The 40,397-nt window shown below is 74.0% G+C and carries 41 protein-coding genes and 3 pseudogenes; 24 read left to right on the top strand and 20 right to left on the bottom strand.

Features of this window, described 5'->3' with window-relative positions:
• A pseudogene (locus AB8A24_RS34365) lies at positions 1–282 on the bottom strand (2-oxoglutarate dehydrogenase, E2 component, dihydrolipoamide succinyltransferase); the annotation flags it as partial.
• 187 nt (positions 283–469) lie between these two features.
• Between AB8A24_RS34365 and AB8A24_RS34360 the strand changes: the two are divergent.
• The 3 genes from AB8A24_RS34360 (at position 470) to AB8A24_RS34350 (ending at position 3,012) form a co-directional block, all read left to right on the top strand.
• Positions 470–1,954 carry an MFS transporter gene (locus AB8A24_RS34360; protein ID WP_369478455.1) on the top strand — a complete coding sequence of 495 codons (1,485 nt, stop codon included), beginning with the start codon at positions 470–472 and terminating at the stop codon, positions 1,952–1,954.
• A 47-nt stretch (positions 1,955–2,001) separates the two neighbouring features.
• Positions 2,002–2,184, top strand: a complete 183-nt coding sequence (locus AB8A24_RS34355; RefSeq protein ID WP_369478454.1) for a hypothetical protein — start codon at positions 2,002–2,004, stop codon at positions 2,182–2,184.
• Between the two features lie 63 nt (positions 2,185–2,247).
• Positions 2,248–3,012 (top strand): peptidoglycan-binding protein, encoded by a 765-nt coding sequence (locus AB8A24_RS34350; RefSeq protein WP_369478453.1) that lies wholly within the window; start codon positions 2,248–2,250, stop codon positions 3,010–3,012.
• A gap of 182 nt (positions 3,013–3,194) precedes the next feature.
• Here AB8A24_RS34350 and AB8A24_RS34345 read toward each other — a convergent pair whose 3' ends face one another.
• Entirely contained in the window at positions 3,195–3,938 is a 744-nt protein-coding gene (locus AB8A24_RS34345; RefSeq protein ID WP_328964689.1) for a glucose 1-dehydrogenase, read from the bottom strand.
• Positions 3,939–4,154: 216 nt separating this feature from the next.
• On the opposite strand from AB8A24_RS34345, the gene AB8A24_RS34340 reads away from it, so the two are divergent.
• Both AB8A24_RS34340 and AB8A24_RS34335 read left to right on the top strand, forming a co-directional pair.
• On the top strand, positions 4,155–5,231 hold the full coding sequence (locus tag AB8A24_RS34340; RefSeq protein ID WP_369478452.1) for an RNA ligase (ATP): 1,077 nt from the start codon (positions 4,155–4,157) through the stop codon (positions 5,229–5,231).
• Positions 5,232–5,399: 168 nt separating this feature from the next.
• On the top strand, positions 5,400–6,317 hold the full coding sequence (locus tag AB8A24_RS34335; protein WP_328964691.1) for an NADP-dependent oxidoreductase: 918 nt from the start codon (positions 5,400–5,402) through the stop codon (positions 6,315–6,317).
• Between the two features lie 59 nt (positions 6,318–6,376).
• On the opposite strand, the gene AB8A24_RS34330 is transcribed toward AB8A24_RS34335, so the two are convergent.
• From AB8A24_RS34330 to AB8A24_RS34300, 7 genes are all read right to left on the bottom strand, one after another.
• On the bottom strand, positions 6,377–9,268 hold the full coding sequence (locus AB8A24_RS34330) for a poly(A) polymerase (protein ID WP_328964692.1): 2,892 nt from the start codon (positions 9,266–9,268) through the stop codon (positions 6,377–6,379).
• Positions 9,268–11,094: an RNA ligase family protein gene (locus AB8A24_RS34325; protein ID WP_328964693.1), complete on the bottom strand. Its 1,827-nt coding sequence runs from the start codon at positions 11,092–11,094 to the stop codon at positions 9,268–9,270. Before AB8A24_RS34325 ends, AB8A24_RS34330 begins: the two co-directional genes overlap by 1 nt.
• A 129-nt stretch (positions 11,095–11,223) precedes the next feature.
• Entirely contained in the window at positions 11,224–11,895 is a 672-nt protein-coding gene (locus AB8A24_RS34320) for an NAD(P)-dependent oxidoreductase (RefSeq protein ID WP_369478451.1), read from the bottom strand.
• Positions 11,896–12,031: 136 nt separating this feature from the next.
• Positions 12,032–13,579 (bottom strand): hypothetical protein, encoded by a 1,548-nt coding sequence (locus AB8A24_RS34315; protein ID WP_369478450.1) that lies wholly within the window; start codon positions 13,577–13,579, stop codon positions 12,032–12,034.
• Positions 13,580–13,676: 97 nt separating this feature from the next.
• On the bottom strand, positions 13,677–14,165 hold the full coding sequence (locus AB8A24_RS34310; protein ID WP_369478449.1) for a hypothetical protein: 489 nt from the start codon (positions 14,163–14,165) through the stop codon (positions 13,677–13,679).
• 68 nt (positions 14,166–14,233) lie between these two features.
• A complete protein-coding gene (locus AB8A24_RS34305; protein WP_369478448.1) occupies positions 14,234–15,448 on the bottom strand; it encodes a DUF418 domain-containing protein in 1,215 nt (404 codons plus the stop codon).
• Positions 15,445–15,591: a hypothetical protein gene (locus tag AB8A24_RS34300; RefSeq protein ID WP_369478447.1), complete on the bottom strand. Its 147-nt coding sequence runs from the start codon at positions 15,589–15,591 to the stop codon at positions 15,445–15,447. The genes AB8A24_RS34305 and AB8A24_RS34300 overlap by 4 nt, the downstream gene beginning before the upstream one ends.
• A 282-nt stretch (positions 15,592–15,873) precedes the next feature.
• Here AB8A24_RS34300 and AB8A24_RS34295 point away from each other — a divergent pair, with 282 nt between their 5' ends.
• From AB8A24_RS34295 to AB8A24_RS34250, 10 genes and pseudogenes are all read left to right on the top strand, one after another.
• On the top strand, positions 15,874–16,899 hold the full coding sequence (locus tag AB8A24_RS34295) for an NUDIX hydrolase (RefSeq protein ID WP_328964699.1): 1,026 nt from the start codon (positions 15,874–15,876) through the stop codon (positions 16,897–16,899).
• A gap of 345 nt (positions 16,900–17,244) precedes the next feature.
• Positions 17,245–17,760: an SRPBCC family protein gene (locus AB8A24_RS34290; RefSeq protein ID WP_030722893.1), complete on the top strand. Its 516-nt coding sequence runs from the start codon at positions 17,245–17,247 to the stop codon at positions 17,758–17,760.
• A gap of 157 nt (positions 17,761–17,917) precedes the next feature.
• Complete coding sequence (locus tag AB8A24_RS34285; RefSeq protein ID WP_369478446.1) at positions 17,918–18,652, top strand: SDR family oxidoreductase; 735 nt, start codon at positions 17,918–17,920, stop codon at positions 18,650–18,652.
• Positions 18,653–18,674: 22 nt separating this feature from the next.
• A pseudogene (locus tag AB8A24_RS34280) lies at positions 18,675–18,791 on the top strand (GNAT family N-acetyltransferase); the annotation flags it as partial.
• Positions 18,792–18,851: 60 nt separating this feature from the next.
• Entirely contained in the window at positions 18,852–19,397 is a 546-nt protein-coding gene (locus AB8A24_RS34275; RefSeq protein WP_328964701.1) for a hypothetical protein, read from the top strand.
• 474 nt (positions 19,398–19,871) lie between these two features.
• The gene (locus AB8A24_RS34270; protein WP_328964702.1) at positions 19,872–21,257 is read left to right on the top strand and encodes an MBL fold metallo-hydrolase; all 1,386 of its coding nucleotides are present in this window, start codon (positions 19,872–19,874) and stop codon (positions 21,255–21,257) included.
• Between the two features lie 46 nt (positions 21,258–21,303).
• Positions 21,304–21,663, top strand: a complete 360-nt coding sequence (locus AB8A24_RS34265) for a rhodanese-like domain-containing protein (protein ID WP_328964703.1) — start codon at positions 21,304–21,306, stop codon at positions 21,661–21,663.
• Complete coding sequence (locus AB8A24_RS34260) at positions 21,660–22,406, top strand: sulfite exporter TauE/SafE family protein (RefSeq protein WP_369478445.1); 747 nt, start codon at positions 21,660–21,662, stop codon at positions 22,404–22,406. Before AB8A24_RS34265 ends, AB8A24_RS34260 begins: the two co-directional genes overlap by 4 nt.
• A 104-nt stretch (positions 22,407–22,510) precedes the next feature.
• Positions 22,511–23,083: a rhodanese-like domain-containing protein gene (locus AB8A24_RS34255; RefSeq protein ID WP_369478444.1), complete on the top strand. Its 573-nt coding sequence runs from the start codon at positions 22,511–22,513 to the stop codon at positions 23,081–23,083.
• 64 nt (positions 23,084–23,147) lie between these two features.
• Positions 23,148–23,414 carry a metal-sensitive transcriptional regulator gene (locus AB8A24_RS34250; RefSeq protein ID WP_369478443.1) on the top strand — a complete coding sequence of 89 codons (267 nt, stop codon included), beginning with the start codon at positions 23,148–23,150 and terminating at the stop codon, positions 23,412–23,414.
• 140 nt (positions 23,415–23,554) lie between these two features.
• Here the strand turns inward: AB8A24_RS34250 and AB8A24_RS34245 are convergent.
• Both AB8A24_RS34245 and AB8A24_RS34240 read right to left on the bottom strand, forming a co-directional pair.
• A pseudogene (locus AB8A24_RS34245) lies at positions 23,555–23,683 on the bottom strand (DUF4158 domain-containing protein); the annotation flags it as partial.
• Positions 23,684–23,745: 62 nt separating this feature from the next.
• Positions 23,746–24,108 (bottom strand): hypothetical protein, encoded by a 363-nt coding sequence (locus AB8A24_RS34240; RefSeq protein WP_328964706.1) that lies wholly within the window; start codon positions 24,106–24,108, stop codon positions 23,746–23,748.
• 291 nt (positions 24,109–24,399) lie between these two features.
• Between AB8A24_RS34240 and AB8A24_RS34235 the strand changes: the two genes are divergently transcribed.
• Together AB8A24_RS34235 and AB8A24_RS34230 are read left to right on the top strand one after the other, a co-directional pair.
• Positions 24,400–25,311 carry a hypothetical protein gene (locus AB8A24_RS34235; RefSeq protein ID WP_328964707.1) on the top strand — a complete coding sequence of 304 codons (912 nt, stop codon included), beginning with the start codon at positions 24,400–24,402 and terminating at the stop codon, positions 25,309–25,311.
• 475 nt (positions 25,312–25,786) lie between these two features.
• Positions 25,787–26,665 (top strand): class I SAM-dependent methyltransferase, encoded by an 879-nt coding sequence (locus AB8A24_RS34230; protein ID WP_328964708.1) that lies wholly within the window; start codon positions 25,787–25,789, stop codon positions 26,663–26,665.
• Positions 26,666–26,776: 111 nt separating this feature from the next.
• Here AB8A24_RS34230 and AB8A24_RS34225 read toward each other — a convergent pair whose 3' ends face one another.
• Both AB8A24_RS34225 and AB8A24_RS34220 read right to left on the bottom strand, forming a co-directional pair.
• The gene (locus tag AB8A24_RS34225) at positions 26,777–28,144 is read right to left on the bottom strand and encodes a DEAD/DEAH box helicase (protein ID WP_328966084.1); all 1,368 of its coding nucleotides are present in this window, start codon (positions 28,142–28,144) and stop codon (positions 26,777–26,779) included.
• Positions 28,145–28,330: 186 nt separating this feature from the next.
• On the bottom strand, positions 28,331–28,825 hold the full coding sequence (locus tag AB8A24_RS34220; RefSeq protein WP_328964709.1) for a MarR family transcriptional regulator: 495 nt from the start codon (positions 28,823–28,825) through the stop codon (positions 28,331–28,333).
• A gap of 106 nt (positions 28,826–28,931) precedes the next feature.
• Here AB8A24_RS34220 and AB8A24_RS34215 point away from each other — a divergent pair, with 106 nt between their 5' ends.
• Together AB8A24_RS34215 and AB8A24_RS34210 are read left to right on the top strand one after the other, a co-directional pair.
• Positions 28,932–29,300 carry an HGxxPAAW family protein gene (locus AB8A24_RS34215; RefSeq protein WP_328964710.1) on the top strand — a complete coding sequence of 123 codons (369 nt, stop codon included), beginning with the start codon at positions 28,932–28,934 and terminating at the stop codon, positions 29,298–29,300.
• 242 nt (positions 29,301–29,542) lie between these two features.
• Entirely contained in the window at positions 29,543–29,749 is a 207-nt protein-coding gene (locus AB8A24_RS34210; protein ID WP_030722872.1) for a cold-shock protein, read from the top strand.
• A gap of 79 nt (positions 29,750–29,828) precedes the next feature.
• Here the strand turns inward: AB8A24_RS34210 and AB8A24_RS34205 are convergent, their stop codons facing one another.
• Positions 29,829–30,386 (bottom strand): TetR-like C-terminal domain-containing protein, encoded by a 558-nt coding sequence (locus tag AB8A24_RS34205; RefSeq protein ID WP_328966085.1) that lies wholly within the window; start codon positions 30,384–30,386, stop codon positions 29,829–29,831.
• A 98-nt stretch (positions 30,387–30,484) separates the two neighbouring features.
• On the bottom strand, positions 30,485–30,838 hold the full coding sequence (locus AB8A24_RS34200; RefSeq protein WP_328964711.1) for a DUF1304 domain-containing protein: 354 nt from the start codon (positions 30,836–30,838) through the stop codon (positions 30,485–30,487).
• 133 nt (positions 30,839–30,971) lie between these two features.
• On the opposite strand from AB8A24_RS34200, the gene AB8A24_RS34195 reads away from it, so the two are divergent.
• Positions 30,972–31,568: a DUF4872 domain-containing protein gene (locus AB8A24_RS34195; protein WP_328964712.1), complete on the top strand. Its 597-nt coding sequence runs from the start codon at positions 30,972–30,974 to the stop codon at positions 31,566–31,568.
• Here the strand turns inward: AB8A24_RS34195 and AB8A24_RS34190 are convergent.
• Positions 31,486–31,824, bottom strand: coding sequence for a co-chaperone YbbN (locus AB8A24_RS34190; RefSeq protein WP_266387422.1), 339 nt, complete (start codon positions 31,822–31,824; stop codon positions 31,486–31,488). The two genes, AB8A24_RS34195 and AB8A24_RS34190, sit on opposite strands and share 83 nt — an antisense overlap.
• Before the next feature lie 118 nt (positions 31,825–31,942).
• Here AB8A24_RS34190 and AB8A24_RS34185 point away from each other — a divergent pair, with 118 nt between their 5' ends.
• Positions 31,943–32,212 (top strand): hypothetical protein, encoded by a 270-nt coding sequence (locus AB8A24_RS34185; protein ID WP_328964713.1) that lies wholly within the window; start codon positions 31,943–31,945, stop codon positions 32,210–32,212.
• Positions 32,213–32,316: 104 nt separating this feature from the next.
• On the opposite strand, the gene AB8A24_RS34180 is transcribed toward AB8A24_RS34185, so the two are convergent.
• Positions 32,317–32,682 (bottom strand): hypothetical protein, encoded by a 366-nt coding sequence (locus AB8A24_RS34180; RefSeq protein WP_328964714.1) that lies wholly within the window; start codon positions 32,680–32,682, stop codon positions 32,317–32,319.
• A gap of 313 nt (positions 32,683–32,995) precedes the next feature.
• On the opposite strand from AB8A24_RS34180, the gene AB8A24_RS34175 reads away from it, so the two are divergent.
• Together AB8A24_RS34175 and AB8A24_RS34170 are read left to right on the top strand one after the other, a co-directional pair.
• Entirely contained in the window at positions 32,996–33,355 is a 360-nt protein-coding gene (locus AB8A24_RS34175) for a YciI family protein (protein ID WP_030722852.1), read from the top strand.
• Positions 33,356–33,422: 67 nt separating this feature from the next.
• Complete coding sequence (locus AB8A24_RS34170; protein WP_328966086.1) at positions 33,423–34,643, top strand: RNA polymerase sigma factor; 1,221 nt, start codon at positions 33,423–33,425, stop codon at positions 34,641–34,643.
• Between the two features lie 122 nt (positions 34,644–34,765).
• Here the strand turns inward: AB8A24_RS34170 and AB8A24_RS34165 are convergent, their stop codons facing one another.
• The 3 genes from AB8A24_RS34165 to AB8A24_RS34155 form a co-directional block, all read right to left on the bottom strand.
• Positions 34,766–36,244: a condensation domain-containing protein gene (locus AB8A24_RS34165; protein ID WP_369478442.1), complete on the bottom strand. Its 1,479-nt coding sequence runs from the start codon at positions 36,242–36,244 to the stop codon at positions 34,766–34,768.
• Between the two features lie 176 nt (positions 36,245–36,420).
• Positions 36,421–38,733, bottom strand: a complete 2,313-nt coding sequence (locus AB8A24_RS34160) for an ABC transporter permease (RefSeq protein WP_328964716.1) — start codon at positions 38,731–38,733, stop codon at positions 36,421–36,423.
• Entirely contained in the window at positions 38,730–39,440 is a 711-nt protein-coding gene (locus AB8A24_RS34155) for an ABC transporter ATP-binding protein (protein WP_328964717.1), read from the bottom strand. Before AB8A24_RS34155 ends, AB8A24_RS34160 begins: the two co-directional genes overlap by 4 nt.
• A gap of 134 nt (positions 39,441–39,574) precedes the next feature.
• Here AB8A24_RS34155 and AB8A24_RS34150 point away from each other — a divergent pair.
• On the top strand, positions 39,575–40,397 hold an 823-nt coding region (locus tag AB8A24_RS34150), incomplete at its 3' end, for a sensor histidine kinase (protein ID WP_369478441.1).

Genomic DNA, 40,397 nt, shown 5'->3' with positions numbered 1-40,397 from the left:
CTTCGCGGGGGCCCGCTCGCGCGAGGGCTCGGGTTCCGGGGCCGCCTTCGGGGCCGGCCCGCGGTGGGCGTCCGGGCCCTGGGCCGGGTCCGGCGCCGGCGCGGCGGCCCCGGGCAGCGCCCCCAGCGGCAGGGCCAGGGGTGCGGGGACCTCGGGTGCTTCGGCCGGCGGCACGGAGCCCCGTACGGGAGCCGGCGCCGAATCCTGCGGCCCGACGGAGACACAGCCGGTACTCGCGAGGAGCACGACGAGGGAGAGGGGCACGGCCCGACGTAACTGCATCCGACCACCTTGCCGTACGGCCGGGCCGGCCCGGTTCCCCTCTCACGCGTGCGGGTGACACCGGCCCGGTGGGAATGGTCGGGGCGTGTGGGAAATTGGAACGGCAGTACGGGTGAAGGGGGAGGCGCGACCCCCGGCTCCCCGTGCCGTGTCCTGCCCGCCGACCGTCCGTACGGAGTACCGATCCATGACCTCAGCTGCCGCGCCCGGCAACCATCCCGCGCCGCCCCCCGAGTCCGGCCCGACCGGGGATCCCGAGTCCGGTCCCGAGTTCGGTCCCGAGTTCGGTCCCGAGTTCGGTCCCGAGTTCGGTCCCGAGTCCGGTCCCGAGTCCGGTCCCGAGTCCGGTCCCGAGTCCGGTCCCGAGTCCGGTCCCGAGTCCGGTCCCGAGTCCGGCCCCGAGTTCGGTTCCGGTCCCGAGTTCGGTTCCGGTTCCGGTTCCGAGTCCGTCTCCCCGCCGGTGGCCCGACCCGCACCGGGGAGCGGTGCCGCTCCGTGGAGGGGCTGGGCGGCCGTCTGCGCCGTCTCGCTCGGGATCTTCTGCCTGATCACCTCCGAACTGCTGCCCGTCGGGCTGCTCACCCCCGTCGGGGCCGCCCTCGGCGTCTCCGACGGGACCGCAGGCCTGATGGTCACCGCCCCCGGGCTGGTCGCCGGCTTCTGCGCGCCGCTGGTCACCGTCGGCGCCGGCCGGCTCGACCGGCGCCTCGTGCTGTGCGTGCTCATCGCCCTGATGGTCGCCGCAAACCTCGCCGCCGCCCTGGCCCCGAACTTCGCCGTCGTCCTGGCGGCCCGCCTGCTCGTCGGCGTCAGCGTCGGCGGATTCTGGGCCATCGCCGGCGGACTCGCGGTACGCCTCGTCCCCGAACGTCACGTCGGCCGCGCCACCGCACTCGTCTTCGGCGGTGTCCCCACCGCCTCCGTGCTCGGCGTCCCCGCCGGAACCCTGCTCGGTGAACTCGGCGGCTGGCGCACCGCCTTCGCGGCGGTCGGCGGCCTCGGCCTCGTCACCCTGACCGCCCTGCTCGTGCTGCTGCCCCCGCTCCCGACGACCCGGCACATCACCTTCCCCGAACTCCCCGCCCTGCTCCGGGAGAACCGCGCCGTGCGGGCCGGGGTCATCGTGACCTTCCTCGTGGTGACCGGGCAGTTCGCCGCCTACACCTTCGTGCGGCCGATCCTGCAGGAGGTCTCCGGAGTCGACGCCGAGTACATCAGCACCCTGCTGCTCGGCTACGGCGTCGCCGGAGTCGCGGGGAACTTCCTGGCCGGGCCGCGCGACGCGTACCGGACCCTGCTCGTGGTCAGCTCCTCCCTCACCGTCGTCCTCGCGTTGATCGCGGTCCTGCCGGGACCGGCCGTCGGCACCGTGCTGCTGCTGGCCTGGGGACTCGCCTACGGAGGGGTCTCGGTGAGCGTGCAGGGTTGGATGATCAAGGCGGCCCCGGAGGCGCCCGAGGCCGCGTCCTCGCTGATGGTGGCCATGTTCAACTTCGCCATAGCGGCGGGCGCACTGTGCGGCGGACTCGCCGTGGACGGCCTCTCCGAGCCCGCCGCCCCGCTCGGCGGGGCCGCCCTGATGTTCGTGGCCGCCGCCACCGTGTGGGGCACGGCGATCCGCCGCACGCCCGACAGATCGGATGGACAGGGGCGGATCGGACACCGGGCTTGACCCGGCCCCCGCATGAGGGCAAGAGTGCGCCGATCAAGAATCACCGCGTGAGCCGCACTTCGGAGATACGTCAGATGTCCATATTCGTTCGCCCGTCGATCGACCCGGCCGGAATCGGCGGTTCTCCGGCACGCGGCGCCCACAGCGCCCACGGCACCCTCGGCCTGCCCGGCGCCGCCGCGGCCGTAGGCGCGGCCCCGGCTCCCGCCGCCCGGCGGCACGGAGCCTGACCGACCGGGTGGGGGCCGGCACCGCACCGCCGCGCCGGCCCCCGTCCCCGCCGGGAGACCACCATGCGCCAGGACCCTGATGAGAGCGGGATCGTCCCCGACGACCACCTGCTCGTACGCCCGTACGTCGCCCCCTCGGGCCCACCGCCCCGGTCGACCGCGCCCGCCTGGCCGCAGGCCGGCCCCCTCGCCTTCCCCGGCCCGGCACACGTTCCGGAATCCGAGGTCCCGGTAGCCGTGCCCGCGGCCGTTCCCGGTCCCGGTCCCGGTCCCGGTTCCGCTCCGCGCCCGGCTGTTGTCCGTGGTCGGCGCAGTCGGCTTCCGTTCGCCGTCCTGACCCTGCTGTCGCTCGCCGTGGTGGGCGCCCTGGTGCTCCTGCTGAGTGGCCCCGACGCGCAGCCGCCCCGGGCCGGGGCACCCGCCGAGCTGTCCGTGCCGATGCTTCGGGGGCGCAGCTCGAACTCCGGCACCGAGGCCGGCGTACCCGGGCCGACCGCGTCCGCGGGGTCCCCCGTCGCCTCCACCTCGCCCACGCCCTCCCGAGCGCCGACCGCGTCCGCGAGCCAGGGCTCGAAACCGCCGTCCTCGGCCGGCGCTTCGGCCTCGGGCCCGCCGAGCTCCTCCGGAACGCTGCGGATGGGGGACACCGGCCCCGAGGTGCGCGCCCTGCAGGAGCTGCTGTACGGACAGGGGTTCACGTACGTCTCCGTCACCGGGGTCTACGACAGTCAGACCAAGCGCGGCGTCGGCCAGCTGCAGCGCGACCGCTCCATCAAGGGTGACCCCCCGGGCGTCTACGGCCCGGCCACCCAGGCGGCGATGCGCTGACCGTCGGCCGCGCACGGCGGCCCCCTCAGGGTTCGCCCCCGCCCCCACCGGACGATCACAGTGTGGCGAAGGCGTTCGCACGCTCCTGCCTCACCGCCGTCGCCGTCGCGCTGCTGCTCTTCATGGTGGTGTTCAGCCAGGGGCATTGGATCTGAGCCGTGGACCGGACGGCCCCGCCGCGATCAGCGGCCGCCGGAGACCCGCAGTACCGTGCCCGTCGTGTACGAGGCGTCCGGGGAGAGCAGCCAGGCGATCGCCCCGGCGATCTCGTCGGGGCGGCCGGGCCGGCCGAGCGGGATGCCGGCCGCCGCCTTCGCCGGACGGTCCGGATCGCCCATCGCCGCGTGCATATCGGTCTCGATGATGCCCGGTGCCACGGCGTTGACCCGGATCCCGTCCGGACCGAGCTCCTTGGCGAGCCCCACCGTGAGCGCGTCGACGGCCGCCTTCGTCGCCGCGTAGTGCACGTACTCCCCGGGGCTGCCCAGGGTGGCGGCCGTGGACGAGACGTTCACGATCGCCCCGCCGTCGGCCTCCGCCATGTCCCGGGCCGCCCGGCGGCAGCACAGCAGGTACCCGAGGAGGTTCACCTCCACCACCCGGCGCAGGTCCTCGGTGCGGGCGTCGGCGAGCCGGCCCAGCGGGCCGGTCACCCCGGCGTTGTTCACCAGCCCGGTCACCCTGCCGAGTTCGGCGCCGGTGATGTCGAAGAGCCGCTCGACGGCGCACTCCTCGGACACGTCACCGCGCACGGTCACACAGCGGGCGCCGGCGGCCCGGACGCGCTCGGCGACGGCCTCCGCCGCCGCCGCGTCACGGGTGTAACCGAGCGCCAGATCATGCCCGTTCGCGGCCAGCCGCAGACAGGTCGCCGCGCCGATGCCTCTGCTGCCGCCGGTGACGACGGTGACCGGACGAGCTGACATGGGAGCCTCCTGCGGGACATGGAACGCGGAACGTGGAGCGTGGGTCGTGGGTCGTGAGTCGTGGGACGCGGAGAGAGGGGCGCCGGAGCGGGGCGGGCAGGCTAACACTGTGATAATCGCTGGACCAGCGGAAACGGCGAGAAGCAGAGTGGTCGTCACCGACGCGCCGCACCACCGGGCGTCGTCCGTGTCCCTGACCACCGTTGGAGCCGTCCCATGTCGACCTTGCGCGTGACCGCCGAAGAACTGACCGTCCACGAGCACCCGAACGCCGACGCGCTGGAGCTGGCCCAGGTGGGCCTCTACCGCGCCGTGATCGCCAAGGGTGCCTACCGCACGGGCGAGTTCGCGATCTACATCCCCGAACAGGCCGTGCTGCCCGCAGATCTGATCGAGGAGCTCGGCCTCACCGGACGGCTCGCCGGCGGCTCCGCCGACCGGGTCAAGGCGGTCCGGCTCCGCGGCGAACTCTCGCAAGGACTGGTGTGCCGGCCGCGCGCGCTCGCCGACGTCGACCTGGCCCGGGCGGCCAAGGAGGAGACGGACTTCGCGGAGCTGCTCGGCATCACCAAATGGGCCCCGCCCATACCCACGACCATGGACGGCGACGTCGAGGCCGCCGCCGACCTGATGCCGTGGGTCGACATCGAGAACCTCCAGCGCTACCCGCACATCTTCGAGCCCGGCGAGCCGGTCGTCCTCACCGAGAAACTGCACGGTACCGCCTGCCTGTTCACGTACGTGGTCGAGGGCGAGCGGTCCTACGTCTCCTCCAAGGGGTTCGGCTCGAAGGGGCTGGCGCTCAAGGAGGACGAGCGCAACCTCTACTGGCGGGCCGTCCGCGGCCACGAGGTACCGGCCGTCGCCGCGGCCCTGGCCGACCGCCTCGGCGCGACCCGGGTCGGGATCTTCGGCGAGGTGTACGGCAAGGGCGTCCAGGACCTCTCGTACGGGACCGACGTACGTACCGCCGACGCGCCGCCCGGATACGCCGTCTTCGACGTCTCCGCCGAGATCGACGGGCAGACGCGCTGGCTGGACCCGGTCGCCGTCCTGACGGACGGTGAGCTTCCGCTGGTGCCACGGCTGTACGAGGGCCCGTACGAGCTCGACAAGGTGCTGGAGCTGGCGAGCGGCCGCGAGAGCGTATCCGGGAAGGCCGTGCACCTGCGGGAGGGCGTGGTCATCCGGCCGTCGGCGGAGCGCTACAGCCCGGTCGTGGGCGGCCGGGCCATCGCCAAGGCCGTCAGCCCCGCGTACCTGACCCGCAAGGGCGGCACCGAGTACGAGTGACCCTCCCGCGTCGGCCGTGCGACGCACTGCGACGCCGCGCCGCGCCGCGCCCGCTCCACCTCGTGGGGCGGGCGCTTCGTGCATGGTGGGATGAACCGGGGGCGGGTTCCACCAGCACACGGAGAGGTCGGGTACATGTCCCAGTCGGGCCGGAGCAGCCAGGAAACCATGCGGGCAATGGCGTACGAGACGTACGGCGGGACGGAGGTGCTCTCCGAGACCCGGCTGCCGATGCCCAAGGTCGGACCGGGCGAGGTCCTCGTCCGGGTCAAGTGCGCCGGCGTCAACCCCGTCGACTGGAAGATCATGTCGGGCGGGCTGGACCCCCTGATGGACGTCGTCTTCCCGGTGGTGCCCGGCTGGGACGTGTCCGGCACCGTCGAGCGGGTCGGCATCGACACCCCCGAATACGCCGAGGGCGACGAGGTCATCGCCTACGCCCGCAAGGACTACGTGCACGGTGGGACCTTCGCCGAGTTCGTCACCGTGCCCGTACGCGCCCTCGCGCACAAGCCCGCCTCGCTCGGCTGGGCCGAGGCGGCGGGGCTCCCGCTCGCCGGGCTCACCGCCTACCAGCTGCTGACCCGCCTCGGCACCGGTAAGGACGACACCGTCCTCATCCACGGCGCCGCGGGCGGTGTCGGCTCCTTCGGCGTGCAGATCGCCCGTGCGCTGGGCGCCCGGGTCATCGGCACCGCCTCCCCGCGCAACCACGACCGGGTACGGGAACTCGGCGCCGAGCCCATCGAGTACGGGGACGGACTCGCCGCGCGGGTACGGGCCCTCGTGCCCGACGGCCCCACGGTCGTCGCGGACTTCGTCGGCGGCGTCGGAGCCGTCACACGGGAGGTCCTCCACGACGACGGACGGCACGCCTCCATCGCCGACCCGAGCGTGCTCGGCGCAGGTGGCGAGTGGATGTGGGTCCGCCCGGTCGGCAGCGATCTGGCCGAACTGGGCCGGCTCGCCGACGGTGGGCAGCTGAAGGTGCCGGTCGCCAAGACCTTCCCGTTGGGCGAACTGGCGGCCGCCTTCGAGCTGAGCCAGGGCGGGCACACCGCGGGGAAGATCATCATCGAGATCTGACCCGTCATGTCGCCCGTGCCCGTGGCCCGCGGCCGTCACCATGGCCCGCGCCCGACCCGTCATGCCAGGTCCGGCACCTCACCGCCGGCCGCCCAGGAGACCTCGACCCCCGGCAGTCCGCTCCGCCAGGGGCCGGCCAGGGCGGCCAGGCGCGTCGCGTCCGGGGGAGTGGCACCGAGGCCGATCGCGTAGCGGGCCAGGGCCGGGCCCGACTCGAACGGGCGGGGCCAGGCGTGCGCGTCCGTGACACCGGCCTCCTCCAGCGCCCCGAGCAGGGACCGCAGCCGTCCGCGCACCCGGCCCAGGGTCCCCTCGAACTCCCCCTCGGGGGCCGTCCGTACGGTCACCACCGCCCAGGCGGCGTGCCGACGGTGCAGCGGCGGCGGCCCCGGGACCCACTTGCGGTCCGCGGGACCGGACTCCAGCAGCTCCCAGGCCGTGTACAACTCCTGGACCAGCAGGTCACGCAGGCCGGGCCCGACCTGGGCCGTGCAACTGCGCACCGGCTCCGAGGGGGTGAGGACCGTGACCGCACCCGGCCCACCCTCCGCCGCACCCGCACCCGCACCCGCACCCGCCCCCGCAGGCGACAGCGATACGGGCTCGCGCCAGTCCCAGGCGGCCCACCTGCCGAAGAACTCGCGCAGCAGGGCGTCGGGCGGCAGCGCCCCGACCTCCTCCACCGTGCGCGCCGCAAGAACCGCCCAGGCCAGCCCGGGCAGCCCGCCGAACGGAGCCGAGTCCAGCCCCCGGGCCCGGGCCCACGCCTTCACCCGCCGCGCCAGCCCGGCGAACGCGGCATGCCGCTCCGCGCCCACCCGTTCCCTCACCGCATCCGCGTCGCCGACCGCGCTCAGGGCGAGCGCGGCCGACTCGCCCAGCTCCGCCCGCCGGGCCACCGCGTGCGCCGGATCCAGCGCGCCGGTGGCCACCGTGGCCAGATCCACCGACAGTCCGCCGGCGTGGAACCGCAGCCCCGGCACCCGCGCCCCCGTCACCTCGCGCAACCGCCCCGCCTCGGGCAGCGCCGCCGCGACCCGGTCCCGTACGAGCGCCACATCGGTCGGGCCGCCCGGCAGCGCCGCCACCAGGTCCAGATCGGCCTCCGGCAGCGCGCAGCCCATACGGCGCGACCCGGCCACGTGCACCCGCCCGTCGCCGAGGGCGGCCCGGACGCGCGCGGTGACCGACTCCGCGGCCCCGTCCCGGGGCGCGGGCGCGGGCCGCTCCACGATCTCCGGCTCCCAGCGCACCTCACCCGTCCCCAGCGCCACCGTCGCCCGGACCCGCATCGGCCCGTCCCCGCGCCGCGAGAGCACGGCCAACTCCCCTACCCGCGCGGCCACCGGGCCGCCGAGCCGCGCAGCGAAGGCCGCGACCGCCCGCTGCGGGTCCTGGCTGCGCCCCAGCGTCAGATGCGGGGTGTAGCCGCCCTGTTCGCCCGTCCGCCCCCGGCGGCCCGGGAACCGCTCCGCCAGCGCGCGCCGGAGCTCCTGCCAGGGCGCCTCACCGGCCGCCGCCGGATCCAGCCAGACGGTGGCGTCCTCGCGGTGCCCGAAGCTGTGCACCCCCTCCAGCCGGGCGGGGAACGGCACGGTCGCGGCGGCCACCTCCGCCAGCAGCGGCAGCGCCTCGGCGAAGGAGGACTCCGGCACGAAGCCGAAGAGCAGGTTCACGTGCTCGGGCCAGCGCCCGGCCTGCGGGTCGAGCGTGCGGCGCAGCTCCCGTACCGCTTCCGGCAGGGCCGGCGGCAGCCATGCCACCGCCGTCCGCGCCGTCGCCGGCACGTCGAGGCGCGCGGGAGCATCGCCCGGCTCCCCGAACTCCACCGTCGCCTCCACACCGAAGTGGTCGGAGATGAAAAGCCCTTCCGGTGCGGGCGAGTCGCCACGCAGCGCCGCCCGCGCCACCCGGGCGGCCGTGGACCGCAACAGGATCCGGTCCAGCCGGGCCGCCCGGCCCGACAGCGAGCCCACGGCGGCCAGCGGATTGGCCGCCGGGTCGAAGGTCGGCGTGTCGTCCGCCGCCCCGTGTACGTCGCTCCAGGCGTCCCGCATGCCCAGCGCGGCCGCGGGCCCCTCGGCGCCGTGCCGGCCGTCGTTGAAGTCGCCCAGCAGTGCCACCCCGGCCTCGACGCCGCCGAGCCCTTCCGCGAGCCGGGCGAGTTCGGCTTCCCGCCGCACGTCCCCGTTCTCGGTGTGGTCGCTGGTCAGGTGGGTGTTCGCGACGACCAGGGGGCCGGCCGCGGTGTCCACCGTGACGGCGGTGACGGCCTTGTGCGGGCGGAACAGGTGCGTCCCCGCCTCCCGCACCGGCAGCCGGCTGAGCACCAGCAGCCCGCACTCCTCGACGTCCCGGCCGCCCGGATCCGTACCGAGGGTGTAGGAGGCCCGTACCCACGGCGCCGCCAGCAGCATCCCGAGCAGCTCGGGTTCGACCTCCTGCAGCGCGATGACATCGGCATCGGCGGCCGCGAGATCGGCCAGCAGCAGCGGCCGGCGCCGGGCGGTGGCGATGTGCGGGGCGTCGTACCGGTCCCAGAGCGTGTTCCAGGTCAGCAGCCGTACCGAGGAGACGGTGGCGGCCGTCCCGCCCCCGCCCCCGCCCCCGGGCACCGGCTCGGCGGGCCGCCAGGCGCCGCCGCCCGCCGGGTCCCACGCGTGCGGGGTCCGCGCGGTGAAGAACGGGGCCCGCAGCAGTCGCGGATCGCGGACCCGGCCCGCCGCGGTGACATCGATCCGGTCCACGCCCGTGGCCCGGTCCCACACCAGCTCACCGTCCGCCTCGACGAACAGCACCCGGTGCCAGGGGATGTCGCCGCCGGGCACGAAGGAGGGCAGCGGGACCCGCTTCGGCGCGGCCCCGCGCTGGAGCAGCCCGAGCACGAACCGCGCCGGATCGAACCGGGAGTCCCAGCGGACCTGGTGGTAGAGCTCCTCGCTGGTACGCATCAGTACGGCCCCCGCCCCTGTTCCTGATCCTGCCGCTGTGCCCGCCCCTGTCCCTGCTGCCCTCCGGTGTCCGCGGGCCCGGCCGCGAGGCCACCGGCGGTGTCCTCGACGACCCCGGCCGCACCGATGTACCACGTACGGTGCGCCCGACCGGCGTACGGCGGGCTGAACCGGCGCAGTTGCGAGGCCAGTACCTGCGGGGGCACCGGATGCGGGCGCACGCCGTTGCGCCGCACCAACTCCGCCTCCTCCACCAGCACCACGGCGTGGGTGACCAGCGCGTCACGGCGCCGGGCGACCGAACCGGCCAGGCCACGCTGCTGGTCGGTGAGCGAGGTGGCATCCCACACCACCGTCCCGCCGCGGGCGAGCGCCGCGTCGAGCCGGTCCAGGCCCTCGCTCAACACCTCGGCGTTGGCCCCCTGGTCCGCCCGGGACCCCCTGGCCGTGCGCAGGTCGTCCAGACTGATGTACGTGTCCACGCCGGGCAGTTCGCGGCCGAAGGTGCTCTTCCCGCTGCCCGAGGGCCCACACAGCTGCACCAGCCGGGGAAACGTTCCCTCGCGCCACTGCCAGGTCGCCGCCACGGCTTCCTCCACCGCGGATCCCGAGATCCTGCCCTGCCCGAACGCCCGCCGGGCCTCCGCCCAGCAGCGGTCCGCGGCCCCGGACTCCAGCCCGGCGAGCGCCTCGCTCAGCCCGCCACGCAGCGCCTCCAGCGGATCGGGGCCGAGCAGCCCCGCCTCCTCGGCGCACAGTGCGGACCACTCCACGCACTCCCGCGCCGCCGGCCCGTCCGTCAGCGCCCCGGCGAGTGCGTGCAGCACGCCGAGATCGGCCGCGGCGGCCATCCGGACCAGGCCGGCCCGCCGGTCCTCGTCCGGGAACGACCGCTGCAGGTACGGGTACAGCCCCACCAGGTCGCAGACCCGCCGCGCGATCCCCATCCCGACCGGACCGGCCGCGAGCCGCGCCGCGATCCGGGCCCGCGGCTCGCGGTGGAGCACGGCGGCCAGGACACCGGCCAGCCGGTCCTCCCCGGTCCGCCCCGCCCCGTCGATCCGGGCCACGGCCTCGGCGACCTCCTCCGCGTCGGCGGCACCGGTGGCGTCGGTCGTGTCGGTGGCGTCGGTCCCGCTCGGCCCGAGGGCGGCGGACAGACCCAGGACGTCGGCCTCGGCCCCCGAGCGCACGGCCCACAACGGGGCCGCCGGACCGAGCCCGTTCGGCACGACCTGCGCGAACATCCAGTGCGTACTCGTCTGCACATGGCCGACCCGCACCCACTTGGCCACGCACCGCCCGAAGTCCTCGAGCGCGAAACCGGCCACCGTCCGTACGACGTACCCCTCCTGGCGCGCCGTGTCGAGCTTCAGCCGGCGCAGCGCGCGCTCGTCGAAGATGCCCCGCCACAGCACGCGCGGGGTGGGCACGCCCAGGCCGCTCAGGAACCGTACGGTCCGGTCCCAGTCGAGGCAGTGCTCCCCGTCCCACACCGAGAACCCGTAGAACCAGCTGTCCAGGTCCTCGTACGGGATCGAGTGCCGGGCGTAGAGGTTCTCCCCGCACACCCGCCAACCGGCCGGGATCCCGGGGCCGATCCGGCCCTGGAGGCCCTTGACCCACGCCCGCGAGGGGTGGTGCGCCGAGTCGAGGGAGCGGGCGTGCAGGCCGTCCGCGTACAGGGTGGTGTTCTCCCCGTCGAGCTTCTCCGTGACGACGACCTCGCGCCCGGCCAGCGCTGCGAGTCCGACGGCCCGGACGTCGTCCGCCGTCGCCCCGGGGGACCAGGGCAGGTGCGGCGTACGGGGATAGTGGATGCGCATGATCCGCTCCTGCTCGACATCGGGTGCCTGGTCACTGTATGTAACCTGAGCGGACGCCTCCACCCATATAGCCTTCCCCCACGTCTCCCGCAGATCTCCCGCAGGTCTCCCGCAGGCCTTTCCGGCCGCTCAGTGGGCGACGGTGAACCGCCGGCCCGCGTGCGCGTCGCGCTCGATCTCGTCGACCAGGGCGACGGCGAAATCCTCCGTCGAGATCCGGCTCCGGCCCTCCTCGTCGACCACCAGGTCGTCGAGCCCCAGCCGGTAGGTGCCCGTCCGCTCGCCCGGCTCGATCTGCGCGGCCGGGCTCAGACAGGTCCAGTGCACCTGCTCGACGGGCACGGTCCGCAGGAAGTCCAGGGCGTCCCCGTGGGCGTGCATCAAGGCCAGGACAGGCTCCGGAACGCCGGGCTCGTCCCAGACGGCCGGACCTCCGGGGGTACGCAGCGACCCCGCCCCGCCGACGACGACCACCCGCGGCGCAGGCGCATCGGTACCGAGCGACCGCACCCCGTCGACCAGCGACTTCGCGGCGGTCACGAGGGCGGCCGGGTCCCCGCGGCCGGGTCCGAAGGCGCTGACCACCGCATCGTGCCCGGCCACCGCCGGGGTCACCGACGCCGGATCGAGGACATCGCCGCGCACCACGACGAGCGACCCGGCCCCGGTCCCGCTCCCGGCGTCCGGGAGCCGCGCCGGATCGCGGACGACGGCCGTGACCTCGTGGCCACGCCGAAGTGCTTCGCGCAGCACCCGGGTTCCGATGGTGCCGCTCGCACCGAAGAGGGCGATCTTCATCATGGCGACTCCCTGAGGCGGAGGGTTGTACGGGGCTCCGGTCGGGCCCCGCCCGGCCCATCCAAGCGAACCCGCCCGCAACCCCCGGGCAGCCGGGCCGGGGCCGGTCGGATGAACCGGTCCCGAGTCCGCGCGGCCGTCAGCCCACGACGGGCACGTGCACGGGCTCGGGAGCCGGCACCGGAACCGGCACGGCGGCGGCCAGTCGGCCCGCCGCCGCGAAGTGCAGCCGCTCCAGCCGGGCCGCGTGCGGCCAGCCGGCCGCCCGGTAGAAGCACAGGTCGCTCGGGATCGGCACGGCCCGCAGGTCCGCCGCGTGCGTCCCGTCCGGCAGCTCGGTGGCCGCCGCGAGCAGCGGGTCCGCCGAGCCGACCCACTCGCCGACCGGGGCGGGCCGAGGCCACGGCTCCCCGGTGTTGGGGAACAGCCACCGGGTGTCCCGGGCCATCCGCGCGGCGAAGTCCGGGCCCGCCGCCGCCCGCCGGGCCAGCCGCGCGAAGGTCAGCAGCAGATCCGGCAGGGACTCGGCGAGCAGCGCCAACTCCGGGTACGTCCGCAGGCTCTCACCGTCGCCGGGTACGGATACGACGTAGCCCCACCGGCCGGTCGCCGGGTCGATACGGATCTGCGCGAGCGCGTGGCTGCGCCCGTACGCGATCCGGGCGAGCGGCCAGTACGAGCCGTCGCCGCCCAGCATGCGGTGCAGCTCGGGCTCCACGGCGTGCTCCGGCGCCCCGGGCAGCGGGCGCAGCGCCGGAAGTCCCGCGATCGCCACCCCGCCGATCTCCCGGAACACGGTCCGGACGTCCTCGGGGACCGGGACCGACCAGCCGTCCATGTCGGAGTCGGCGCAGCCCGCCTCGAGCACGACGAAGTCGGGGCAGCTGTCGGCCAGTTCCCGCAGCTCGGCCACCGCACGCCGGGCGGCGTCGGCCGGCACGCGGTGGCGGCGTACGGCCCGGCCGAGGAAGTCCCCGCTGACCACGCTGCGTAGCAGGAGGGCCCGGCCCTCACCGACGATCTCGAACTGGACCTCGCTGCTTCCGGTGTCGGCGGTGTTGTGGAAGGTGGAGAAGTACGGCTCCCAGTCCACGGAGCACGGGTAGCCCGGCAGGCCGTGCAGGTCGACGAGATCGGTGAGCGGGTCGCCGCGGCCGACGAGGGCGGCGAGTTCACGATCGACCCCGATGCCTGCCTCACCTGCCTCGTCGGCCTCGGCGAGTGCCACGGTGGAGGTGGCCGGTACGGAGAACGTGCCTCTCGGCCGGTCCGCCACCCCGTCGGCGAGTCGTTCGGCGAACCCGGCGAGCCATGTGGTGAAGTCCGGTGCCTCGACGGTGACATCCGGGTCGGACCCCCACGGGTTGACGGCCACGACCGGCCCCCAGCCGGTGGCCCCGACCCCCACGATCAGCGAACCCTCACCGAAGTCCGTCTCGCCCAGGGTCCAGCAGCCGTCCGCGAACACCTCACGGCCGCGGGGCCCGAAGCGGTACTCGTGGTCCTCGGTCTCCAGGCCGCCGATCTCCCGCAGAACGCCCCGTACCTCCTCGGGCACCGCGACGGCCCAGCCGTCCAACTCCGCGTCCGTGAACCCCTCGAAGAGCTCCAGCTCGTCCGGCCGCTCCCGCGCCAGCTCCTTCAGCGCCCGCACGGCATCCACCGCCGACGGCCCCGCGTCGTACATGCTCTTGGCTCCCCGTGTCGTCCGTTCCGCGGCTCCGAGGGTATCTCCGCGGCCTGCCCGGACATGACCCGAACCGTGCGGGCGGACCATGACGCCCTCAGCGGCAGAGGGCCACGATGGACGGGTGCACGGTGCCCTTGGCCGCCTCGCACAGGGCGGACATGTCGTACGAACGCTGCGGCGCCGGACGGGGCTTCGCCACCGTCGGCGGCCGCTTGCGGGGTTGCGCGGGCGCCGCCGGCTTCGCCCGCCGGGCGGGTCGCCGGGGGTGCGGGGGCTTCGCCTCGGCGCGGCGCGGGCGATGCGGCCGCTCGGCCGCGGCCCGAACGGGCGCCGGCCCGGCCTCCGGGACCGAGGGCGGTGCGGGCCGGACGGGCGAGGCGGGCGAGGCGGGCGAGGCGGGATCGGGTGAGGTCGGGAGCGGGCCCAACGGCACTGCGAGGGGTGCCGGTTGCCTGGCCTGCGTACGGTCCGCCGCGGACGCCGCCCGCGGCGCGTCCGTCGGAGCGACGGGACGCACCGTCACACACCCGGTGGCCAACACGAGCGCGGCAAGGGTCAGGGGCAGGGCGCGGCGCAGCTGCATCCGCCCACCCTGCCGTACCGGCGCCGCGCGAGCCGAACCCCGTCACACGGACGGGTGATGGCGCGCGTTCAGGCCGGGCCGCGCCCCCGCGTGGCCAGCCGCAGCACGTGTTCCACCGGGCCGCGGCGCAGCGGGCTGTCGGCCCAGATCCGCTGCCAGGCCCAGGTCAGGCCCAGGGCCGCGCCGCTGAAGGCCAGCCAGGCCGACCAGGACGCCGCGCCGTGCGCCGGACCGGCCAGCACCAGCGCGTGGACGACGTACGCGCTCAGCGCCATCGCCCCGAGCAGGGTGAGCGGCCGCAGCAGACGCACGCCCACCCCGTGCCGCGCCGCGAGCGCGCACAGGCCGATGAGGGCGCAGCCCACGCCCGCGTTGCCCAGGGTCTCGGGCGGGGTCTGGCTGTAGGGATCGGCGACCAGCAGCCAGTACCAGGAGGTGCTGGGCACGGCGCCGTACTGGCCGGCCAGGACCTCCCGTACGGGGTCGGCCGCGGACAGGGCCTCCGGGTGATGGACGGCGATCGTCTCCAGCAGCCGCTGCCGGGCGCCGAACACATGGCTCGCGAGCCAGGCCGAGCCGTACCCGGCGACGGCGGCCACCGTCCCCCACACCGTCATCCGCCGGGCCACCGACCGCACCCGCACGTCGCACAGCCGGGCGAGGGCCATCCCGACGAGCACGTACGGGAAGTAGGTGGCCAGCGGATACGCCCCGGTGAGCAGCAGTTCCAACAGCACGCGGCCCAGCCCGGACCAACCGGCCAGGTCCGCAGCCTCGGGGACCAGGCCGCGCCCGGACACCTCGTAGCCGAACACCGGGCCCAGCAGGAACGACAGCAGCGGGCCCACCGCCACCGACGCGGCCGCCACGGCGGTGAGCACCGGGGTGGACAGCCGGGTGAAGGGCTCGGCCACCAGGAAGTACACGGCGAAGAAGGCCAGGATGACCAGGATCCCGGGCCACAACGAGGCCAGCCACAGGCCGAGTACGGCCAGCAGCGCGCAGCGGATCAGCAGGGGACGCCAGCGGTGCGCCCAGCCCGCCGGGCGCTGCGCCGGGTCCGGCCCGCGCTGGGCGAGGACCAGGGAGAAGCCGGCGAGCAGGGTGAAGAGGGCCGGGGCGCGCCCGTCGGCCGCGACGAGGAGGTAACCGGCGCCCTCCGGCTCCGGGCCGGGGCCGACGTGCACGGCGAACATGCCGAGGACGGCCAGGCCGCGTACGGCGTCGACTCCGGCGAGCCGGCCGGACCCCCCGGCCGCCGCCTTCGCGGCGGGGCCCGTCACGCGCCGCACGTCACGCGGTCGCGCGGGGTGCGACGGGTCTTCGTCGTCTCCCGCTCGACGCCCTCCTCGGCCTCCATCAGGTCGTCTGCGCGAGGCCGGGTGCCGATTCCGGATCCCGTGCCCGTGGGGGAGGCGCGTCGCATCTGGGGGTCTCTCCTGGGTCCGTGCGTGCGGTGCGTGCGCGCGGTGCGTGCGTGCGGTGGGTGCGTGCGGTGGGTGCGGTGGGTGAGAAGTGGTCGGACCGACGGTTTTCACACCGCCAGTCCGCATCCGGAACGTACCAGGACGTACATAACCAAGTAATAAGGAGGTATAGGGACGGCAAAGAAGCGGGGTGTCGGTGCGGGCGGGCCGGTCGCCGTAACCCGGGGGCCGTGCCCGCTGTTGCACAGTCCGGCGGGTCCACCCACGGTGAACGGAGTCCGATGCCGCAGCTGACCGACCAGGGCGCGATCGACGAAGGCGAGCGGGAGCGGACGGGGACCTGGATGACCCCGGCGGAGTACGGGGCCTCGCGGGCCGCCGTCTGGACCGCGGCCGTCGTCCTCGTCACCGACACCCGTGGCCGGATCCTCGTCCAGAGCGTCGACTACCGCGCCGACCGGCTGCTCCCCGGCGGGGCCGTGGACGCCGGTGAGGCACCGTCCGAGGCGGCCGCCCGCGAACTGCGCGAGGAACTCGGCGTCGACGGCCGCTACCCGCGCGGCCTCGCCGTGGACTGGATCCCGGCCGACACCCCCGGCTTCCCGCCCGAGATGCGCTTCCCCGGCGAGATCCTGCACGTCTACGACGGCGGCACCTGGACCCCCGACCGGATCGAGGCCGTCCGTCTCCCGGCCCAGGAGATCACCGGCATCCAGTTCGCCGAACCGGCCGACCTGCCCGACCTGATGGACCCCGGCGACGCCCGCCGCGCACTGTCCGCCCTGCGCGCCCGCGTCAACGGCTCCGGCACCGCCCTGCTGGAGGACGGCCGCCCCACCGCGCCGACCGCCCTCGACCGACTCGGGGTCCTGCGCACCCGGCGGATCCCGCTGCACGGTGCCTGGCACCCCGGCCCGGTTCCGGAGCGGCTGGCCGTACAGGACCTGTCGGCATGGCTGTTCGCCCCCGACGGCCGGGTTCTGCTGCTGATCTCCCGGGCCACCGGCGCCGCGCACCTCCCGCCCCCGACGGCCGGCTCCACGCAGGACGCCGCCCCGCTCGGCTACCGGCACGGCGAGCAGGGCGTCCATGCCCGCACCGCGGCCCGCCTCATCGGCCTCCCACCGGGCGCGGACCCGGAGTACGCACGCCTGCTGGCCACTCCGGAACAGATCCGCGAACTGAGCGACTGGGGGCGGGCGGGCGACGACGAGCTCGCGGCGGTGCACGCGGCCCGCACCCTCCTCGGCCTCCCCGTCCCCACCCGCACCCCTCCCACCGAACTCCCCGAGGGGGCCCGGCGGTGAGGTGTCGGTGGCGCCGCCTACCGTCGAGGGCATGGGATTCACCAGCGCCTGGTCGATCAGCTGCCACGAGGACTCCGTCATCGCGGACCTCGCGCCGCGGACGGTGGCGGCCATCGAGGCCGACCGCGCCTGCCCGCGGGCCCGCCGCCGTTGGGCGGCGTGGCGGCGTGCCCGGTCAGCGCGCTGTTCCACGCCCTCGGCCCCGAGCGCGCGGCCCTGCTGCCCGGCTGGTGCGGAAACTTCCTGCTGACCGCCGCCGAAGCGCGGCGTACGGCCCCGCCCCGCGACCACCGCCATGATCGGGAAATCCGGCGTCCGCGGTCCGCGGTCCCGCAGCATGGGGCCATGAGCGACAGCGCGATCACCTACACCCTGTACATCCAGGCCGATCCCGCCAGGGTCTGGCAGGCCCTCACCGAGCCCGCCTTCACCCGCCGGTACTGGGGCCTGAGCTTCGAGACCGACTGGGCGGTGGGCTCGCCGATGGACTGGGTCGAGCGGGGGGCCCGGACCAGCGACCCCGAACAGGTGGTCCTCGACTGCGTCCCGGACCGCCTGCTCTCCTACACCTGGCACACCTTCACCCCGCAGTGGGCGGCCTCGGTCGGGATCGGTGAGGAACTGCGGGCCGAACTGGCGAAGGAGCGCCGTACGAAGGTGACGTACGAGATCGAGCCCGTCGGTGACACCCTCGCCCGGCTGACCATCCTGCACGAGGACTTCGAACCCGGCGGCACCCTGATCGGCATGTGCGGCCGGGCCTGGCCGATGCTCGCGTCCAGCCTCAAGACCCTGCTGGAGACCGGGGCTCCATTGCCGCAGGCGGACCAGGAGGGGGAGCCGGAGACGGGCGAGGGCTGAGGTGTGACGCGGAGAGCCGGTACGCGTCCGCGTCCGCGCCCCCGGTCGCCCCGAACGGCCCGGCTCTCCGCGGTTCCCCCGACCCGGCCCCTGTGCCCGCACGCATCTGAGATCATGTGTACATACCAAGAATCAGGAGCGGGGAGAGAGCGCAGACATGGCACTGGAACACCACCGCGTCGTCATCACCGCCGCCGGCCGCGACTTCGGGCGTACCCTCGCCCTCCAGTTCGCGGGCAGGGGCGCCGAGGTGCACCTCTCCGCCCGCACCCTCGAAGCCGCCGAACGCGTCCGCGAGGAGATCCGCGCCCAGGGCCACGAGGCGAACCGCGTCCACGCGTACGCCTGCGACCTCACCGACCCCGCCTCCGTACGGGAGTTCGCCGCCGCGGTCGCCGCCCGCGCCGACCGCATCGACGTGCTCGTCAACAACGGCTCCCGCTACCAGCACGGCACGGACCTGCTGTCCGCCTCCGACGAGGACGTGGCCGACACCCTCGCCTCCGGCGCCACCGGCACCGTCCTGGCCACCAAGGCCTTCCTTCCGCTGCTCCTGAAGTCGGCCGAGCCGGACATCGTCACCATGGTCTCCGGCTGCGGGGAGACCGGCCACCACCGGTCCGACGCCCACGCCGCCTTCTACGCCGCCAAGAGCGCCCAGGCCGGCTTCACCGAGATCCTCTCCCGCAGGCTTCGCGACCAGGGCGTCCGCGTCATCTCCCTCTACCCGCCGGACTTCGACAACCACGACCCGCTCTCGGAGTCCTGGGAGGGCGCTCCGCGTACGGCGAAGGACCCGCTCACGGCGCAGTCGCTGGTGGACTGCATCTTCTTCGCGATCGGCCAACCCCGCGACTGTTTCATCAAGTCCTTCCACTTCGAGCAGGTCTGACGGCCACGGGGCGGACGCCGACGGGCAGTCGGTCCGCTCCCGGCAGGCCACCGGCCACGCGCGCAGCGTCCGAGCCTTTCGGGCCGCGGGCTACCGACCGGTCGGTGCGGAGGCCCTGATGCGGGCCCCGCACCGCTGAACGGCCCCTGACGGCACCCTGACCGCCGGCCGCCGATGGAGGTCGTGTGGAATGGGAGCCATGGGGAGAGGAAACGACGAGCAGCGACCCGCCACCGGCATACCGGCGCGGGCCCCGATGAACGGCCCCGACGCCGACGAGCCTCCCGAGCACTGGCGCTACGCCCGCCACTTGGAGTCCTTGGCCGCGGCTCCGGGCCCGGGTGCGGGCGCGGGCGCGCAGGCCGAGGCGGAGGTCGTGGCCGCCGTGCTGCGCGATCCCGACCGGGTGATGGCCGAGAGCGCGGTGGTCACCCATCTCGACCGGCGGGCCGTACAACTGCTGGCCGAGGAGGAGTTCCCCGCCTGGTCCCGAGCCATGGCCGTAGCCCTCGCCGGCCGGGCCTTCCCCGAGCGCCGGCTGCGGGAGTGGAACCTGCTCGAGGCCGTCACCCGCGGCGAGGCCTGGTCCGCCGAGGAGCTCACCGCCGCCTCCGACTGGTGCCAGCGCACCGCGGCCCGCCTGCTGACCTCGTACGAGGCCCTGACCCTGCTGGCCGCCGACGCCCGCACCCGCCGCGTCCGCAACGCGGCCGCCGAACGCCTGCGGCGCGGCACCGCGGTCTGAACCGTGGGTTCGGGGCCCGGTCGGCCGATCGCCCGGTCCGGTCATGCGTGAGAGCTCCACGGCGGTCCTTCGGTCGACGATGCGGACGAGTACCTCGGAACGCGCCTTCGTCCGGATGCGTGTGGTGGGGGCGGGGCCGCCGCCGGGGCGCTGTCCGACGAGCACCGCCGTGTCCGCCGGTTCCCAGGCCGTCTGCCCGCTGCCGGCGGTGATCGCGACCGGCTCGTCCGGCCACCTGTTGGACCCGTTCGAGCAGCACGGGGACCGATGCCACTGTCTGGGTGTCCGGCCGTGGGGGTGTTGCCGGTTCCGGCTCTCGGGATGCGGTCAGCGGTGCTGGGCGGCGGGGCGCCAGGTGAGGTAGCCGTCGCCGAGGAGTGGGTCCTCCCTGCCGTCAAAAATACCCCCGGGGGTACCCATGCTAGGCTCGGAATATACCCCCGGGGGTAAATCTCAGCCGAAAGGAACAACCACGTGTTCTTCATCGACACCATCGAGACCGAGGGCCTCGGCAACCGCAGCTACCTGGCGGGCGGCGCGCACACCGCGGTGGTGGTGGACCCGCCGCGCGACATCGACCGGGTCCTGGCCGCGGCCGCCGTGCGGGGGGTGCGGATATCGCACGTGGCGGAGACCCACGTCCACAACGACTACGTGAGCGGCGGCCTGGACCTCGCGCGCCTCACCGGCGCCGTCTACCTCGTCCCCGCCCAGGCCCGTGTCGCGTTCGCCCGCACCCCGGTCGCCGACGGCGAGACCGTCGAGGTGGACGAGGGCGTCACCCTGCGGGCGATGGCCACCCCCGGCCACACCCCGCACCACACCTCCTACGTGCTCCAGGAGCAGGGGGCGGTGGTGGCGGTGTTCACGGGCGGATCGCTCCTGATCGGCTCGGTGGGCCGCCCCGACCTGGTCGAGCCGCGGCTGACCGAGGCGCTGGCCCGCGCCCAGCACGCCTCCGCCCACCGGCTGGCCGCCGAGCTCCCCGACGAGACGCCGGTCCTGCCCACCCACGGCTTCGGCAGTTTCTGCTCCTCCTCACAGTCCGAGGGTGACGCCACCACCATCGGCAAGGAGAAGGGCGGCAACGACGCCCTGGTCAAGGACGTCGACTCCTTCGTCGCCGGGCTGCTGGCCGGCCTGGAGGACGTGCCCACCTACTACGCCCACATGGGCCCCGCCAACGCCCGGGGCCCCGCCCCGGTGGACCTGACCGAGCCCGCGCCGGCCGACGCCGCCGACATCGCCGGGCGCCTGGCGGCCGGGGAATGGGTGGTGGACCTGCGCAACCGGATCGCGTTCGCCGAGGGCCACCTCGCGGGCTCCTTCAACTTTGAGGCCGAGGGGAAGATCGCCACCTACCTCGCCTGGATGATCCCCTGGGGCAAGCCCGTCACCCTCCTCGCGGAGTCACCCGCACAGCTCGCCGCCGCCCGGCGCGAACTGGCCCGCGTCGGCATCGACCGCCCCGCCGCCGCAGCCACCGGCGGCCCCCGCGACTGGATGCCCGAAGGCGCAACCCCGCGCTCCTTCCCCCGCGCCACCTTCGCCGAACTCGCCGCCCACGACCCCTACCCCGACGTCGTCCTCGACGTGCGCCGCGACTCCGAACGCGCCAAGGGCTGGATCAAGGGCTCCGCGCACATCCCCATCCACCAGCTGCACCGGCGTCTGGCAGAGGTCCCGCCCGGCACGGTGTGGGTGCACTGCGCCGGCGGGATGCGCGCGGGCATCGCGGCCTCCCTCCTGGACGCCGCCGGACGCGACGTCGTCGCCGTCGACGACTCCTTCGACGCCGCCACCGACGCCGGTCTCCCCCTCACCACCACCACCGGTACCGGCACCGGCGCCGGTCACTGAAACCACCCACCGCCCCACCCCCCCCTTGAGATCGGAAGGAAGACGGATGTTCCTCTTCCGTCGCGGTACCCCCCGCGTCACCCCCGCCCAGGCCCGCGAGCGCACCGCCTCCGGCGACGCCGTGCTCCTGGACGTACGCGAGCAGGTCGAGTGGAACGCCGGGCACGCCCCCGGCGCCGTCCACGCCCCGTTCTCCCGGCTTCTCACCGGCCAAGACCTGCCCCCGGCCGCGAACGGGCGCCCGCTGGTGGTGATCTGCCGCTCCGGACACCGCTCCCAGCAGGCCGTCAAGCTCCTGGTCGGGCGCGGGGCCGACGCCGTCGACGTCAAGGGCGGCATGAACGCCTGGGCGTCTGCCTCACTTCCGGTCGTGGACGAGCGCGGAAGCAGCGGCCGCATAGCGTGAGCACCCTCCTCCTCGCCCTCGCCGCCGGGGCCGTCATCGGCCTGGCCCTCGGGGCGCTCGGAGGCGGCGGCAGCGTCCTCGCCGTCCCCGCCCTGATCTACCTCCTCGGCTTCACCCCGGCCGCGGCCACCACCGCCTCGCTGATCATCGTCACCGCCACCTCTGCGACCGCCCTCTATGCGCACGCCACCTCCGGCAGCGTCCGCTGGAAGACCGGCGCCCTGTTCGCGGCTGCCGGCATCCCGCCCGCCGTCGCCGCCGGCCTCCTCGCCGGTCGCCTGCCCGAAGCCGCCCTGACCGCGGCCTTCGCCGCGACAGCCGCCCTCGCCGCCGCGGCCATGCTCAGAACCCCCGCCACCGACCGGCAGTCGAAGCCCGTCCGCCCCGCGCGGGCCGCCGGGGCCGGGGCCGGACTCGGCGCGGTCACCGGCTTCCTCGGCGTCGGCGGCGGCTTCCTCGCCGTCCCCGCACTCGTCTCCGTCCTCGGACTGCGCATGCGGGCCGCCGTCGGCACCAGCCTCCTGGTCATCACCGTCAACTCCCTCGCCGCGCTCACCGCCCGAGCCGGCGCCCACACCCCCCTGCACTGGGCGGTCATCACCCCCTTCACCGGCGCCGCGATCCTCGGGGCCTGGGACGGCAAACGCCTCGCCGGGAAGATCTCCGGCCCCACCCTCCAGCGGATCTTCGCCGCCGCACTCCTGGCCGTCGCCGCCCTCATGCTCACCGACGCCCTCCACTGACACCCCCGCCACGACCGCACCACCCACACCACTGCCAATACCCCCCGGGGTATTGCGGTTCCCGTATCAGGGCATCACGAAGAAAAAGGACGGACCACCGCGCCATGACCAGCCCCCGCACCCTGGACACCGCCCAGGCACGCAGCCGCCTGCACGAACTGATCGTCCTTGACGTCCGCACCCCCGGCGAATACGCCACCGGCCACCTCCCGGGCGCCCTCAACATCCCCCTCGACCACCTCGACCAGGCCCTGCCCGACATCCGCGACGCCGCCGGTCGGGGCGACATCCTCGTCGTCTGGGCCTCCGGCGCGCGCTCCGAGAACGCCTGCCACACCCTCGCCGCCCACGGCGTCACCACCGCCACCCTCGCCGGCGGCACCGGAGCCTGGGCCGCAGGCGGCCATGCCCTCCACCGCCCCGAAGGTGGGGGCCGCAGCGCCTGGAGCATGGAACGCCAGGTTCGCTTCGCCGCCGGCGCCGTCGTCCTGACCGGCCTCGCGCTCGGCCGCCTGCGCCCCGCCTTCCGCCTCGCCTCCGCCGGCATCGCCGGCGGCCTGGTCTTCTCCGCGCTCACCAACACCTGCGGCATCGCCGCCGTCCTCGCCGGACTTCCCCACAACCGCCCCCGCCAAGGCGACCTCGACCGCACTCTCGCCGCCCTCCGCGACCGCTGACCCGCCCCGAACTCATACCCCCTGGGGTACCATGGGGAAGAGCACACAAGGCCAGGAGGCACCGGTGAAAGTCGACGACGACGCAGTCAACGCAGTCCTCAACCGTCTGCGCCGCGCCCAGGGACAACTCGCCGGCGTCATCGCCATGATCGAAGCCGGCCGCGACTGCAAAGACGTCGTCACCCAGCTCGCCGCCGTCTCCAAGGCCCTGGACCGCGCAGGCTTCAAAATCGTCGCCAGCGGCATGCGCCAGTGCATGAACAACGCCGACGAGAACCAGGCCCCCATGACCGAGGAAGAACTCGAAAAGCTCTTCCTCGCCCTCGCCTGACAGCCAACACGCGAACGGCCCGGCCCCGCAACAGCGGGCCGGGTCGTCCGCACATCCCACCACTCAGCCGGCCGCCGAACCCGCCGACCGCCACAATCGCCCCCGAACCTCGCCGCGCAGCGGCCGCAGGCCACCACCGGCCCCGGCACCGCCCGGCGGTCCTCGAGAAACAGCCCGATGTAGCGGACCGTGCACGTCTGGAGGGCGAAACCGGGCCGGTTGTGGTCACCATGCCTCTTCGCGATCAGCCTGCGGTCGTCGTCGAGCAAGAGGAACCGTCAGCCCCGGCCGGCGGCGGAGGATCTTCCTCCGGACCTCCGCAGCGGACCGATCACCTCCGGCTTCCGACGGGAGGCGGCGCGTGATCGGCCGGTAGACCGGCGATCGACGCCGATGGCGGCATCCGCTTCTCGGGATCCGGTGTCGGAGTGTCGGCTGCATCGGGTGCCGATCGTCCAGATGAACGGACCGGGCGACCGATGTCGTACAGCCACCCGGGCCGGATCTTCGCGGCGAGGTTCGCGAAGTCCGCCGTCAGGTACCGCGGGTCGGCAGGCTTCAGCCGGATCTGCTTCCGGTCGTCCGCCCACCAGATCTCGAAATCGCCGACCGTGCCTTCGGCCGGCCAGAGCTCGCTCCGTCGCGGCAGGAGCAGGACATCGACGAAGCCTCCGACGTCGAGGCCGATGTCCACGAAGATCCCGATCGCACCGGGACGCGGCACCTTGACGACCGTGCCCCTGAACACCTGCCCGAAGACCAGGCCTTCCCGAATCCGCTCCCACCGCGCGTCCGTCACCACGGAGCCATGATCCCACGCGCGCACCGACGCGGACCGACGCGCACCGATCGGCTGCCTCGGGCCGGGGCCCGGGGTGATGCCGGTTCCGCGAAGGCTTCGGGCTGGTCGAGGAACCGGTCTGAGCCGAGCGGTGTGCCGGAAATTACGTGTTCGCCCCGACGTTCGCGGACGTAGCCTCGGGACGTGCTCCAACTCGTCCTCGCCGTATCCGCGTTCACCGTGGCCGCCGCCGTGTACGCGGTCATCGGCCTGCGGTGGTGGCGTCGGGCCCGGCTGCGGCGTGTCGTCCTCGGGCTGGTCTCCGGCCTGGAACTGGAGCCGTACCACGCCGCCGAGTTGAGGTCCGAGGAGACCGAGGCGGCGGCGGCCGAGCTGCTCCTCGGCGAATACCTCGACATCGACGGGGAAGGGGTCGCGCGGCTGACCGAGGCGGGCCGCGACCCCGGCCGGATGCCGCCCGGCCACCCGCTGCCCGCCGCCCTGCTGGAAGCCTTACGCCGGTACGACCCCGAGCCGGTGTCGATCGGCTGCATCGGCCGGTACGACACGGAGTACCTGATCCGGCGCAGCGCGTACGCACGGGAACGGGACGCCCTGTTGCCCCGGATCACCCGGATCCCGCGGACGCCGACGCCGACGCACGACCGGGGGCGGCTGCTGGACTGTTGTGGCTGCGTGGGGATCGTCCTGCTGGTGAGTTTCTGGTGCGTGGCGGGCGTGCTGCTGGTGCCGGCGCACCCGCACGGCCTCCGGGAGTGGGCCGCCTCCGCGGTGGCCGCCGCGGGCCTCGCGGCGCTCGGCTTCGCCGAACGCGCCGACCGGGCGGTCCGCACGCGCACGGCGTGCGAGGACCCGCTGGGGGACCATGCCCGTAGGCAGGTCCATCCCGCGCTCGCGGCGCTGGACGAGCGGCAGCGGGTGCACGTCCGCCGGAGCGCCGACGACGACCGCAGGTGGCGCGGTGTCGTGTACGAGGACGACGACCCGGACGACGACGACCGGACGGACGAGGACGACGACTGGTGGGACGCCTACCACTACCGGGCCGCCGACGAGGACGACGAGGATCGCTCCGACGGCAAGCCCCTCGGCTGACCGGGCCGCGTGAAGGAGGTCCGTCCCGCGGCGCCGGCCGCTGATCGGACGCGCGGGACGGCCGAGAGCGCGACGGTTCCCCCATCTCCGGCTCCGCGTACCGCAGTTGCCGGCGGCCCGGCCTCGGGGGTGTCTTGCCGATCGATGCGGATCAGGGAGCGGTGGTCGACAAGACACCCTTGGTCCCGGACGGGTACGAGGCGCCGCACCTGCCCGCGACCACGGCCCGGACCCGGCGCATGCGCGTCGCGCCGGCGGCCCGAGACCCGAGGACACCGCACGGGATGCGCAGGGAAGCCGGAATCACATGATGATCGCGTTTACATCTCGTCACACGTCCATCCAGGGCGTAAGGTGCCGTTACCCGGCCGGGTATCAGCGTGAAAACCGATGCCACTTCGCTGGAGGACGACTCTCCGTGCCGCACGTTTCACAAGCTTCCGTCACGCCCCCCGACGGTGAGCCGACCCCGCCCGTGCCCACCACGTACGACGAGGTCAAAGGCTGGTTCTCGGCGTACGACCAAGTGCTCTTCGACTGGTTCCTGACGCGTCAGAACAGCAGCGAGGGGCAGCTCGGCGACCTGCTGGAGCTCGGCGCCTTCATGGGCAAGAGTGCGATCTTCCTCGGCCGGTACCTCCGGCCCGGCGAGGCGTTCACCGTCTGTGACCTCTTCGACTCGCCCGCGACGGACGACTTCAACGTCGCGGAGAACCGCAGCTCCTACCCCACGCTCACGCGGCGCGGCTTCGAGACGAACTACCTGGCCTTCCACGAGACGCTGCCGACGCTGATCCAAGCCCCCACGTCGGTCGTCGCCGACCGGGTCAAGCCGACGAGCTGCCGGTTCGTGCACGTCGACGCCTCGCACCTCTACGAGCACGTCGTCACGGACATCGCGTCCTCGCGTCTCGTCGCGACACCGGACGCCGTGGTGGTCTTCGACGACTACCGCTCCGCGCACTGTCCCGGCGTCGCGGCCGCCGTCTGGACCGCCGTGGTCACGGGCGAACTGCACCCCATCTGCGTCTCGGCCTCGAAACTCTACGCAACCTGGGGCGACCCGGCGCCCCACCAGGCGGCACTGCTCGCGTGGCTGGAGGAGCGCACCGACCTCTGGCACGGCGTGGACGTGATCGACGGCCGCTCCCTGGTACGCATCGGGGACGAGGGCGTGGCCGCGCCGGCGCCCCCGCAGCCGCTGCACCCCGCGCCGCCGGCGCCCGCTCCCGCCGCCGCGCGCAAGCCCGCCCCGCGCAGGCCCGGTGCCCGCTGGCGCAAGCTGGCCAAGGACCTGCTCCCGCCCGTGGTCACCCGCGCGATCGTGGCTCGCAACCGCCGCCGCAGGGGCTGAAACGGCAGGCTGACGCGTTCCCCGCACCGGATCCGGTCCGGGGTCGGCGCGGCGTACGCGGGTCAGGCCTACGCGGCTCAGGCTTACGAGGCTCAGGCGTACCCGGCCGGGTCAGACGCCCCGGCGCACGCGGGCCGCGCGGCGGGCCTCGGCCTGCTGGCGAGCCTCGATCGTCTTGCGGGACTCCTTGCCCCGGCCCGGGCGGGTGCCGATGCCGCGGAAGGCCAGGTCCGAGCCCGAGGGCTTGCCCTTGGCGTCGGTCGGCGCGGAACCCGCCAGCGGGACCCCGGAGGGAGCCTTGGCGCCGGTGATGCGGGTCAGTGCGGCCTCGCCGGACCGTACCTGCGTGATCGTCGGCCGGATCCGGGCGTCGGCGAGCAGGCGGACCATGTCCCGACGCTGGTTCGGGGTGACGAGGGTGACGACCCGGCCGGACTCGCCGGCCCGGGCGGTGCGGCCGCCCCGGTGCAGATAGTCCTTGTGGTCGGCGGGCGGGTCCACGTTGACCACGAGGTCGAGGTCGTCGATGTGGATGCCGCGCGCCGCGACGTTCGTGGCGACCAGGACGGTGACGGCCCCGGTCTTGAACTGCGCCAGGGTCCGGGTGCGCTGCGGCTGCGACTTTCCGCTGTGCAGGCCCTCCGCCCGTACGCCCATGGCCCGCAGGTGCTTCACGAACTGGTCGACGCCGTGCTTGGTGTCGAGGAACATCAGCACCCGGTTGTCCCGGGCCGCGATCTCGGTCGCCGCCGAGACCTTGTCGGCCGCGTGGATGTGGAGCACGTGGTGGTCCATCGTGGACACCGCGCCCGCCTGCGGGTCGACGGAGTGCGAGACCGGGTCCTTCAGGTACTTCCGGACGAGCTGGTCCACATTTCGGTCCAGGGTCGCCGAGAACAGCATCCGCTGTCCCGCGTGGTGCACCTGGTCCAGGATCTCGGTGACCTGCGGCATGAAGCCCATGTCACACATCTGGTCGGCCTCGTCGAGCACGGTGATCTTCACGCGCTCCAGGTGTACGTCCCGCCGCCCCACCAGGTCGCTGAGCCGCCCGGGGGTGGCCACCACGACCTCGGCGCCGGTGCGCAGGGAGCTCACCTGACGGCCGATGGACAGCCCGCCGACCACGGTGGCCATACGCAGCTTCAGGGCCGCGGCGTACGGTTCCAGCGCCTCGGTCACCTGCTGCGCCAGTTCGCGCGTCGGTACGAGGATCAGCGCCAGCGGGCGCTTCGGGTCCGCCTGCTGCCCCGCCGTACGGGCCAGCAGGGCCAGGCCGAAGGCGAGGGTCTTGCCGGAGCCGGTCCGGCCGCGGCCGAGGACGTCCCGGCCGGCCAGCGCGTTCGGGAGCGTCGCGGCCTGGATCGGGAACGGCTCCGTCACGGCCAGCGAGGCCATGGTCTCCACCAGCTGGGCGGGCAGGTCGAGCTCGGCGAAGGACTTCACCGGCGCGAGCGCGGGCTCCTTCGGCGCGTGCATCGTGAACTCACCCTGCGGGCCGAGGGTCCGGGCGGCCTTGGCGGGGGTTCGGGCACCGGCCTTGGCACCGCCCTTCACACCGAAGCGCCCATGAGCTGACGGATTCCTCATGCAGGACCTTTCGAAGCAGAAAGAAGGAGGGGAAGAAAGAAGAAGATGGTCAACCGCCCATGGTACCAGCGGGGCCTAAACCTCCCCGGCGGTCAGTTCCCCCGACCGCACCTGGGCACAGTGGGCGCGGATCTCGACCGCGGCGCGGCCGAACCAGTCGGCGATCACGGCGATCTCGTCGGGGGTGTAGTCGGCGAAGAGGGTGGCCAGCCGGTCGTACATCGGCTGGTAGACGGCGATGACCCGCGCGGCGGCCGTGGGGTCGGCCACCACCCGGACCCGGCGCCGGTCGGCCAGGTCGGGGACGCGCCGCGCGTATCCGGCGCGTTCGAGGCGGTTGAGCACCCCGGTGACGGCTCCGGTGGTCAGGTCCAGGAGTCCGGCGAGATCACCGGCGGCGAGCGGGGTCTCCCCGGCGCCCAGGATGTGCCCCAGGCAGGTCAGGTCGGTGACGTTGAGCCCGAGCAGCTGCGCCACCTCCTGCTGGCCGACGATGCCCAGGGCGACGTACTGGTCCATGCGCGCAATCGCCTCGCCGGCCGTGGCCGGGGGGCGGGTCTTGCCCTGCACCCAAATACTCCTTAGGGTCTAAGTTACTTAGTGAGTGAGATGCTTACCTCGCGAAATAAGCTTCACGCTCTCGAGCGTACTGCTGACGGTCGGACCAGGGAGAATCATGAGCGCGCACGGCCACGTAGACCTCGGCCACACGGTGGCCGGCTGGACCGGGACCACCCTGGCCCTGCTGGGCTTCGCGGGAGCGGGCGCCGCCGTGTGCGCGGCCTGGGCCCCCGGGATCTGGCTCGGCCTGGGTGCCGTGGTCGTGGCCGGGATCGTCACCTGGCTGCTGCATCTCGCCGGATGGGGCAAGCCGAGCGGACCCCGGCCCGAAGCCGACTGGGACTGGCGCACCCGGGACACCGGCGCCCACGCGGGGCATGCCGACTGCCTGGGCTGCCGCGTCGGCGGACCGCGGCGGGCCCTCGCGGCGACCCCTCGGCCTCGAACCGCCGCGTCGCTGCCCGCCGCGGACGGCGGTGCGTGAACACGCGGGCGCCGAGCCTTTCCGAAGTGACTCCCGAAGCGCCTTCCGAAGGGCCTCTTGGGGGCCTCTTGAAGGGCTTCCGAGCGATCCGCTCCCTCGTTTCGCGGACAACGCGGCCAGAAGTTCGAATGTACGGCTTGCCCCGGTCGGCCGCGTTCAGCGTGTGCTCCGGGGGACCGTTGGGCAGGATCGAGACGGCCGCGTGTGCGGCCCGCAGTGGAACGTTGTGAAGGATCAGCCAGATGGCAACAGGCATCGTGAAGTGGTTCAACTCGGAGAAGGGGTTCGGCTTCATCCAGCAGGACGACGGCGGCCCCGACGTGTTCGTGCACTTCTCCGCGATCGAGACCACCGGGTTCAAGTCGCTGGAGGAGAACGCGCGCGTCGAGTACTCCGTCTCCCAGGGCCCCAAGGGTCCGCAGGCCGACAAGGTGGTTCCCCTCAGGTAGTCCACTTCACGAGCCGAGCCCGTGACGCGAAGCCCCGCCGGTCCGCCCGGCGGGGCTTCGCGCGTTCCGGGCGGCGGCGCTACCGCGTCCGGGACGGATCCGGTCCGCCGCCGGGCCCGATCGCACGGTGGAGGGCCATCAACAGCCGCCACAGGTGGTCCGCCAAGGCCTCCGGATCCGCCCGGATGTCCTCGTGCAGCCAGTCCGCGAGGACGCCGGTGAACGCGGCGGCGACCGCCGACCCGACCAGCTCGGGGTATGGGGCGCCCACCGCGGCCCGTTCCGCCACGGCCCGGGCGCGCAGTTCCCGGTGGAGGCGCCTGCCGAGCGGGCCGTCGCCGCCCGGAAGCAGCAGGGTCCGGTAGAGCGGCGCCCGGCCGGCCGCCTCCGTCAGGAAGGCGGCCAGTGCGGCGGGGGGCCGGACCGGGGGGAGCGGTGACGGGCCGGTCTGCCAGGCGTGCAGGGCGTCGACCGCCGCGTGCACCACGTCCGCGCACGCGTCCACGGCCAGCGCGGTGAGGTCCTCGTAGTGCAGGTAGAAGGTGGCACGACCGACGCCCGCGCGGCGGACCACCGCCGAGACGCTGACCTCGGCGAGCGGCCGATCGGCGCACTCGGCCAGCAGGCTCGTCCGCAGCCGCCCCTTCGTCCGGGCCGTGCGCGGGTCCTCGGCGCGCGGGTCCTTCGTACGCGGGTCCTCCGTGCGCGGACCCTCCGTGCGCGGTTCCGCCGGGCTCACGAGGCCAGCAGCGCCGCGCCGAGGGCGAGGGCGCCGGGCAGGGCCTGGGCCACCAGGATCCGGCGGTTGGCGGTGGCCGCCCCGTAGATCCCGGCGACGATCACGCAGACGAGGAAGAAGATCTGGGTGGCGAGCGAGTCGATGACGAGCGACCAGACCAGGCCGGCGGCGAGGAAGCCGTTGTAGAGGCCCTGGTTCGCGGCGAGCGGTGCGGTGAGGCGGGCGGTGTCCGCGTCGAAGCCGGACAGCGCGCGCCCCGGGGGACGCTGCCACAGGAACATCTCCAGAACCATGAAGTACACGTGCAGGGCGGCCACGAGGCCGATCAGGATCTGAGCGACCGTGTGCATGGCCGCCTCCACTTCTCGGGGTCGGTGTACGGGTCGGTGTGCGGGGCTGCGTACCGACCGGTATACCGGTCGGTATTTCCTGGACAACTGTACAGGAAGTACGGCTGTCGGACCTCGCGGCTACGCTGGCCCGATGAGCGAGCAGGCACCCCTGCCGAAGCCCACCGGCGCCGCCGTCGGAGCCCCCGACATCGACGGGGCCGTGGCCGCCACCGCCGCCCGCCTCACCGGGCCCGTGCTGGGCAACAGGTTCGACGTCAACTTCGGCTTCTCGGGCATGGAGAAGCTCGCCGCCCAGCTGCGCGACGTCCGTACCAGGACCGGCTGGGAGCGGCGTTTCGGCTCCCCGGAGGCGTTCCTCGCGGGGACCCGGCGGCTGTACGCGTGCCTGGAGCAGGAATGGACCGCCCCCGGCGCCAGCCGCCCGCTCTACGCGGACTTCCTCGACCTTGCGGGACGGCCGGAGGCGGCCGCCCTGTTCCGCGACTCGGCCGGCAACTGGTCCCGGCTCGCGGAGCCGGCGCGCGCGGCCGACCCGGACGCGGGCGCCTCCGGGTCGCGCGCCCTCTTCGACGAACTCGCCGCCCTGGTGGACGGCTCCCTCGCCCTGGAACGCCGGGCCGTCACCCTGCTCCGAACCCCGGTGCTCAGAGGTGGGCGTCCAGGAACGCGCGGAACTCCTCGCGCGTCATCGGTCCCGCCTGGCTCGCGACCGCCTCGCCGTCCTTGATGAGCACGGCGGTCGGGGCGCCCGTCACCCCGTAACGCCTGGTCGGCTCGGGGCAGCGGGTCATGTCGGTGCGGACGGCGGTGAACCGTGTGCCGTACTCCTCGGTCAGCTCCCCGACGACGACGTCCATCGCGCGGCACGCCTCGACGGCCTTGGGCCAGGTGCCGCAGAAGTACGCGAGAACGGGTCCGGTCGTCATCGAGAGGATGAAGTCGAACTCCTGGTTCTCCAGTGGCTGGTGCACCCGACGTGCCATACGTGTCGCTCCTCGCTCGTGCGCCTCCCCGGATCGGGAGGGCGGCCCCCATCATCGCCGCCGCACCGGACCGCGGCCGCCGGGGCCGTTGTCAGTGGTGGCTGTGAAGCTGAGCGGTATGGACGACAGGATGCTCCGGCGCCGGGTCTACGGCGCCGACCACGAGGACCCCGACCCCGGACCGCGATCCGGACACACCTACGGCGAGCTGGTCGGCGGGCCGCTCGACGGGCTCCTCCTGGACATCACCGGCTGGAGCGCGCCCCAGCTCGCGGAGGAGGCCAGGCTCCCGACGGAGATAGGACGCTACGGAGCGGGCGGCCGCGCCCACTACCGCCGCCGCACGGGGGACCCGGGCCACTGGGACTGGACGGGAGACAGCCGCTGACGGCGGGGCCCGCCCCGTCGGGACCGGCGCGGCCGCGGGCGGGGCCGCGGGCTCGGATACGGGCTCGGCGACCGGTCCGGCGACCGGTCCGCCGGTCCGCGACTTCAGGCGTCCCGGCTCACCTTGCGGGCCCAGAGCACCAGCGGTACCTGCAGGGGCAGTCGGCCGAGCGTCACGGCCCGGGCGCGGGGGGAGCCGTGGCGCGCGTCGACGGCCATCTTCACGTTCGCCGGGAACACGCCGACGAAGAAGGCCGCGGTGGCCAGCGCGGCCACCCGGCGGGTGCGCGGATGGGCGACCCCGACGGCGAGGGCCAGTTCGGCCGCCCCGCTCGCGTACGTCCACGCGCGCGGGCTGCCCGGCAGCGAACGGGGCACGGTCGCGTCGAACTTCCCGGGCGCGGCCGCGTGGGCGACCGCCGCCGTGGCCAGCAGGCCGGCCAGCAGGAGGGGGGAGGAGGCGCGGGGCATCGGGGGGGTCCTCTCGAAGGGGTCCGGGGCCGCGATCCTACTCATGAGTAGCCGCTGAGTGGCCGCTGGTGCGGTCGAGCGGCCGGAAGATCGGGCCCCGCGAGAGCCGGCCGTGACATCCCGGTCCGGCCGCCCGAACGCCCTGGTCCGGGCCACCCGGGTGGCCCGGATCTACGGTCGGACGGGGGGTCGCGGTGGCCGCCCCGGGAAAATCTTCGAAGAATTTCCCGGAGGCTGTCGATCCGGGCGTCTCCCGTTCGACGCAAGGGTGAGAGGCGGGGAGAGCCCCCGCCCTCCCGACCGAGGAGTCACCATGCCGCGCTTCCTGACGATGATCCGCATCAACGAGCAGGACCTGCCCGCCGACACCGCCTTCCCGCCCGAGTTCGAGCAGCGCATGGGCGCCCTCCTGGAGGAGATCACCAAGGCCGGCGTCATGCTCGACACCGCCGGACTGCTCCCCACCTCCGAGGCCACCCGCCTCAGCTGGTCCGGCGGGAAGATCAGCTACACCGACGGCCCCTTCACCGAGACCAAGGAGGTCGTCGGCGGCTACTCCCTCAGCCAGTGCAAGGACAAGGCCGAGGCCATCGAGTGGACCCGGCGCTTCCTCGAGATCCACCCGGTGGAATGGAAGATCAGCGCCGAGGTCCGGGAGATCCAGGAGATGTGATCCCGCGCGCCCGCGCCGCGTTTGCCCTGCCTCGTCACGGCTGCTCTGATGGGTGGCCGTGACGGCAGTGAGTGCGGCCCAGGCGGTCGAAGCGGTGTTCAGGATCGAGTCCGCGCGGATCATCGCCTCGGTCGCCCGTGTCGTACGGGACGTGGGCATCGCCGAGGAGATCGCCCAGGACGCCCTCGTCGCGGCGCTGGAGCAGTGGCCGCGGGCGGGGGTCCCGGACCGGCCCGGCGCCTGGCTCATGACCACCGCCAAGCACCGCGCGATCGACCTCGTCCGCCGCAAGGAGACCTACGCGCGCAAGCTCGCGGAGGTCGGCCGGAGTCTGGAGGACGTGCCACCGCCCGCCGAGCCGGCCGACCCCGAGGACATCGACGACGACCTGCTGCGCCTGATCTTCACCTCCTGCCATCCCGTCCTCGCCACCGAGGCTCGGATCGCGCTCACCCTGCGCCTGATGGGTGGGCTCACCACCCAGGAGATCGCCCGCGCCTTCCTCACCTCCGAGGCCACCGTCGCCCAACGCATCGTCCGGGCGAAGCGGACCCTGGCCAAGGCGGGGGTGCCCTTCGAGGTCCCGTACGGTGCCGACCGCGAAGCGCGGCTCTCCTCGGTCCTGGAGGTCATCTACCTCGTCTTCAACGAGGGGTACTCGGCCACCGCAGGCGACGACCTCGTCCGGCCCGCCCTGTGCGAGGACGCCCTGCGCTTGGCCCGCGTACTGGCGGCCCTGATGCCCGAGGAGCCCGAGGTGCACGGCCTGGCCGCGCTGCTGGAGTTCCAGGCCTCCCGGATCGCCACCCGCACCGGCCCCGACGGGGCACCGGTGCTGCTCGCCGACCAGAACCGGTCCCGATGGAACCGCATGCTCATCCACCGGGGCGCCCGGGCGCTGGGCCGGGCCGGGAACGGCCCGTACTCCGTCCAGGCCGCGATCGCCGGCTGCCACGCGGCGGCGGTCCGCTACGAGGACACGGACTGGCCGAGGATCGCCGCGCTGTACGGGCGGCTCGTCCAGCTGATCCCGTCCCCGGTGGTGGAACTCAACCGGGCGGTGGCCGTCTCGATGGCCGAGGGCCCGGCGGCGGCCCTGCCGCTGGTCGACGCCCTGGCCCGGGAACCGGCCCTGCGCGCCTACCACTTGCTGCCGAGCGTACGGGGAGACCTGCTGGAGCGGCTGGGCCGGAGCGAGGAGGCCCGAGCGGAGTTCGAGCGCGCGGCCTCCCTCACCCGCAACGCCCAGGAACGCACACTGCTGCTGGGCCGTGCGGCCCGCCTCTGAGCGGCGACGCGCTCCGGTCGACATACCGCGCCCATCTTTGGATGGTGCGGGTCCCCAGGGTCAGCGCCCCGGCGGCCGGGCCGCGGGCAGCGGCCCGACCGGCCTGGCCCCGGGGCCGAAGCTCAGCCGCGGCGGGCGAACGCCGCCATGTCCAGCGGGGTCCGTACGGGCCGTCGCGGCGCGGTCAGCGCGATGGGCCGACGGAATCCGCCGGACCGGGAGATCTCCTGCACGGTGAGGCGCAGCGCCTCCTGGAAGTCGCCCAGGGTCCGGCGGGCCGCCGGGGTGTCGACGTAGAGGGAGTTCATGTGCAGCCCCTCCGTGTCCCGTTGGAACCAGGAACAGGCCCCGTTGGCGCGCCCCGACCACACATGGGTGGTCGGCCGCCAGTCGTCGTGGCGCTCGGCCCCGGGACACTTGCGCATGTCGATGTACGAGAAGAAGTTCACCGGGTACGGCCAGGAACGGGCGGCGAACTCCTCGGGCGCCAGCAACTCCCACGCCCGCACGAACGGCACGTCGAGATGGCGCATCATCTCGCCGAAGCCGGCCCGCACCGAGGCCATGACCTGGGCGAAGTCCCGGCCGGGCGAGGCGTCGAACTCGATGGGCAGGGTGTTGACGAACCAGCCGACCGAATGCGCCCAGGTGTCCCTGCCGCGCTCACTGACCGGCATCAGACCGCGGTAGACGCCCGGGCCGCCGGCCTCGCGCAGACAGACGGCGACCGAGGCGAGCACCCCCATGAACGGCTTGCCGTCGACCGCCAGACACGTCTTCTCGAACACCTCGGCCTCGGCGGCGTCCAGGAGGGTGGAGGCCTCGTTGACGATCGGGTACATCCGGCCCGGCTCGACGCCCAGGTCGAGGGGGAAACGCGGGAAGAACTCGCCGGCCTCCCCCATGAACGCCTTCCAGTGGTCGAGGCGTTCGTCGCGGGCGTCGATGGACAGGTAGCGCCGGCGCTGCTCCTCGGCGAAGTCGAGATAGCTGGGGGCGGGCGGCAGCTCGACGCGCTCGCCGCGGCACAGGGCCTCGTACCCGGTCGACACCTCGCGGGCCACGATCGGCATCGACATGCCGTCGCAGACGATGTGGTCGAAGGCGAGGTAGACCGTCGCGGAGTCCTCGCGTTCCACCGCACCCATGACGAACAGCGGCCAGGAGAGGGTGTCGATGCTCCGCTTGAACCGTTCGACGAGGAACGCGCGCAGCAGGTCGGAGGTCTCGAAGGTGGCCACCTGCTGGGGTTCGAGGGTCAGTGAGGCGGGGTCGAAGGGCTCACAGGCCACCTCGCCCGCCAGGCGGCGGAACGCACACCGCAGGACCTCGTGCCGCTGGACGAACGAGAGCAGGGACTGCGCCAGGGCCTGCTCGTCCAGCGGGCCGGCCACTTCGAAGGTCACCGCGACCCAGGACGCGACCGGGTCGTCGGCGGCCCTGCTCTCCTCGGCGACGGTGAAGTGCTTGTCCTGGTTGAAGGACGCCTTCCTGCCCACCGGGTCACCCGTCTCGGCGGCCTCCGCCGCCGTGGACCTGAGCCGCCACTCGACCACCCGGCCGGGTGCCATGTGGTGCATCTCCAGAGGAAACTGCCGCATTCCGTCATCCCTTCGCCCCCGAGTCAACCCCCAGGCCCTAACGACCCCCGGCCCGGGGAAGTGACGAATTCGCTCGGTCCGGTCCGGCAGCGGGGCGTCAGCGGGAGTTCACGGGGGGTTCAGGTGGGCGGCCAGGGTCATGGCGGTTGCGGGTTCAACCCGCCCCGGGGCACGGCCTATTCGGTGTGCAAGGCCGACGCGATCGTCATGCGGGCGGCCGAGCGGGCCGGAACCAGCGCGCCGAGGACGGCGGTCACGACCCCCGTCAGCAGCAGGATGGCCACGAGCGGGGCGTCCCAGACGGCCTTCATCGACTCCGGGAAGCTGACCACCCCGACGTTGTCCACGACCAGCCGGTGCGCGATCAGTCCGAGCGGGACCCCGAGCAGCCCGCCGACCGCGCCCACGCCGGCCACCGAGGTCACGGTCATCGCCACCACCTGCCGCGGGGTCATCCCGATCGATTTGAGCATGCCGAGGTCCCGGCGTCGCTCCCGGACGCTCAGCAGGACGGTGTTGAAGACGCCGAGCGCCGCGACGATGCTGAGCAGGACCGTGAACACCGACGAGAAGGCGACGACGGTGATGGTCCCGGCGTTCCGGCCGTCCAACACCGACACGCGCAGGTTCGGGTCGATCGCCTCGGCCGCCTCGACGTACGCCCGTACGTCCGCCCCGACCGCGAGGCGCACCTCGTACTCGGCGGCGCGGGCGTCCGGCGACAGCTGGGCGAAGGTCTGCCAGGTGGCGTCCAGGGCCAGCGCGTTGCCCTCCACGAGCTCACCCACGACGGTGGCGGCCACCTGCCTGTCGTTCAGCGTCAGGGTGACCCGGTCGCCGACCTTCAGCCCGCGCTGGGTCAGGAAGGCGGGCCCGGCCGTGATCTCACCGGCCGCCCGGGCCTCCCGGCCCCGGGCGATCCGGTCCGCGGCCGAGGCGTTCTCCTCCCCGCGGTAGAAGTTGGCGAAGACGGGCCGGTTCTGCCCGATCAGGCTCACCTGGGCCAGCCCGCGGGCCCGCACTCCGGTCGCGTGGGGCAGGGACCGCAGCCGTTCCTCGGTCGGGCCGTCACCGAGTACGGGAGCGGGCCGGCCGTTGAGCGGTCCGCCCACCTCCACATGGACCCGGGCACCGTCGCCGCCCCGACCGGCTTCGCCGAACGCGAGCATCGTGCTGGTCAGCCCGGTCGCCAGGGTCACCGTCGTGACCCCGAGGACGATGGCCGCCATGGTCAGGAGCGTGCGGCCGGGCCGGGCGAAGGGCTGCCCCAGGCCCAGGCTGACCGGACGCGGCAGCCGGCTGCCGCCGAGCAGGCGCTGGATGCGCAGCCCGCGCCCGGTCCGCGGCACGCCGCCCGCGCTGATCGCCCGGGCCGCCGGGAGCCGGTGCGCCCGTAGCGCGGGGATCAGGGCGGTGAGGAGGACGAGAGTGGGCATCCCCAGCAGACAGACGACGGACACCCACGCACCGACGTCGCCGACGGCGGCCCCGCCCGTCTCGACCCCGGCGAACGCGACCCTGAGGACAGGGCCGACCAGCGCGTTGCCGAGCAGGGTGCCGAGGACGGCGCCGACCACCGCGGGCACGGCCGTCATCGTCAGGTACACGGCGACGACCTGGTTCGGGGTGAAGCCCAGCGCCTTGAGCACACCGATGTGCCGGTACCCGGACACCACCGCCCCGCTGACGACGTTCCCGACGATCAGGGCGGACACCAGGAGGCCCAGGACACCGAACAGCGTCATGAAGGGGAGGTAGGCATCGGCCAGTGCCGAGAAGGCCTGCTTCAGGGCGAGATGCGTCTGCGCGCTGGTCAGCGCCCCCTCGGGCAGCTCGGTGGTCGCCCCGGCCAGCGCGGACGCCAGCTGTGCGTCCGTCGAGGAGTGCGTGAAGCGGTAGAGCATCTGCGCGGCGGACGGACGCATGGCGGTCATCTGCTCGGGCGAGACCCACGCACCCGCCGACCTGCTCATCGAGGCCGCGACCCCGACGACCGTCAGCGGCGCGGATCCTGGTACCTCCAGCCTGGTTCCCAGGAGTTGGGGTCCGGGTGAGCCCTCCGAGGGCCAGCCGACGACCAGCTCGCCGGGCGCGGTCGCCCAACGGCCCTCCAGCAGCTCGATCCGGTCCACCGGGCCCCCAGGGTCCGCCCGGCCCACCACGGTGAGGGAGCCGCCCGCCATCCACAGCCAGCCCGCGGGGACGGCCAGGACGCTCTGCCCGAACGGCCCCGCCGCGGCCTCCACCCCGGGCTGCCGGGCGGTCCGCACGAGCTGTTCCGGCGACGCCTTCGCCGTGTCGAAGGTGGCGACGGTGTGTGGGCCGCGCTGGGCGGCGTACGCCTTGTCGAAGGGGCTGGACGCGGCGTCGAGCAGCCCCAGCGCGAGGAGGACGGTGGTGGTCGAACAGAGCACGACGAGTCCGATCACGAACGTCTGGAGCCCGCGCCGGCGCACCGCCGCGCGCGAGGCCCGCCACACGGCGCTCACGCGGTCGCCTCCAGCGCGCTCTGCCGGGCGACCCGGCCGTCGGCGACCTCGACCAGCCGGCTTGCGCACCGGGCGGCCAACCGTGGGTCGTGCGTGACGATCAGCAGGGTCTGGCCGATCTGGTTGAGATCGATCAGCAGGTCCATCACCTGCTCGCCCGAACGGCTGTCGAGGGCGCCGGTCGGCTCGTCCGCCAGCAGGAGCGCCGGACGGTTCATCAGGGCCCGTGCCACGGCGACCCGTTGGCGCTCACCGCCGCTGAGCGTCGCCGGATAGGTGTTGCGGCGGTCCGCCACGCCGAGCTCGTCGAGGAGTTCCAGGGCCCGACGGCGCGCCTGCCGGGCCGGGGTGCCCGTCAGCTGGGCGGCCAGGGCCACGTTGTCCAGGACCGGCAGGTCGTCGATCAGGTTGAAGAACTGGAAGATCATGCCGATGTGCCGGCGCCGGAAGAGCGCCAGCCCGGTCTCGTTCAGCGTCCCCAGGTTCTGGCCCTGCACCTCGACCGTTCCCGAGGTCGGCCGGTCGAGCCCGGCCACCATGTTGAGCAGGGTGGACTTGCCGCAGCCGGACGGGCCCATCACGGCCACCGCGTCCCCGGCCCGGATCTCCAGCGACAGACCGTCCAGGGCCTTCGCGTCGCCGTACTCCTTGCGCACACCCTCCAGCCGTACGACGACCTGCCGTGCAATGTCATGATCAGTTGTCATGGCCCGAACCTAAGGCGGAGCCCGCGGGTGGGGCGTCGGCCCCCGGATGTAACCGTACGGGCAGGTCATCCTGGGGATGTATGCCGGCCGTCCGGCACAATGGCCTCCAGGCTTACGGGGCGGGGGAGTTCGAGATGGGGCTGATCATCGCGGTGGTCGCGGCCTGCGTGTCGGCGGCCGTGGCCGGTGTGCTCGGGGAGGCCCTGCGGAGGGCCCGGCGCGGCCACCGCGTGACGCTGGAGGAACGCGGCTGGCTGCTGGAACGGGAGCGCGAGGGTGCGGCCCGCAGCGCCGTCGACGCCGAACGGGCCAGGATCGCGGCGGAGCTCCACGACATCGTCAGCCACAACGTCAGCCTGATGGTGGTCCAGGCCGGCGCCGCCCGCGAGGTGCTCGCCACCATGCCCGAGGAGGCCGCGGCGGCGATGGGTGCCGTGGAGCGGGCCGGGCGGCACACGATGACCGAACTGCGGCACCTGCTGGGCCTGTTGGCCCCCGCACAGGACGGCGCGGACGAACCGTACGAGGCCACCGCCGCCGACCGGCCGGCGCCGCAGCCCAGCCTCGCCCGGCTCAGCCCGCTGATCGACAGGTTCGCCTTCGCCGGGCTCCCGGTGGAGGTCCGGATCTCCGGAGAGCCGCGCCCGCTCCCGGCCGGGATCGACGTCACTGCGTACCGGATCATCCAGGAGGCGCTCACGAACGCGCTCAAGCACGGGGACGGAGGCCGGACCGAGGTGACGGTGCGGTACCAGGAGCACGCGCTGCGCGTGGAGGTGCTGGGCAGCGGACCCAGCGTGCTGACGGGGGACGCGCCGGGGTCCGGGCCGGGTGCGCGCGGCGGCCCGACCGGGCCGAAGGCCGAGGGCACCGGGCGCGGACTGCTCGGCCTGCGCGAGCGCGTCGCCGTCTACGGCGGCGACCTCGACGCCCGCCGCCGCCTCGGCGGCGGTGGCC

The sequence above is a fragment of the Streptomyces sp. BF23-19 genome (assembly GCF_041106355.1).
Taxonomy (GTDB): Bacteria; Actinomycetota; Actinomycetes; order Streptomycetales; family Streptomycetaceae; genus Streptomyces; species Streptomyces virginiae_A.
This window is presented reverse-complemented; position numbering and strand designations above follow the sequence as displayed.

Coding starts and splice junctions, on each gene's coding strand:
- AB8A24_RS34215 (WP_328964710.1), top strand. CDS start 28,932: ATGAGCGCGCACGGCCACGTAGACCTCGGCCACACGGTGGCCGGCTGG.
- AB8A24_RS34345 (WP_328964689.1), bottom strand. CDS start 3,938: ATGTCAGCTCGTCCGGTCACCGTCGTCACCGGCGGCAGCAGAGGCATC.
- AB8A24_RS34275 (WP_328964701.1), top strand. CDS start 18,852: ATGGGGAGAGGAAACGACGAGCAGCGACCCGCCACCGGCATACCGGCG.
- AB8A24_RS34190 (WP_266387422.1), bottom strand. CDS start 31,824: ATGGCACGTCGGGTGCACCAGCCACTGGAGAACCAGGAGTTCGACTTC.
- AB8A24_RS34310 (WP_369478449.1), bottom strand. CDS start 14,165: ATGCAGCTGCGCCGCGCCCTGCCCCTGACCCTTGCCGCGCTCGTGTTG.
- AB8A24_RS34175 (WP_030722852.1), top strand. CDS start 32,996: ATGCCGCGCTTCCTGACGATGATCCGCATCAACGAGCAGGACCTGCCC.
- AB8A24_RS34315 (WP_369478450.1), bottom strand. CDS start 13,579: ATGTACGACGCGGGGCCGTCGGCGGTGGATGCCGTGCGGGCGCTGAAG.
- AB8A24_RS34185 (WP_328964713.1), top strand. CDS start 31,943: ATGGACGACAGGATGCTCCGGCGCCGGGTCTACGGCGCCGACCACGAG.
- AB8A24_RS34350 (WP_369478453.1), top strand. CDS start 2,248: ATGCGCCAGGACCCTGATGAGAGCGGGATCGTCCCCGACGACCACCTG.
- AB8A24_RS34195 (WP_328964712.1), top strand. CDS start 30,972: ATGAGCGAGCAGGCACCCCTGCCGAAGCCCACCGGCGCCGCCGTCGGA.
- AB8A24_RS34335 (WP_328964691.1), top strand. CDS start 5,400: ATGCGGGCAATGGCGTACGAGACGTACGGCGGGACGGAGGTGCTCTCC.
- AB8A24_RS34265 (WP_328964703.1), top strand. CDS start 21,304: ATGTTCCTCTTCCGTCGCGGTACCCCCCGCGTCACCCCCGCCCAGGCC.
- AB8A24_RS34295 (WP_328964699.1), top strand. CDS start 15,874: ATGCCGCAGCTGACCGACCAGGGCGCGATCGACGAAGGCGAGCGGGAG.
- AB8A24_RS34340 (WP_369478452.1), top strand. CDS start 4,155: ATGTCGACCTTGCGCGTGACCGCCGAAGAACTGACCGTCCACGAGCAC.
- AB8A24_RS34210 (WP_030722872.1), top strand. CDS start 29,543: ATGGCAACAGGCATCGTGAAGTGGTTCAACTCGGAGAAGGGGTTCGGC.
- AB8A24_RS34180 (WP_328964714.1), bottom strand. CDS start 32,682: ATGCCCCGCGCCTCCTCCCCCCTCCTGCTGGCCGGCCTGCTGGCCACG.
- AB8A24_RS34165 (WP_369478442.1), bottom strand. CDS start 36,244: ATGCGGCAGTTTCCTCTGGAGATGCACCACATGGCACCCGGCCGGGTG.
- AB8A24_RS34255 (WP_369478444.1), top strand. CDS start 22,511: ATGACCAGCCCCCGCACCCTGGACACCGCCCAGGCACGCAGCCGCCTG.
- AB8A24_RS34330 (WP_328964692.1), bottom strand. CDS start 9,268: ATGCGTACCAGCGAGGAGCTCTACCACCAGGTCCGCTGGGACTCCCGG.
- AB8A24_RS34325 (WP_328964693.1), bottom strand. CDS start 11,094: ATGCGCATCCACTATCCCCGTACGCCGCACCTGCCCTGGTCCCCCGGG.
- AB8A24_RS34285 (WP_369478446.1), top strand. CDS start 17,918: ATGGCACTGGAACACCACCGCGTCGTCATCACCGCCGCCGGCCGCGAC.
- AB8A24_RS34300 (WP_369478447.1), bottom strand. CDS start 15,591: ATGCGACGCGCCTCCCCCACGGGCACGGGATCCGGAATCGGCACCCGG.
- AB8A24_RS34155 (WP_328964717.1), bottom strand. CDS start 39,440: ATGACAACTGATCATGACATTGCACGGCAGGTCGTCGTACGGCTGGAG.
- AB8A24_RS34320 (WP_369478451.1), bottom strand. CDS start 11,895: ATGATGAAGATCGCCCTCTTCGGTGCGAGCGGCACCATCGGAACCCGG.
- AB8A24_RS34290 (WP_030722893.1), top strand. CDS start 17,245: ATGAGCGACAGCGCGATCACCTACACCCTGTACATCCAGGCCGATCCC.
- AB8A24_RS34225 (WP_328966084.1), bottom strand. CDS start 28,144: ATGCACGCGCCGAAGGAGCCCGCGCTCGCGCCGGTGAAGTCCTTCGCC.
- AB8A24_RS34200 (WP_328964711.1), bottom strand. CDS start 30,838: ATGCACACGGTCGCTCAGATCCTGATCGGCCTCGTGGCCGCCCTGCAC.
- AB8A24_RS34360 (WP_369478455.1), top strand. CDS start 470: ATGACCTCAGCTGCCGCGCCCGGCAACCATCCCGCGCCGCCCCCCGAG.